The organism is Streptomyces capoamus, from assembly GCF_014654935.1.
Classification (GTDB): domain Bacteria; phylum Actinomycetota; class Actinomycetes; order Streptomycetales; family Streptomycetaceae; genus Streptomyces; species Streptomyces capoamus.
The window spans coordinates 298,656-352,079 of record NZ_BNBF01000003.1 but is presented as its reverse complement, the minus strand read 5'-3'; the positions used below and the strand labels follow the sequence as shown (position 1 = coordinate 352,079).

Genomic DNA, 53,424 nt, shown 5'->3' with positions numbered 1-53,424 from the left:
GCCCCGGCCGTACGGGGAGCGGACCAGGAGGGTGGGAAAGTCGCCCTGGGCTCGCGGGAAGTAGTGGTCGGTGAGCAGCCGGCTGCCGTCGGCGGCCGGCACGACCAGTCCCGGTTCCCATCCGACCTCGTGCCGCTTCGCCGGCAGGCCCCGCCAGGTCGCCCGCATCAGCCGTGAGGACAGCGGCGGCTTTCCGGCGGGCGGCACCCAAGGCGGGCCGGTGACGGCGTCGGGCGTGCTTGATGGCATCGTTCCCCTCCTCTTTTCTCGTACGACGTACGAGAAAAGAGGATGCTTGGATGACCTTGGCAAGAGCCGCCTCGAAAACCAGGGGAAGGAGGGCGGAGTCCGTGTCCAGCGACGGAAAGACCGGGACCGGGGCCCAGGGCATCGATCCTGAACAGCTGTGGCTGCGTCCCGCCGAGTCCCGCAGGGGCCGCAGGCCCTCCTTCAGCCGGGACGCGATCACTGCGGCAGCCGTCGCCCTGGCGGACGCGGAAGGGCTCGACGCGGTCACCATGCGGCGGGTGGCCGCCGAGGTCGGAGCGGGCGTCATGTCGCTCTACAGTTACGCGCCCGACAAGGAGACGCTGCTGGAACTGATGGTCGACCACGTCAGCGGCGAACTCACGGTCTCCGACCCGCCCAGTGGCGACTGGCGTGCCGATCTGAAGACCGTCGCCCGACTGCAGCGTGCCCACATGCTGCGGCACCCGTGGCTGCCCGCCGCCCTGACCACCCGCCGCGTTCCGGGTCCCAACACGCTGGCCTTCCTGGAGCACGCGCTCGCCGTCCTGCGGCCCACCGGGCTGGACGGTGCGGCGAAGCTGGAGGTCTTCGCCCAGATCACCGCGTTCGTGGCCGGGCACGTCGCGCACGAGATCGCGCAGGCCGAAGTCTCACGGTCGCCGGAGCGGGCCGTGGCCGAGGGCCGCTACCTGGCCGCCGTCGCCGCCGACGGGCGTCACCCCGAACTCGCGGAAGTCCTCGCCGCCCCCGGACGCCCCCTCACTCCCGAGGCCACCTTCAACCGGTTCCTCAACCGTCTGATCGACGGCCTCGACACCGACTGACGCCCAGCGGAGCCGGCTGCCGCCGGCTCCGCTACGACGGTCCCGCGACCGCCGAACCGTCCATGTAGTCGCGGACTCGCGTGATCAGGCCGTCGTGGACGTGGAGCACCAGGAGACCGGGAACGGTGAACGGGGCGTCCTGGGCGGGCAGCGTTCCCACCACGACATGTTCGGCAATGATCACTTCCGGGTCGGTGGTCTCGTAGGCTGCGACCCTCCTGACCTCCCGCACCTCGGCGGGACTGGCTCCCCAGACCGCCCGGTACCCGGCGCGCACGGCCTCACGACCCTCGAAGCGTGGAGGGAAGCCGAGCGAGGCGAAGGGGAACTCGTGCACCGCGTCGACGGAGTAGAGATCGGCCAGATCGTCCGGGGACTTGTCGAGAATGGCTTCGTAATAGCAGGTCAGCACCTCGCGAGGGGTGCGAGCAGCGGGCACTTCCGCATGTGACACGAGGTCACTCCATTCGCTCAACACTTGTTGACCCAATCACCGTAGGGTTGGCCGCGCGTTCGGTCAACGGTTGTAGAGTGAATCGGTGTCCACTCCTCACCAGTCCCGCGCCGACCGCCGCCGAGCGACCGAGGCGCGCATCCTCGACAGCGCCCGGGAGCTGTTCGCCGAGAAGGGATTCGAGCGCACCACCATTCGCGCGGTGGCGACCGCGGCGGGCGTCGACCCGGCACTGGTCATCCAGTACTTCGGCTCGAAGCGGGAGCTGTTCGACCGAGCCGTGCAGGCGTTGCCCGCTCCGCTGACAGCCACTGATGCCGACGAACTCGTGGATCAGTTGCTGGCCTCGCTCGGTCTCAAACTCGGCGGTCTGCCCGAGGGCGCGCTGGCGATGATGCGGTCGATGCTCACCGACCAGGCCGCGGCCGATCACGTCCGTGCCGCTCTCGGCCGGCAGATCGAAGGCGTCGGCGCCGCCCTGACCTCTGCCGAGGATGCCGAGCTGCGAGCAGCGCTGGTCGTCACCGCGTTGTTGGGCGTGACCATCGGCCACCAGCTGCTCGGGCTGGCCGCGCTTCGTGCGGCCCCTGCGGAACGCATCGCCGCGTTGCTCCACCCCGCCATCAAGGCCCTCACGGCTCCGCCGGGGTGAACCCCATGCCGAGAGCCGCTCGGGACAGGGGGACGGACGCGGTGGCGGCTGAGGCGGCCCCACCGAGGGCCGGCCGCTTGCCAGGCCGGACCGAGGAGGCCGCTCGGTTGTGCGCTGACTAAGCTGTCGGCCATGACCAGCGGTGTGACCAGTGAACTCGCCATCCTTGGCGCCGCCGAGCTCACTCGCGATCCGGAGCTGCAGGCATCGTTCGTGGCATCCGCCCATCGGATCGTGGCGGATCTGGTGGGCCGAGGTGCCGCGCTGGGCTGGGTCGAACCACCCTCACGCGATGAGGTGGGGGATCTTCTCAGCCACGTAGTCTCCGCGGTGCAGGCCGGCGACGCTGCCCTGCGTGCCGCCTATCTCGACCGTCAGCTGGTCGGGTTGGGGTACTGGCTCCGCCATGTCCGGCCGACTCACCGACCCCATGCCGATCTGGAGAAGGTCGCCGTAGCCGCGGCTGTTCAGGGCCGTGGTGTCGGCCGAGCGCTGACCTCCGCCTTGATCGCTGACGCCCGGGAGGCGGGGATCGAGGTGCTCACCCTGGACGCCCGCGGCGACAACGCCAGCGCCCTCGGACTCTACAGATCGCTCGGCTTCACCGAATACGGCCGTCTGCCCGACTTCGTCGCCGTCGGCGAACGGCGTTACGACAAGGTCTTCTGCATGGTGGACTTCCGCCGGCAAGGCTGACCACTGCCACACAGGAAGCCCGGTTCCCCCGCGACAGCTGCTCTTTCCCCGAACCGTCAGGACGGCACGGCGGGGCAGTGGGTGCCCCGTGGTGGGACTGCCAGGCCGGTGAGGTAGCTGTCCACGGCGTCCTGCATGCACGGGCCGCTGGTGACGCTGCCGTGGCCGTGACCCTCGTAGGTCAGCAGCACGCCGCTGCGGCCGAGCTGCCGGGCCACGGAGACCGCCCACGGGTAGCCGGTGGCGGGGTCGTGCAGCGCGTTGGACACCAGGACGGGCGGGACACCGGGTGCGTCCAGGCGGTGCTGCGGGTTGGCGGTCGGCGCGCCCAGACACGCCGCTGTCATGTGTATCGGCAGCAGGTAAGGCAGGTCGGGCGCGGTCCTGTTCATCGTGGTGACCAGTGAGGCGTACCCCTGGTAGTCGCGCACCGGCAGATGCCAGTCCGAGCAGAAGACCGGTGTGGCCGCAGGCAGTGGCGCCACGGACGTGGGCGACGCGGGCAGCGGCGCGCTCGCCTCCATGCCCGCGATCGTCGTGGCCAGGCCCGCGTGGTCGGCCTGGTAGAACTTCCGGAAGGCGATCTTGTTGACCAGGTCGGACGATGACAGCGAGGTGCCCGGCCTCCCCGGGTCCTCCAGCTCGCCGCGCCCGGCCCTCGCCAACAGGCCCTGCCAGACGGCGCGGACATCGCGGCCGTGCAGTGCGCACTCGGTGGCACCGTCACACCACTTCACGAATTCCCGGAACGAATCCTCTGCCGCGGCCGCCTCGGACTCCAGGAATGCACGGGTCGTCGGGACGCTGTGGTCCATGACGCTCTCCAGCACCATCGCACGCACGCGGCGCGGGTAGGTCTCGGCGTACTGCGCCCCGAGCAGGGTGCCGTACGAACTGCCGTGGAAGGTCAGTTTCCGCTCGCCGAGGGCGGACCGGAGGGCGTCCAGGTCCCGGACCGTCTGGGCGGTGTCGAGGTGGTCGAACACCGGGCCGGTACGGGCCCGGCAGTCGGCACGGAGCCGCCTGTTGTACGCCATGGTGGCGTCGAAGTCCGCCTGGCTCCTCAGCTCCGGTGACGGCCGCTCGGCAAGCAGGTCGCCGGAGCAGGTCACCGGGTTGCTGCGGCCCACGCCGCGCGGGTCGAAGCTGACGACGTCGAACCTGCGGCGGACCTCGGGGCTGAACCGGCTGATGCGGCCCACCACCATCTCCACGCCGGAGTCGCCCGGCCCGCCAGGGCCGAACACCATCGAGCCGACGCGTGCGTCGGGGTCGGTGGCCTGGCGGCGGGCCACGGCCAGGTCGAGTGTCGGCCCGCTGGGGTGTGCCCAGTCGACCGGCACGGAAAGGGTGGCGCACTCGGCCCCCGGCGTCTCCGAGTCACCACACGGTGCCCACCGCAGGACCCCTGTGGCAGACGACGACGCCGCGTGGGCCGCGGGAGCGGCGGCGAGGCCGGTGATGGCGGCCATGGCTGCCCCCATGGCCATGGCCGTGCCCCGCGCGGCGACCCGCCGCAGTACGGATCTGTCCCTTGACAGCATTGATCCTCCCGTGAAGGAAGTGGTTGTGTGAGGCGTGCGGACCCGGCCGGGGCACTCCTGACGTTAGGCGTACCGCCGCCCATGTGGTGCCCCTCTCAGGGGCTTCTCCGGGTCGGATCGGGGCTCGATCAGGGGCGGAGGCGCCTGCCCTCCGGCTGCCTCCTCGGCGCAGGAGCAGCGGAGTTCGGCACCTGCCGCGCACCGGCGGTGCACTTACCGACAGCATGGGGGCAGACGGATGAGTGGACAGCCGGCCCGGCACACCGGGTGACGGCCACCGTGACGGACGGACCGAGGAGGGCGAGAGCGGATGGGATCCTCGCTGCAAGGGCAACCAGCAGCGCGGCTCGCCGTGCGACGCGAGGGCCGCGGCGCACGGCCCCGGACACGAAGCTGCGGCCCGGACGCGTCGGCCGCGTCCCGGCCCCGGGCGCAGACAGGAGGCCACCCGTGACCGCCGTACCTGAGGGACGCGACTGGACCCGTATGATGCGCGCCGACTTCGACGATTCCGCTCCGCTCGACCTGATCGAAGAGGCGGTGTGCCGACCGATACACGCCGCGCCCGACGAGTGCGGGACGCAAGCGCTGTTCGGGGAGGAGCCGGCGCCGGCCCGCCCCCGCCGCCCCCGTGCACCGGCCCCGGCTGCCACCGAGGACACCGACACCTTGTTCTGAACCGCCCTTCGGGTGCGCGTGCGGACGTGGAGCTCGTCGAGGGTCGGCGCGGCCGAGGTCGGCGCCACCGGCGGTGCCCTGTTCGGGCCAGTCCGTTGGTGAGGCTCCGTCAGGCGCATTAGCTTCTCAGGCATGGGCATGTGTGCAGTCCGGCGAACAAGCCGCGCAACGGTGCTGGCCGGCCTCCTGTGCGTCCTCCTGGCCACGGGCGCCGACCTTCACGCCGGCGCCGCGGCGCCGCGTCCGCGTCTGCTGGTCCTCGGCGACAGCATCGCGGGCGGCAGCGCGCAGGGCGGCAATGGAGCGCAGGGCTGGCCCTCGCTGGTCGCCGAACAGCTGGGACTGACGCTGCGTCTCGACGCGAAGGGGGGTACCGGCTACACCACCGGTGGCCGACAAGAAGGCGGACGTCCGTACCCGCAGCGGGTCGAGCAGGCCATTGCCGCAGAGCCGGACGTGGTGGTGGTCGAGGGCTCCCGCAACGACGTCAGCCCGGCGAAGACCCGAGCCACCGCGGTGGACACCCTGCGCCGTCTCCGCGCGGGGCTGCCCCACGCGCGCATCCTGGTCATCGGGCCCGTCTACTCGTTCCTGCGACCGATCGACTCGCACCCGATCGACACCGCGGTCTCGGCCGCCGCGGAGACACTCGGCGTGCCTTACCTGTCCGCGGTGCGCCGTGGGTGGTTCACCGGATCCGCTCACCGGTTCATCGGTGGCGACGGCGTCCACCCCACGGACGCCGGCCACGCGTACCTCGCCAGGCAGATCCGCCCCGAAATCTCACGGTTGCTGCATGTGCGAGACCGGAGCGGCTGAGCGCGGGAACGGTCTGGTGTCCGGGTGTCGCCGACGAGGCCGGTCGCCGCGCGCGTCTCGGTGGGCGCGGCGCCGGACACCGGTCTCGCTCCGGAGCCCCCGCCTCGCCCGCGGCCCCTCCCCCGCCGACGTACCCCGACTCCCACCGGCTGAGCGGTGTCCCGGCCCGCCCGTGACCGCTGGAGCGGCTCCCCGGGCCGTCCGCGCACGTCACACCCGCCGTTGCGGCCTGCTGTCGGCCCTGGAGGGTAGGCGGGCGAGGTGACACCTCCTTCCACTCCCTCCACCCCGTCCACCACCGCGGCGGACGGCTCGTCGCAGGGCGGGGCGCCGACGCTCAAGAAGGCGCTGACCACCCCCCTGCTCTATTTCTTCATCCTCGGTGACGTGCTGGGCGCCGGCGTGTACGTCCTGGTCGGCCAGATCGCCTCCGAGTCGGGCGGCGCGGTATGGCTGCCCCTGCTCCTGGCCCTGCTGCTGTCGCTCCTGACGGCCGCCTCGTACGCCGAGCTGGCCACGAAGTACCCGAGGGCGGGCGGCGCCTCCCACTACGCGACCCTCGCGTACGGGCCGTTCACCGGCTTCCTCGCGGGGTTCTGCATGCTCGCCGCGGGCATCGTCTCCGTCGCCGCGCTGGCACGGGGCTTCGCCGGCGACTACCTGGCCGTCTTCGTCAGCCTCCCGGTCGTGCTGGTGGCGGCCGTCTTCCTGTGCGCCCTGGCCCTGCTGAACGCCCGGGGCATCAGCGAGTCCACCCGCGCCAACGTGGCGGCGACGGTCATCGAGGTCGGCGGTCTGCTGCTCGTCGTCGGGCTCGGCGTCTGGCTGTTCCTGCGCGGCGACGGCGACCCCGACCGGCTCGCCCACCTCGGCACCGCCCACACGGGAGCCGCCGCCGGTGTGCTGAGCGGGACAGTGCTCGCGTACTACTCCTTCGTCGGCTTCGAGACCTCCGTCAACGTCGCCGAGGAGACCCGCGACCCGCGCCGCTCCTACCCGCGCGCCCTCTTCGGCGCCCTGGTCACCGCGGGAGCCGTGTACGTGCTGGTCGGTGTCGTCGCCTCGGCCGCCGTCCCCACCGCGACGCTGGCCGGCTCCAGCGGTCCGCTGCTGGAAGTGGTGAAGGAGGCGGGCGGCGTACCGCCGAAGGTGTTCGGCGCCATCGCCCTCGTCGCCGTGGCCAATGGTGCGCTGCTCACCGGCATCATGAGTTCCCGCCTGGCCTACGGCATGGCGCGGGACGGCCTCCTGCCCCGCTTCCTGACCCGGGTGCTCCCGGGCCGCCGTACGCCGTGGGCCTCGATCGCGGCCACGACCGTGCTGTCCTTCCTGCTGGCGCTCACCGGTGACGTGGCGAGTCTCGCCTCGACCCTCGTGCTGCTGCTCCTCGTGGTGTTCTTCATCGTCAACACCGCGGTGCTCGTCCAGCGGCGCGACCACTCCGACCGCCCGCACTTCCGGGCCTACACCGTCGTCCCCGTCCTCGGGGCGGCCTCCTGCGTCGCGCTCGCCACGCAGATCGAGGCCGACGTCTGGGTGCGGGGGCTGATCGTCCTCGCGGTCGGCGTGGTCCTGGGGGCCGTCGCCGCCCGGCACCGCCGCCGGGACGCGTCCTGACGACGCCGGCGCCTCCGGCCCGGCCCGGGCGCTCTCGGGGGCCCGGCGGTGAGAGAGTGGCCGTATGTGCGGTCGATATGTCGCCACCCGGCGCCCGCCGGAGCTGGCGCGGTTGTTCCATGTCGCCGAGTGGCCCTCCGCCGACGTACTGGAACCGAACTGGAACGTCGCTCCGACCGACGAGGTCTGGGCAGTGCTGGAGCGCTCCCCGCGCGACGGCGGCACCCGTGCGGTACCCGTGCGGGAGCTGCGGCCGTTGCGCTGGGGCCTGGTTCCGTCCTGGGCGAAGGAGGCGAGGACCGGCGCCCGGATGATCAATGCCCGGGTGGAGACCCTGCACGAGAAGCCCGCCTTCCGCCGCGCCTTCGTCAAACGCCGGTGCCTGCTTCCGGCGGACGGCTTCTACGAGTGGCAGCCCGGCAGGGACCCGGCCACCGGCAAGGCCCGCAAGCAGCCCTACTTCATCCATCCCGAGGAGGATCAGGTGATGGCGCTCGCCGGGCTGTACGAGTACTGGCGCGACCCGTCCGTCACGCAGGACGACGACCCGGCCGCCTGGCTGCTGACCTGCACCATCATCACCACTGAAGCCACCGACGCAGCCGGCCGCGTACATCCGCGGATGCCCCTGGCACTCAGCGAGGACCACTACGAGGCCTGGCTCGACACCACCCGTCAGGACCCGGGTGAACTGCGCGCCCTGCTCGGCCGGCCGGCCGGCGGGCACCTCGACGCCCGCGCGGTCTCCACTGCCGTCAACGACGTCCGCAACAACGGCCCCCACCTCCTCGATCCGGTCCCGGTCGGCCCGTAGCCGTACCCGGGGAGCCGGCAGGAGCCGGAGCCGCCAGGCCCCGATACGATGCGCCGGTGAACACGGAGTCGAGCGGAGGGCGTCGGGCGCGGCGGCGCACGACGGTCGACACGGGCACGGGCCCGGCCGACCCCTCCCCCGCCGATGACGCCTCCCCCGCCGGTGCTTCCGCAGCCAGTGGCTCCACCGACGAGCTTCCCGTCTTCCAGGGCGACCTCGCGGCCTTCGCGGTGCAGCTGCGCCGCATGCACGGCGAGGTCGGCCGGGTCATCCAGCAGTACGCGGCCCGTCGCAGCCTGCACGCCACCGACGTGCAGGCCCTGGCCGCGATCCTCGACGCTCCCGAGCCGATGACCCCCACCAGACTGCGTGCGCAGCTCGGCCTCACCTCGGGCGCCGTCACCGCCTGCATCGACAGGCTCGAGCGAGCCGGGCAGCTCCGCCGGGTGCGGGAGGGCACCGACCGGCGGGTGGTGCACCTGCACTACGCCGCCGAGGCCCGCGCGGCTGCCCGTACCCACTTCCGGCCCCTCGCCGACGCCCTGCGCCGGGCCGGCGCGGACTTCGACGAGCACGAGCTGGGCGTGGCGCTGCGCTTCCTGACCACGCTGAACGACGCACTCGCCGAAGTGTCCGGGGACCAGGTGTCCGGGGGTCCCTCGGCCCGCTGACGCCGTCCCGGCCCCGGGTTGCATCCGGAGCGGCGACGCGCGGAGAAGTAGGTGGCACATACTGTTGAGGACGGATAATGCTCAACGATTGAGATTGTTTACCGTCGAGTCATTGCCCTCTCCGCCGGGCCACCCCGAGGAGTCGCCTTGAGGCCCCCGCACCTCCGCAGGATCCGTGGGCTCGTCCCGTTCGCTCTGATCGCCGTGTGGCTGGTGGTCGGGGGCCTGCTCGGGCCGTTCGCCGGACGCCTCGGCGAAGTGGCCACCAATGACCAGGCCGCCTTCCTGCCCCGCAGCGCCGAGTCGACCCGCGTCCTGCGGGAGCAGGCCGCCTTCCGGCAGCGCGAGACCCTGCCGGTCATCGTGGTGTGGACCGCGGACGGCGGGGAGGCCGTCACCGGGCGGCAGCGGGCAGCCACCGCGGCGACGGCCGGACTCGCCGGCACGTCCGGCGTGACCGGAGCGCCCTCCCCCGCCCTGCCCTCACGGGACCACGCCGCTCTCCAGGCCGTCGTACCGCTGCGCCCCGACCTGGGTGACCGGCTCGTCCCCACACTGGAACGGGTACGGGCCGCGGCCGGGAAGGTGCCCGGTACCCGGGTGCGGCTCGCCGGTCCCGCCGCCACCCAGGCGGATCTCACAGACGCCTTCTCCGGCATCGACGGGGTGCTGCTCGGTGTCGCGCTGGCCGCCGTCCTGGTCATCCTGCTGCTGGTCTACCGCTCCTTGCTGCTGCCCCTCGTCGTCATCGCCGGCGCGGTGTTCGCGCTGGGGCTGGCCTGCGCGGTCGTGTACGCACTGGCCGACCACGACCTGGTGCGCGTCGACGGACAGGTCCAGGGCATCCTCTCCATCCTCGTCATCGGCGCCGCCACGGACTACGCGCTGCTGGTCACCGCCCGCTGCCGGGAGGAGCTGGCCGCGGGCCGGGACCGTCACGAAGCCGCTCGGGCCGCCGTGCGCCGGTCGGCACCGGCCGTCCTGGCCAGTGCCGGCACGGTCGCCCTCGGTCTGATCGCCCTGCTGCTGAGCGACCTCACCAACAACCGGGCCCTCGGTCCGGTCGGCGCCGTCGGCATCGGCTGCGCGGTCCTGAGCGCGCTCACCTTCCTGCCGGCCGTCCTGGCACTCCTCGGCCGCCGCGCCTACTGGCCGGCCGGCCCCGACGGCGGGCCCGGTGCCGCCGGGCTGTGGCAGCGCGTCGCCGGCCTGGTCGACCGGGCGCCGCGGCGGGTGTGGGCGCTCGCCCTGACCGGCCTGCTCCTGTGCTCGGCGGGCGCGCTCACCCTGGACTCGCGGGGCGTGCCGCTGGACGAGACGTTCGTCGGGCACGTGCCGTCGGTGGCGGCCCAGCAGACCCTGGCCCGGCACTTCCCCGCCGGCGCGGGAACGCCCGTGGTGGTCCTGGCCGACGCCGCCTCCGCCTCCCGCGTCGAACGCACCGTTCGTGCCACCCCCGGTGTCGCGGCGGTGACCGCGACCGGCGCCGGAGGCCGTCCCACGGGAAAGCCGCGCGTGGTGGACGGCCGCGTGAGGCTGGAAGCGACCGTGAAGGCGGCTCCCGACACCCGGGCGGCCCGCGACACCGTGGCGCGGCTGCGCGGCTCCCTGCACGCGCTGCCCGGCGCGAACGCCCTGGTCGGCGGCTACACCGCGCAGCAGTACGACACCCTGCGCGCGGCCGAGCGCGACCGTACCGTCATCGTCCCGGTCGTGCTCGCCGTCATCCTGGTCATCCTCGTGCTGCTGCTGCGCTCCCTCGCCGTGCCCGTCCTGCTGGTGCTGACCGTCGCCCTCAACTTCACCGCGACCCTCGGCGTGGCAGCGCTCGTCTTCCACGGCCTGTTCGGCTTCAGCGGCACCGATCCGTCCGTCCCGCTGTACGGCTTCGTCTTCCTGGTCGCACTCGGCGTCGACTACAACATCTTCCTGATGTCCCGGGTCCGCGAGGAGACCCTGCGCCACGGTGTTCGTGAGGGGGTACGGCGTGGGCTCGTCACCACCGGTGGTGTGATCACTTCCGCCGGTGTGGTGCTGGCGGCCACCTTCGCGGCACTCGGTGTGATTCCCCTGGCGTTCCTCGTGCAGATCGCCTTCATCGTCTCCTTCGGCGTGCTGCTGGACACCCTCGTGGTGCGCTCCCTGCTGGTGCCGGCGCTCGTGCGGGACATCGGGGACCGCGTCTGGTGGCCCACCCGGCCGGAAAGACGCGTGCACGGCGAGAACGGACGGCGAGGCACGAACAGAGCGGACGACGAGGCTTGGACGGCGGCCCGCGCGGCCAGGAGGGCGTTCAGAACGCGTTGATCACGGAGGGCGCCCGCTCGGCGCGGGTCAGGGCGCGCAGCACGGCGGCTTGGCCGTGCCTGCGGACGGCGAGCCCGGTCAGCAGCGCCACCACGGGATCGAGGGCGGCGCCGGGAAGTTCCGGCGCGCTGAGGTCGACGCTGACCGCAGGGTCATCCATGTGTACGGCGAGTTCGACCATCCGGGTCAGGAGGAAGTCGTCCATGCGCAGCGCCCACCCTGTCGGGGGCATGAACACCACGCGGTCGCCCTGCGCCTCCTGGAGGCCGGTCCGCTGCCGGTCGAGCGCGGCACGGACGCGCTCGACCAGATGCCGCGCGCCGTCGGAGGAGATCCCCTCGCCCTTCGCCCTGATGCCGGAGCTGACTTCACCGTCGAGCGGCGCGTCGATCCACGCCGCCCGCGCATAGTGTTCCAGCACCGGGATGGGTTCCTCCTCGGAGGAGGGTCCCTCCAGCGCCGGATCCACGCTGAGGATCTGGTACGCGAGGTGGCCGGCCAGACCGCCGACGGTCCACCGGGCCAGCGCGCTGGGTCTCTCCCACGCGGCGGCCACTTCCGGTGCGCTCAGCAGCGCCACGGCCGGCGCGGCCGTCTCCAAGTAGGCGTTCCTGCGGCTCACAAGCCCTCCCCCATGATCCTCACGAGCCTCCCCTGATCGGTCCGGTGCCCCCACCCTACGCAGGAGCACCGTCTCAGTCGGGGTGAACGAGACGGCTTTCGTAGGCGAAGACCACCGCCTGCACCCGGTCGCGCAGTTGGAGCTTCTGCAGGATCCGCCCCAGGTGGGACTTCACGGTCGCCTCCGCGAGGTGCAGCACACCCGCGATCTCCGCGTTGGACAGGCCGCGGGCCACCTGGACGAGCACCTGGCGCTCGCGGGTGGTGAGCAGACGCAGCCGTTCGTCCCGCCGGCGGCCGCCGTCACCGGGGATGTGGGCGGCGAAGTTCTCCAGCAGCCGACGGGTGATGCGCGGCGAGACCACCGCGTCCCCCGCGGCGACGTCGCGGATGCCGGTGAGCAGTTCCTCGGGCCGGACGTTCTTGAGCAGGAAGCCCGACGCGCCGGCCCTGAGGCCGGCGAACGCGTACTCGTCGAGGTCGAAGGTGGTGAGGATGAGCACTCTGCTCTGTGGCGAGACCCGGACGATCCGCCGCGTCGCCTCGATGCCGTCCGTCCCGGGCATGCGGACGTCCATGAGGACGACGTCCGGGCGCAGTTGCCGGGCGAGCCGGACGGCTTCGTCACCGTCCGCGGCGCCGCCGACCGTTCTCATGTCCGGCTGGGCGTCGAGGACCGTGGTGAAGGCCATGCGCAGCAGCGCCTCGTCGTCGGCGAGCAGGACGCGGATCGTCATGCGGCCACGTCCGTTCCGCCGCGGAGGTCGAGGCGGGCCCGGACGTGCCAGCCGCCGCCCGGGAGCGGTCCGGCTTCGAGTGTCCCGCCGTAGGCGGCCGCCCGCTCACGCATGCCGCGGACCCCGTGTCCCGGCGGGACGCCGCGGTGCCCCCGGTCGGGGCCGTCGTCGGTGACGTCGACCGTGATCGTGTCGGCCTGGCACCTGACCGTCACCCGGACCTGGGTGCCGCGGGGCGTGTGTTTCAGCGTGTTGGTCAAGGCTTCCTGCACCAAGCGGTAGACCGTCAGTTGCGCGGTGACGGGAACGGGGGCGTGGTCGCTCCGTACGTCCAGGCGGGTGGGCATTCCTGCGGCGCGCATCTGTTCCGCGAGGTCTGCCAACTGGGCGAGGCCGGGCAGCGGGTGCCGTTCCGCGTCCGGTTCGTCCGCCCGCAGGATGCCCAGGGCGCGCCGCATGTCCGTCAGGGCCTGTCGGCCCGTCTCGGCGATGTGGAGCAGTACGGCGGAGGACTTGTCGGCCGACCGCGCGTAGGGCGCGGAGTCCGCGAGGGCGACCATGACGGACAGGTTGTGGGTGACGATGTCGTGCATCTCGCGGGTGATGCGTGCCCTCTCCTCGGCCACGGCCAGCCGCGCCTGTTGGTCCCGTTCGTGCTCCAGGTGTGCCGCCCGCTCCCTGAGGGCGCGCGTGTTCGCTCCGAGGGAGGCGGCAGCGGCGGCCAGCGCGTTGAGCGCGACGGCCGTGGCCAGGAAACGGCCTTCGGCGGCCCAGCGATGGCAGGCCAGCAGTATGCCGCCCTCCATCACGAGGCACGCCACCAGCAGGTGGTGCCGGGTCGCACGGGCGGCGACCGTGTAGAGGGCCACCAGCAACGTGATGTCCGCGGGCAGTTGGTAGCCCGCCAGCCACTGGGCCAACGCCGCTGCGGCCACGGCGCAGAACACCGGCCAGGGGGCCCGACGCCGCCAGATCAGGGGCAGCAGGAGACCGGCGCTGACCGTCACCGCCACGGGCTCTCCGGCCACCGCGGGCAGCGTCGCCGTCGACACGACGGCCACCAGCAGGAAGTCCCAGGCGAGGGACGGCACTCGGACACCGGCGCGCAGCACGGCGTCGACCGCTCGCGCGGACAGCAGCATGTCGGCGAACCGGGGAAATGTCATCGGTCACCGCGTTCCGGCCGGACCGCCCCTGGCCGGTTGGTGCCGGGATGGCCGATGCTCCCGGTCACCACGGCTGCCCTGCCCCGTCCCGCCGCCTCCGGAGGGCGGCGGCCGCCGTCGGGGTTCGGCCGCGGGTAGACAGAACAGCACACAGTCACTCCAGGGCGTCAGCACAGTCGGGTCGGGGGGACAGCACGGTACCGAAGGCGAGGGCGGGCGGCTTCGGGCGCTCCCGGCGCGGGGCGGCCCGGTACGGACCGACGCCCCGTCACGCACCACGCTAGGTCGCCGATCTCCGCTCCACATGAGCCCGTCGTCCGATGAGGCTGCTCCAGGAGTGCCACCTCAGGAGGAGCGGCGGTACCTACCCCAGTGGCAAAGACGGCCGCTGACCTGGTCTCCCGCTCCGGCGCGCCCCTGACCCGGGGAGCGTCCGGTCGCCCCGGCCGGCCCGGCCGCCCCGGTTTGCGCCCCCAGTCGTAGGAGAACTCCCCGACGAGCTACGGCGCGCCGTAGAAAACCGCAGGCCGGAGGCCGTTACCAGGCATCCTGCGGGAGGAGTACGTCACCGCCGGCACGACCCTCGAACGGCCGACCGGAAGCTGATGTGCCGGCCCTCTCCCACGATCTAGCTTCCTCATTCGACGGGCGCGGCAGCCGACGGACCACTGCCACTCCTGCCCCGTCGTACTCCGAGGACTTGGAAGAGAGATCGATGCTGCACATACGCGGAACAGCCGCGGTCGCCGCCGCGGCGGCCCTGGTGAGCGCGTCCCTGCTCACCGCCTGCACGCCCCAGGACGGGAGCGCGGCGGGAGACGGCGGGCCGGCCCGGTTCGCACACCAGAAGATCGCCTGGCACGGCTGTACGAACGGGCCGAAGGATCCCGAAGGCGCGGCGCTGGACGAGGCCGGAGCCCAGTGCGCCGAGGTCACCGTGCCGCTGGACTACCAGCGTCCCGACGGCCGGACCATCAAGGTCGCCCTGTCGCGGCTGCGGGCCACGGACACCGCCCACCGGCACGGCACGCTGCTCTACGACCCCGGTGGTCCGGGCGTGCCCGTCAGGTACCTGGCCCTTCGACTGCGGCGAGCAGCCCCCGTGCTGGCCACCTCCTACGACGTGATCGGCATGGACCCCCGGTTCGTGGGACGCAGCACACCCCTGGACTGCCACTGGCCGGTCTCCGGTGTCGGCTCCGCCGGACCCGACCGGCGCACGTTCGAGAAGACCGTGAAGCTGGCCAGGGACCTGGCGTCCCGCTGCGCCGGCCACCGTTCCGTCCTGCCCTACGCCTCGACGCGCAACACGGCCCGCGACATGGACGTCGTCCGTGCCGCCCTCGGCGAGCGGAAGATCAGCTACCTGGGCTCCTCCTACGGCACCTACCTGGGACAGGTCTACGCACAGCTCTTCCCGGACCGCACCGACCGCGTCGTGCTCGACAGCACCCTGAACGCCGACGACTTCGGACCGGACCTGACGAGCACCCTCGGCCCCTCCGTCACCCGGGTCCTGCGGGACTGGGCGGCCTGGGCAGCCCGCCGTGCCGGCACCTACCACCTCGGCTCCACCGGGGCCGAGGTCATGAACACCGTCAGCGAACTGAACAGGACGGTCAACCTGGGCCCGATCCGGGTCGGCAGTCACACGGTCGACAGCCAGAACCTGTCCCAAATCCTGTGGGGCGTCACCGCGGGGGACAGCGACGAGGCGTATGCGAGCTACGCCGCGGACATCCGGGTACTGGTGAAGGCGGCCCACGGCGGCAAGGTCTCCCCCACCCGGGCCCTGGACGAGGTCCTGACCGGTCTCGCCGCCCCGGACACGGACGGAACCTTCGCTGTCCAGACCGCGATCCAGTGCGCCGACCGGGCAGCCGCCTCCCGCGACCCGGAAACCTACTACCGCGACATCCAGGCGCACCGCGCCGACGACGCCGTCTTCGGACCCCTCACCCGGACCGTGACGCCCTGCACCTTCTGGCCGGTCACGCCCGCGGAACCGCCCACGAAGGTGCGCAACGACGTGCCCCTGCTGATGGTGGGGGCCACCGGGGACCCGGCGACCGTCTACCAGGGACAGCTGGCGGCCCACCGCCGGCTGAGGAACTCCCGCCTGGTCACCCTGCGCGGCGCCTTCCGTCACACCGTCTACGCCGGCCTCTTCGCCCCGGACAACCGCTGTATCGACGACGCGGTCGACCACTACCTGAGGACCGGAGCCCTGCCACCCGGTGACACCGCGTGCTGAGGTGACGTCCCCGGGCACCCGCACTCGGAGTCGGTGCTGATCGGCGACGCGAACCCGTTGCACCGAGGGCGACTTGAGCACCTGGAGATCATCATGGAGGCATGGCTGAGAACCCGTCTCCTTCTGCACCACTGACGGTGGTGCGACTTGCCCGGTACACGACAGCGGACCAGGGGGAAATCCTCGGCGCCGGCGACGACCCCTTCGGGGTGGCCTGGACAGGTCTGACCTGGCTGCCGAAAGAGCATCACTTCGGCATCCGACACGACGGCCGGCTCGTGGCGCACGCGGGCCTGCTGCGGCTGCCTGTCTCGATCGGCGGCACCGGGACAGAGGTGGTGGGCGTCGGCGGGGTGGCCGTGGCGCCCGGTATGCAGGGGCGGGGGCTGGCGCGGCTCGTCGTCGCCGCCGCACTGGAGCACGCCCGGACGATGGGTCCTCGACACGCGCTGCTTTTCTGCCGGCCCGCTCTCGTGTCGCTGTACCAGCGTCTCGGCTGGCACCCGCTCGACGAGGAAGTGCTCGTCGAGCAGCCCGGAGGCCGGCTGACGGCCATGCCGTTGCGGACCATGGTGACGCCCCTGCACGGCGATGTCCGCTGGCCTTTGGGGCCGGTACGGCTGTTCTCCCTCCCCATGTGACGGACGGCCGATCGTCTAGGCTGGCGCGGTGACTGATGAGCAGCAGCGGGTGCAGCCGTCGGGAGTATGGGCAACGGCGGTGGGAGTGGCCCGAGTTAGGGCTCTGGAGACCGAGCGGGAGAACCCGCTGTTCCGCGACCCACTGGCACGGGCCTTCGCCGCCGCCGGGGGCCTGTGGCCCGCCTCGTCGCCGCTGCCGCCCGATGACGAGGCCGCGCGACGCCGCAGGCTGGCCGTGTCGTGGTCCATCGTCATCAGGACGAGGTTCCTCGACGAGCTGCTGCAGCAGGCCTCCGCGTCCGGGATCCGGCAGGTGGTGCTGCTCGGCGCCGGCATGGACAGCCGGGCGTTCCGGATGGACTGGCCCGAGGGCACCCGGCTGTTCGAGGTCGATACCGCGACCCCACTGGATTTCAAGGCCTCGGTGCTGCGCCAGGAACGGGCCGTCGCGCGCTGCGAGCGGATCACCGTCGCGGTGGACCTGCGTGACGACTGGCCCGGCGCGCTGGCCGCCGCCGGCCACGACCCGGCCGTACCGACCGTATGGATCGCCGAAGGGCTGCTGATCTACCTCCCCGAGGACGCGGTGGAACTGCTGCTGGCCCGGATCGGCGCGCGGTCGGCGCCGGGCAGTCGGATGGGGCTGACCCTGGGTTCTCGGGGCGTGGTCGAGCGATTCGGCAAGGACGCCGCGCCGGGATCGGCGGCGTCCCTGTGGGTCTCGGAGATGCCCGACGACCCGGTAGACTGGCTGGCCGGGCACGGCTGGGAGGCCGACAGCCGCACCCTGCACGAGTGCGCTGCCGCCTACGGCCGCCCGTTCGGCACCACGCCGCAGAGCGAGGGGCGACCCGGCGGACTGATCTCGGCGATCCGCCGGTAGGGCGGGCCGGTTGGAGGACGGCCTGGGGTGGACCGTGCGGGTGCTGCGCGTCCCGTACACCCGGGTCCGAGTGGAAGTGCCGCCCGAGGAACGGGGTTTCGCGCGGGCGTGGCCGGCTGACGACGGCCGCGGAACCGGGACGGCGAGTCTCCACTGTCGTCCGGCGGCCTCGGCGCGCTGTCCCGCGGACTCCGGCACGAGCGGCGCACCGATCTGAAGCGTGGTCCACTCGGGCGTTGGATGGCCTGTGCAGGGATTGCTCACCGGGCGCCGAGAATTGGTCTAGTCCCTTCTTGGTCCAGACCATTGACCCGGCCATCTCGCGGGCGCTATCCCAGTAGTCGGCAACTCCCCTGTCCCTCACGGACATCGGCCACCTCTTCCACACACCGGGACTGACATGAGACTCGTGCGTTCCTTCCGCGCAGCCCTCACCGCGGCCGCCACCATGGCGGCCGCGACGGGCCTCGCCCTCACGGGAACCGGCACCGCCCAGGCCGCCACACCCCTGCCGAACCACGTCTTCGCCCCCTACTTCGAGGCCTGGACCGGCGAGAGCCCCGCCGCCCTGTCCGCCCAGTCGGGTGCCAAGCACCTGACGATGGCGTTCCTGCAGACCGCCACCAAGGGCTCCTGCACGCCGTACTGGAACGGCGACACGAGCATGCCGGTCGCCGCCTCGACCTTCGGTGCCGACATCAAGACGATCCAGAACAACGGCGGTGACGTCATCCCCTCGTTCGGGGGTTACACGGCCGACACCACCGGCACCGAGATCGCCGACAGCTGCACCGACGTCCAGCAGATCGCCGCCGCGTACGAGAAGGTCATCACCACCTACGACATCTCCCGGCTCGACATGGACATCGAGGTCGACTCGCTCGACAACACGGCCGCCATCGACCGCCGCAACAAGGCCATCAAACTGGTCCAGGACTGGGCCGCGGCCAACGGGCGCAAGGTGGAGATCTCCTACACCCTGCCGACCACCATGCACGGCCTCGGCGACACCGGCGAGGCGCTCCTGCGCAACGCGGTCGCCAACGGCACCCGGGTCGACGTCGTCAACCTCATGACGTTCGACTACTACGACAACCAGGCCCACGACATGGCGAAGGACAGCCAGACCGCCGCCCAGGGCCTGTACGACCTGCTCGCGCAGCTGTACCCGGGCAAGAGCGCGGCCCAGCTGTGGAACATGGTCGGCGTCACCGAGATGCCGGGCGTCGACGACTTCGGCAAGGCGGAGACCTTCACCCTGGCCAACGCCCGGACCGTGTACGACTGGGCGGTCGCCAAGGGCATCAACACCCTGTCCTTCTGGGCGCTGCAGCGCGACAACGGCAGCTGCGCGGGCGGTGCCGCCGCGGACAACTGCTCGGGCATCCAGCAGAACACCTGGGACTTCACGCACATCTTCGCGCCGTTCACCGGTGGCACCGGCACCCCGTCCAACGACTTCTCCGTGGCGCTCACCCCGGCCTCCGGGACGGTGACGGCCGGCCAGTCGGCCACGGCCACCGTGAAGACGGCCGTGACCGCAGGGTCCGCCCAGAACGTGAAACTCAGCGTCAGCGGGGCCCCGGCGGGTGTGACCGCCTCCCTCAGCCCGACGTCCGTCACCGCGGGCGGCACCGCCACCCTCACCCTGGCCACCACCTCCGCCGCGGCCTCCGGGACCTACACCGTCACCGTGACCGGCGCGGGCACCTCGGGCAGCCACGCGGCCACCTACTCCCTGACCATCACCGGCGGCACCGGCAACCAGTGCACCGCCGCTCCCTGGGCCAAGGACAAGGTCTACACCGGAGGCCAGCAGGTCTCGTACAAGGGCCACACCTGGAAGGCCAAGTGGTGGACGACGGGCGAGGAACCCGGCACCACCGGTGAGTGGGGCGTCTGGCAGGACCTCGGCGCCTGCTGATCGACCGCCCCGCACGAGTGTCCGGGGGCCGCGAGCCAAAGGCGGCCCCCGGACGCTGTCGTGTCCGCCGCGTCCGGTGGTGGTGCGGTCGGGTCAGGCCGGCGGGGCCGGGCCTCTCGTACGGCAGCCCCGGCCCCGCCGGCGTATCGCGTCGCCGTCCTCGTCGGTCAGGCGTCCGCCTTCGCCGTCCCCACGGGACCGGCCTCGAAGTGGCGGAGCGTGGGCTCCTTGGCGAAGAAGTGCTCGATCGCCTCCGCGAACCGCGGCGCCTGCTCGCTCTTGGGGAACCCCTCGGTGTGGTGTTCGAGGGTGGCCCAGCCGACCCGCAGGAGGTAGGCGCCTTCCGTCTCGACGTCGCGGTGGAGCTCGACGGACTGGCATCCCTCGGCCGACTCGAGGATGGGCGCGGCGGTGAGCAGTGCCTGCTCGAACTCCTCCTCGCGCCCGGGGGTGATGTACAGGTAGGCGTACTCGTAGATCATCGCGGGATCCTTCCGGGTGCTCAGCGCACTTTCTTGATGCGGGTGACGGTGACGAGCGCCAACAGGCCGATCACCATCGTGAACAGGTACAGAGCGGTGTAGTTCTGTCCGGAGCCGACAGCCAGCAGGAGGGGGGCCAGGGCGGGTCCGATGGACTGGGGCAGTACGTCCGCGCTGTTGATGACACCGAGGTCCTTGCCCACGTCGTCGGAGCTGGGCAGCACCTCGGTGGCCAGCGCCATGTCGACGGCGAAGTAGAAGCCCGAGCCGATGCCGAGCAGGGTCTGCGCCAGGTACACCGGGAGCAGCGTGTCGGAGACGGCCAGCAGGGCGAGGCCGGCGGCCAGCAGGACGGCGGCGGCGGTGACGAAGACCTTGCGGCGCTGCAGGCGGTCGGACAGCCACCCGCACAGCGCCGCGGTCACCGCGCTCAGTGTGTAGTTGAGCGTCGTCAGCAGGGCGACGGTGGTGGCGACCGCGCCGCTGGACAGGTCGATGCGGGACGTCAGGTAGTAGGCGAGATACGGGACCGGCGCCACCGACGCGAAGTAGGTCAGGAAGCGGGTCAGCCACACCCAGCCGAAGTCCGGATGGCTGCGCGGGTCGGTCCAGAAGCTGCCGAGGAACTCCTTGACGGAGAAGGAGCGCAGGCCGGTGGGGGCACGGGTGTCCCGTAGCGGCAGCGCGAACAGGCAGACGCAGCCGATGGCCGCGGCGGCCGGCACGAGGAAGCCGGCCGGGCCCGCCGAGAAGAGTGCTGCCGCTCCCATGCCCACCGGGACCGCCAGGCGCTGGCTGAAGCCCATGACGCCGGACACCATGCCCCGCTGGCCGGGCGGGACCTGCTCGGGCACCGTGGCCGCGAGTGCGGCGATGGAGGCGTTGAAGCTCAGTTGTGCCAGGCACCATCCCGCGGTGATGGCGGGGACGGAGGGCACGAGGGCGACGACGGCCAGACCCGCGGCACCGCCGAGGACGCCGGCGACGAGCCAGGGGCGGCGGCGGCCCCAGGCGGCGGTGGTGCGGTCCGACAGCCGTCCGGCCAGGGGGTTGGCGAACAGGGCGACGAGCGCTCCGAGGGCCGCGGCAAGCGCCAGGCTGCTCTCTTTGTGCTCGGGGTCGACCTGCTCGATGCGCAGGGCCAGGGTGACGAGGGCGACGGACAGGACGGCGCTGTACAGACCCAGATAGGCGAGACCGAGCCGGACCACGAAGGCCCGCGAGACTCGTGGTCCGGTCTCGGTGTGTGGGGTGAGGGATGTCATGGAACGGCGTTCACCGGGTTCCTCGGGTACCGCGCAGCCGGGTGAGGGAGGCTTCGACACTGTCGAGGAGGGAGGACCACGCCTTTTCGAACGCCCCGACGCCCTGCTCCTCCAGGAGTGCGACCACTTCGTCGTAGTCGATGCCCAGTTCGGACAGTGCGGACAGCACACCGGCCGACTGCTCGTAGGTGCCCCGGACGGTGTCCGGCTGGATCTCGCCGTGATCGGCGACGGCGTCCAGGGTCTGCGGAGGCAGCGTGTTGATCGTGCCGGGGACGACCAGCCCGCTGACGTACAACGTGTCCGGATACGCGGGGTTCTTGGTGCTGGTGGACGTCCACAGCATGCGCTGCACGTTGGCTCCGGCGGCCTGCAGCGCCTGCCAGCGCTGGGAGCGCACGACCTCCTCGTGGGCCTGGTAGGCGAGCCTGGCGTTGGCGAGCCCGGCCCGGCCGAGCAGGTCCAGTGCCTGGGGGGTGCCGACCTCCTCCAGGCGCCGGTCTACCTCGGTGTCCATCCGCGAGACGAAGAACGAGGCGACGGATTCCAGCGTGGAGAGGTCCCGGCCGTCGGCCAGGGCCCTCTCCAGACCGGTCAGATAAGCGTCCGCGACCGCCCGGTAGCGGTCGATGGAGAAGATGAGGGTGACGTTGACGCTGATGCCCTCCGCGATCGCCGCGCTGATGGCGGGCAGGCCCGCCGGGGTGGCGGGGATCTTGATCAGCAGGTTGGGCCGGTCGACCGTCCACCACAGATGGCGTGCCTCCGCGAGGGTGGCGTCCGTGTCGTGGGCGAAGCGCGGGTCGACCTCCAGGGAGATGCGTCCGTCGTGCCCGTCGGTGCGCTGGTAGACGGGCCGCAGGAGATCGGCGGCGCTGCGTACGTCGGCCGTCGTCAGGGCGCGTACGGCCTCCTCGGCGGTGACACCGCGCAGTGCGAGGTCGTGCAGGTCGGTGTCGTAGGCGGAACCGCCGCCGGCGATGGCCTGGTGGAAGATGGACGGGTTGGTGGTGACGCCGACGACTTCCCGGTCGCGGAGGGCGGTCTCGAGGCCGCCGCCGGTGAGACGTTCGCGGCTCAGGTGGTCCAGCCAGATCGATACGCCGTGCTCGCTGAGCTGCCGTAAGGGTCCTGCCATGGCGGGAGTGGCTCCTTGTGTCGTCATGCCTTGATCGCGGCGCCGGCGTCGACCGGCAGGGTGGCGCCGGTGACGTAACGGGCCTCGTCGGAGGCCAGCCACAGCACCGCGTTGCTGATGTCGATGGAGTCCACCCAGGGCACCGGTATGACGCTCAGTTCGGTGGCGGCCGCGGCGAACTCCTCGCGGGAGGGGTTCTCGACGTCCGGCAGCAGCAGACGGCGTCCGGTGTTGTTCTGCACCATGTCGGTGTCCACGTTGCCCGGGTGGATGCTGTTGACCCTGATGAAGTAGGGCGCCAGCTCATTGGCCAGGGACCTCATGAGCCCGACCAGGCCGTGCTTGGACGCGGCGTAGTGCGACATGTTGGGACGGCCCAGGGTGCCGGCCACGGAGTTGGTGAAGATGATGGATCCGCCGCGGTTGGCGTCGATCATGTGCGGGACAGCGGCGCGGATGGTGTGCCAGGCCCCGGTGAGGTTGACGTCGATCATGTCGCGCCACTGCTTCTCGGTCAGCTCCCAGGAGCGCCCGAGCGAGCCGATGCCGGCGTTCGCGATCACCACGTCGATCTGGCCGAACTCCTCCAGACCGGCCGCGACCAGGGCCTCCATCTGGTCGAGCTCTCGCACGTCGGCGCCGAACGTGAGGATCTTGCCGCCTTCCTTCTCGACCAGGCGGCGTGTCTCCTCCAGGTCCTTGGAGGTGGCCAAGGAGTAGTGCGTGCTGCCGACCTCCTCACAGATGTCGGACGCGATGATGTGCGCGCCCTCCTGCGCGAGCCGTACGGCGTGCGAGCGGCCCTGGCCGCGGGCGGCTCCGGTGATCAGGACGACCTTGCCCTCTACACGTCCCATGTGCGTGCCTTCCTCGTAACTGCGGTGGCCGATGGTGGGGGGATGCTTGCGTCCGGTGCGACGGTGGGGACGGCTCCGGCGGGGTGGCCGGCGGCGCCGCCGGTCGCTGTGCCGCCGGTCGTCACGAGGCGCGCGCGTCGACCGGACGCGAGGCGTCGACGCGGCGGCGCAGGGCGCGCACGGCAGCGCCGGGGTCGGTGCCGGCGTAGACGGCCGAGCCGGCCACGAAGGAGTCCGCGCCCGCCTCGGCGCACCGCGCTATGGTGCTTTCGTTGACGCCTCCGTCCACCTGCAGCCAGAGCGGCACGTCACGGCCGCCGAAGCGGCTGATCTGGTCGATGAGAGCGCGGGCCTGGCGGACCTTCTCCAGGGTGAAGTCCAGGAACTTCTGGCTGCCGAACCCCGGCTCGACCGTCATGATCAGCAGCGTGTCGGCCTCGGCCAGCAGCCCCTCGTAGGGCTGGAGGGGGGTGGCGGGGTTGAGGGCCAGTCCGGCCTGGGCCCCGGCGGCGCGGATGGCCCGGAGGGTGCGGACCGGTGAATGGGTGGCCTCGGCGTGAATGGTGACGCTGCCCGCACCCGCCTCGGCGTAATCGGGAGCGTGCCTGTCGGGGTCGGTCACGCCCAGGTGGATGTCGAGGGGAAGCCGCACTTTCTTCACGAGGGATTCAACGACCGGTAAACCGACCGTAAGGTTGGGAACGAAATGGTTATCCATCACGTCCACGTGAAGAAGGTCCGCGTCCTCGGCCACGGCATCCGCCTCCTCCGCGAGGCGGGTGAAGTCGGCGGCGAGAATGCTCGGGGAAATTCGGATACTCATCGCTGCTCTCCGTCGATGGTGAGAAGGATTCCGTCCGGCTGGACTTCGAACTGGATGGCGTCGACCCCGTCCGCAATGACGTGGGCGTCTTGGAGTTCGCTGACATCGTGCCGGAACCGAACGGCCACGACCGTCATGCCGGCTTCTTTCGCGGCGGTGACACCGATGGGGGAATCATCGATTCCGACCACCGAGGCGGGCTTGAATCCCAGCTTCTCCGCCCCGAGCAGGAACCCTTCCGGGTGCGGCTTGGGGTGGACGACGTTGTCGGCGCTCACGATGACTTCGGGCACGGGGAGTCCGGCGCTGCGCAGGCGCGCCTGCGCCACCTCGGTGTCGTTGGAGGTGACGATGGCCCAGCGCTCGGGGGGCAGGGCCGCCAGCACCCGCGCTGCTCCGGGCAGGGCCACGACCTTGGAGACGCGGGCCCGCTCGGCCAGGCGCACCTTTTCGGCGTGTTCCTCGATTTCCCGCTGCGGCAGGTGCGGGAGAAGGGTCCGGATGATATCGGCACGCTTCTGCCCGTAGAAGGGTGCCAGGTCGAACGTTTCACCCAGGCCCACGGATGCGGCCCATTCATTCCAGCAGTCCTCGGCGTCTCCGTAGGAGTCGACCAGTGTGCCGTCCAGATCGAAGAGGACGGCGTCGTGCAGTACAGCCATATGCCCGCCTTTCGGCAATATCTCGCGACCGGTGTAGTGGCCACTTTACAGAGGCGACCTTGGACGACGAGCCGTCATATGACACGTATCAGCCGCTCCGGCGAACGGACCCGGCAAGGCGCTCATCTGCTCTGATGATCCTCTGCGGACCCGCCCCACCCCTTATGTCCGTTCTGGAATGGCGAGTTTTCACGCCACGGAAAGAGGGGAATAATGATTGAGCATTAAATCGTCCCGTTGGAACCCCGGTTGTGCAACTTAAAACCATGACCTGCGCCACAATCGAGAAATACGCACGCTCGTGCTGACGCGGTTCTGGGCGGAAACAGGGTGTGGTGGGCCGAGCCGGGGTGATAAGCAAGCGATGTGACGATGACTCTCGAGTATCCCGCCCTGCTGCAGCTGATCGACGAGCGGTCGGCCGCGTTCCGGAGTGCGGTCGCCGCCGCGCCCGGCCTTGACGCGCCGGTGCCGTCCTGCCCCGAGTGGACGTTGTTCGATCTGGTGCAGCACCTGGGTACGGGCCAGCGCTGGTGGGCCGCGATAGTCGCCGCGGGCCCGGCCGAGGCTCCGCCGGCCAAGGAGGCCGCGGAGGTGCCGCGCGAGGCCGAGGCGCTGCTGGCCTGGTACACCGAGTCGAACGAGCTGCTGCTGAACACGCTGCGCGAGGCCGGCCCGGACCGCGCGTGCTGGACGTGGTGGGGCTCCGGGGTGTCTCCGGCGAACGCCTGGGGCGTCGCCCGGCGCCGGGTGCACGAGGTGCTGGTGCACACCTACGACGCCCAGCTCGCCGCGGGCACCGTGCAGCCCATGCCGGCGGACGTCGCGACCGACGGCGTGGCCGAGTTCCTCGACACCTGCAACTCCACCCCGGCGGCCTGGCCGCACGAGCCCGCCACCGTCCACTACCACGCCACCGAGGGCCGCTCCTGGCTCCTCACGCTGGACGGCACCGGCGCCTGGCCCGCACCCCTCACGGACGACGCCGCGCCCGCGTCCGCCTCGGCCACGGGCACCGCCGAGCAGCTGCTCCTCTTCGTCTGGGGCCGCCTCACGCTGAGCGACCTCAGGATCGAGGGCGACCGGCGGGTCTTCGAGCGCCTGATCGCCTGGGAGCCCGAGGAGTAGGCGGTCCCGGTGTCAGGCGGCGGTTTGGAGCCCGGGCCGTCTCCTCGGACGGGAAGTCAGCAGGAACTCGCGCTCAGTCTTCAGCGGCACCGGCCACCTGCTGGTGTCCGTGTGCCGTGACCAGGGCGGGCAGTCGGCGCATGTCGGTGAAGACGACCGTCGTCGGACCCGTGAGCCAGTCGGCAGGCGTGAGGCCGCCGGCGTATCCGAAGGACCGCATTCCGGCGGCGCCGGCCGCCTGGACGCCGAACCTGCTGTCCTCCACGACGGCGCAGTGGGACGGATCGACGCCCATCCGCCGTGCGGCGTGCAGGAACAGGTCCGGGGCGGGCTTGCCCCGCTCGACCTCGTGGGCGCTGAAGATCCGGCCCTCGAACCTCTCGTAGAGCCCGACCCTGCCGAGGGTGTGGCGCATCTTCTCGTGGCTGCCGCTGGAGGCGATGCACCAGTGCTGTGCTCCGAGTCCGGCCGCCTCCAGACCGTCCAGGGCTTCGGTGATGCCGTCGACCGGGGTCAGGCCCTCGTCCACGGCCCGGGCGTGCATCTCCCGGAACCGCTCGTCCCAGACGCGGGCGGTCTCCTGCCCGAGACGCTCGGCGATCTGTTCGCCGATCGAGGTGGTCGAGCGGCCGACGAAGCGGTTCATCACGTCGGACTCGCTCAGTGCCCACCCCAGTTCCGCGCCCAGGGCGACGTGCGTCCGCACGGCGATCGGCTCGCTGTCGACGAGGACGCCGTCGCAGTCGAAGACGACGAGCCGGATGGGTTCCGCGGAGATGGCGCCCCCGGTCAACGGATGCAGCCCTGGCTGACGAGCAGCTGCCTGATCTCCTCGACGCGCGCGGGACCGAGTCGGCGCTCGGCCTGCTCGTCGGGCTTCTCGTCCTTCTGGCCGTACTGCCACCAGGCCTCCCAGGTTTCGCGCTTCGGCCGCTTCGACCCCAACGGGTCGGGCCCAACGGGTGGTGGCCGCTGGGGTGATGGCGCGCCCGGGCGGCAACGGACAGCGAGCCCGCCGCCGCAGAGGGCTCCCACGCCCGGGCCGGACGCGTCCGGAGGGTGGTGCAGCCGCTCGGCCATGGCGGCCGGCCCGGCCGGAACCGGCGTCACCGGGTGCGTGTCCGGCCGTTCTTGAGCACCCCGAAGTAGTCGCTGTAGGGGAGCTCCAGCTTGAACACCATGCCGTACCGTTTCCGGACGGCGGCGACCGTGGTGGTGTCCGGGTCACGGACCACGCGGGACACCGGCGGATCGTCGACGAGGCCGGCGTAGGGCTCCTCGACCAGTCGGCGCGGGGCACCGCCGCGAGTCGTGTCCCAGGTCAGCGTCTGCCCGGCGGTCGCCAGCCGGGTTGGCTCCGCGGCCTGCGGACCCTGGGGGTTCGGGCCGTGTCCCCGGTAGTAGGCGACGAGCCGCTTGCCCTGGTCGTCGTGCTGGAACGGTATGGGGCTCCCCGGTCCGGACGGCCCACCACGGGCGTGGTCGCCCGCGGTCAGAATCTCGTCCAGGGTGTCGGCCATGTGCCTGGGGTCGGCGCCGTAGTAGGCGGTGATGTTCATCGAGCAGACCACTTTGTAGTTGTCGGTCTTCTGCTGGAAGAACCAGCCCGGTCCCGATCCCGGCACGCACACGTCGTGCACCACGACCAGGCCGAGCGACAGGGGCGTGCGGTCGTCGTACGCCCGCGCCACGTCCCGGAGTTGTTGCTCCGCCCGTTTCCGGGCCCCCACCGCTTGGCCGCTTTCGCCGAACTTGCGCAGCTGCTTGCCGCTGACGGCACGGTCCGGGGTCGCGGAACAGGCGGGGAGGGCCAGCAGGACGGCCAGCACCCATGGTCCCCACGCCCGCTTGGGGCCGGCGGTGCGCCGCGCGAAAGCCCTCATGCTCGTCCGTCTCTCATCGGCACTCGCCTCTCCCTCGTCATACGCCCGGCCCGGCCGTCACTATCCACCAGGACGGCCGGGCCGGGCATGAGTACACGTACTCAGACGGTTACAGGCCCATGCCTGCCATCGTCCGCTGGAGAGCGTTCGCGTACAGGCGCGCGCCTCCGATCTTCGGGTGGAACGACTGGGCCGACAGGCCGTACTTGCTGATGAGCGGCCAGTCCTTGATCGGCTCGTCGGAGGCGACCAGCGTCTTGACGAGGCCGTGGACCTGCTCCGGGTTGCCGCACACGCCCTTGCCCGCGAAGTCGCTCTTCGGGTTGGAGAACCACACGTTGATCCCCGTGGCCTTGGCGTCGTCGGCCGCGCCCTGCATCGCCGTCGCCAAGGTGTCGGCGGTGTCGTCGAGCCAGGCCGCGGATGCCTCGGACAGGCCGATGGCCATGCCGCTGAAGCCGATGTTCAGGCATGATCCCTTGTCGGAGATCAGGGGCGGGTACCCCATGAGGACGATCTTCGCATTCTGGGCCCTCTTGTGGATCTCCCTCAGGACCCGTGTGATGTCCTGCCGGACCACCTGGTTGACGAGGCCCGGAACGGCCGTCTCCAGCGGCTGCCCGACGAACTGCTTGTCCCGGCCCTTCACACTGTCGTCCGTCTTGTCGAACGTCTCGCCTTGGCAGCTGCCGTTGCCGATGGACAGCAGGCACTTCTGGACGATCTGGGAGAACCGGGAGTCGTTGCCGCCGATGGAGATGGTGACGAGGGTGGTGTTCTGGTCCAGGTACCCCTTGTCGAGCTGGGGTTCCTCGCCGTTCTGGCTCTCGCCCGCCGACAGGGCGCTGTCGTCCACCTTCTTGGGCAGGACGTTGTAGGTGCGCGCACCCGAGCACGCGATCAGGTGGTAGTCCATGCTCGGGTCGAGCGCGTCGTCCAGCTGACCGATCGACTTCGACGCACCGGGCAGCGCGGCCTGACGCGACCACGCCTGGGTGGACCGGTGGCAGGCGTTGCGGGCGTTGTCGTCCAGCTTGCTGCGGTAGTTGGTCTCCGGGTAGTAGTCCCGGTCGCCCTCCGAGGCACCCTCGCCCGAGGAGTAGGAGTCACCCATCGCGACGACCGCGTTCTTCGGCTTGCCCGGAAGCGGCTGGAAGGCGACCGAGCCCCAGGCGATGTCCTCGTCGGCCGTGCCGTCGTCGGTGACGTTCGACAGCATGACCGCCGGCCGTCCCGTGAAGTGGAACGCGCCCAGACTCACCCAGCGCCCGGCACGCTGCTGCACGGACCGATCGGGGCTCTTGCTGTCGCTGTTGAGGACGTGGTACTTCGCCTGCCTCGTCTGCGCGCCGGTGTCGGGCAGGTGCACCAGGACACGCGCCCAGCCGAGGTCCTGCCCGAGGGTCCAGACGCCGTTGATGGCCATCCGGCCGCCGTCGCCGCCGAGGTGGTCCGCGTTGCGGGTGTGGGCGTACCAGTAGTGACCGCCGTATCCGCCGCCGACCTGGTGCAGGTCCTCCTTGCCCTCGTAGTAGCCGTCGGAGTCAGGGAAGAAGCGGAAGCCGAAGGTTCCCGCGGAACTGGTACTGCCGCAGTCGGACCACGTCGGTGTGCCGTTCGGTACCGAGGCCACGACCTTCGCCCCGGAGGGGGCTCCGGTGCAGACCGGGGTGCCGTCGTGCAGACGATGCCCCTGCCCCGGTTCCGAGATCAGCGACTGGTACTTGATGTTCTCGTGCCCGCAGGTGGTGGGACACAGGGGCTTCCAGGTCACGTTGGGCTGGTTCCACCAGTACTGCGTGTAGCACTCCTTGTTGGGGCAGTTCGGCGGAACGTTCGGATCACAGTTGTTCTTCGTGTTGCAGAACGCGTCCAGCGGCGGGGAGACGTGGCTGCGGTAGTCCTTGCTCGTCCACCAGGCGGGCTGGAAACCCGCCGTGTTGTACCCGGAGTCGCCGAGCCAGTCCTGCTTGCCGTCGGTGCCGTAGGAGAAGCCGGTGTCCATGGACCAGGCGGCCCAGCCCATCACCTTCTCCTCGTAGGGCCAGTCCTGCGGGTGCGCGGCGTCCTTGTTCGCGGTCGGGCCGTCCACGTCGGTGTCCATGAACGGGTGGCCCCAGCTCTTCTTGTAGAGCGGGTTGGCCGGGTTGTTGTACCAGCCCAGGCCCCAGTGGCCGGCGTTCTTGCCCGCGTCCGCGCCCGGGTTGAAGCCGAGGTTGTAGTTCCACACCGCGGTGAACCAGTTCTCGACCATGGACGGGTCGTCGTTGTTGACGGTGACCGTCTGACCGGCGGCGTGGACCTCGTTCCACTTGTCGGCCAGGATCTGCATCGCGGCGGCGATGTTCGTGGCGTAGTCGACGGCCACGGCCTTCTGCAGGCCCGGGGACAGGGCCGTCTCCTTGTGCCCGTTGTCGTCCGTCTTCTCATGGCCCGCCAGACGCATGCCGTCGGTGACCTGTCCGACGCCGTAACCGCAGTCGGACTTGTCCCAGTGGATCTTCCAGTAGGCGTCGGGGTCGTCCTCCACGGCCTTGCGGCCATAGTAACCGTCCATCGCAGCCAGGGGGTTGCCCATCTGGCCGGGTATCGAACCGCCTTCGGCCTGCCACAGGTTGGACTCCTGCGCCATGATGCCGAGCAGCACGTTCGCCGGGATCCGGCCCTTGCCGTCACCGCCCGCGAGCTTCGGCACCGGGAACAGGCCCTGGGGGTCGATCGTGCCCAGGCCGGTCTGGCTGCGGTAGCCGCCCTGCCGCAGGTACTGGGAGCGCAACTGGCCCCGTACGGCCATGTCGACGGCCCACTCGACCTGGTTCGGCGTCGGCTGCAGCGCCTGCGCATTCACGTCGTTGCGGGAGATGGCGCAGATGCGGTCGGTGTCCCGCGGGTCCACAGCCGTGTTGGGGTCGTTGACCTGCGCCACCGAGTTGCCCTTGCCCCTCCCGGCGGATGCGGGGAGGGCGGGGCTGGGGTTCTTGCCGCTCGGTGCCGTCGTGTCCGCGACCGACTGGGTGACCTTCTCACCGGTGGTGGTGGCCGTGCTGGTGACGGTCACGGGCTGGTCCGTGTCCACCGTCTCCGGGGTCGGCCTGGTGTCCTGGGGAGCGGGTTCGTTCTTGGTGAACCCCTTGCCCGCGCCCTTGATGTGCGCCAGACCCGCGCGGATCCCCGGTGTGAGGACCGGTTCGACGGCGAGACGGCCACGGGTGGAGATGTCCGTGTCGGCGGGGGCGTCGATCCGGGTGATCCCGGTGCCCTTCACGCTCGGGGCGCCCTTGGGGTGGCCGGTGAGGAACACCCGGCCCGCCTCGCCCGGCATCAGGTCGAGGTCGCCCAGCTTCCCGGTGGCGACCAGGGCCGGCCTGCCGTGCCCGGACCACACCTTCGCCTGGGACGTCCTGGTGTCCTTGCGGTCGACGAAGGCGATGTCGCCGTTCCGCGCGGGACGGATGTCGAACGGGACGCTGTCCGCGGTGACGAGGTCCTTCACCTTGCCCGCCCGGTCGATGTGCACCAGGTTGTGGCCCCGCGCCGCCACGGTCCCGTCCTCGACCGGTACGGCGCTGGTGATCTCGCCCTTGAGGGCCGCCCGGCCCAGGGACTTCCCGGCCGTGTCGACGGTCACCACCCGGGTCTTCGTCAGGGCCGGGTCGTTGACGTCCCGGAACGCGGTGAACGCGGCTGTGTGCGTCCGGGTGTTGCACGACGGGTCGAAGTAGGCCAGCGACACCGTGAACGGCAGCTTCTTCACGTGCCCGGTGGACGTGTCGACGATGGCGGCGAACGCCCCGCCCTGCATCAGGTCCGGCTTGTTCGTGAAAGCGCGCGGCGCGTACACGGCCGCGACGTGGTCGCGGTCCATCACACACTGGTTGCCGATCCACGAGTCCGCTGTCAGACCCGGCTCGGACAGTTCGGCTGCCGTCTTCCACGCGTACGCCTGGCTGCTGTCGGCCGCAAGGATCTTGAAACCGCCGGTGTCGGCCGCCCCGGTCACCGCTCGGTCCGTGGACGCCTTCCAGCCGTCGCCGAGCGTCCTGTCCGGATGCGCCACACGGCCGGGAGGGCCCTGCGGGGCGTGTGCGCCGGCGACGTGGCCGGGGCCGGGTGTCGCCGCGGCTACGGCGGGCGCTGCCTGCAACAGCCCGCCGGTCAGGGCCGCGCAGCCGGCCAGGGCCGCTATGGGCAGGTGCACTCTGTTTCTGCGTCTCACGCGTCTCGTGCGTTTCATGCGCCTCAAGAGAAAACTTCCCCGTTTCTTGTCGAGACGTTCCCTGCCTGGTCACGGCAGGGCTCAGCCACCCCCTGCGGCGAGAGGCCGAAGGGGGTGGATGGCAGTGGCGAGCAGGCCCGGCTTGAGCAAGTCAGGCCCGCAGGTGCCGTGTTCGCGCCGGTTCACCGGCCGATCACGGTCTTGGAGGAGTCGCCCGGGTCAGCGGGTGTCACCGAAGGGGTCGTAAGTGACGACCCGTAGGCTGATCTCCGAGCCGATCGCTCCCGCTTTGGAGCCGGAGGCCGTGATGTCCGCCCGAGTCGGCCATGTCGTGCCCGGCCAGACGTTGTCGGCCTTCGCGGTCACCGAGAACGGAGACTTCTTCTCGCCGCCCACGACCGTCACCGTGACGGCATAGGCCGCCCGCTTGTCACTGCCGTTGTGGATGGTCAGCGGTACGACGAGCCGCCCCGACTCCATGCGGGGTGTGTACGCGATGACCTCACCGTGCGAGGCCGTGGCAGCGGCCTTCCCGAACCCGTAGTCCTTGGGATCGGGGACAGCGGTGTTCGTCGGGTGGACGGGATCACCACTGGGGGCGGCGGCCGCGCGCTGGGCGGCCGCCTCCTGTGCTGCCTTGCCCGGATCACGGTCCCCGTGCGACGGCTCGGAGGCCGCGCCGGCAGCTACCGATGAGGGCCGTGGCGGGGAGGACGGGTGATGCTGTGTGCTCGTCCGGGTGCCGCAGGCAGTGAGAGCCAGGGGCCCCGCCACTAGGATCACCAACAGGGAGCGCGCGGAGGCCCGGGCCGTGCCGGACAGGCTGTCAGCCACAGGTGAACATGTAGTCGGTCTTGAAGGTGAAGAACAGGCTGCTCGAACTCTTGCCCATCTTCGCCGTCACGGGCGCGCAGAGCGATGCGGAGACGTAGACGGGGCCGGCGTACTCGGTGAAGCTTCCGGAGTCCGTGGCGCAACCGGTGCCGTCCACCTTGCACACGTGCAGGTACATGTACCGCGACACGCCGAGGTTGTTGTCCAGGATGGCGCAGCCCTTGCTTCCGTTCTGGTAGGAGAAGAGCGTGGCCAGCCGCTGGTTGGGGTCCGTGCCCTCGGGCAGCGGCACCGCTCGGAACAGCGTGTATCCGGACCCGCACACGGTGGCCGCTGCCGCCGCGGCCTGAGGGTCGGCCCTGACCAACGCCCGGGTGGACGCGTCGGCTGACTTCGCGACCGCGACGGCAGGCTGGTCGGCGGCCACCGCCTGCGGTACGGCCAGCACCCCCAAGGTCAGCATCGCGGCAGCGGTGACGGCACGCAGGCCTGCCCTGAGATTGAACATGTTTCGCCAACTCCCCGTTGAAATACCACAAGAGTGGATCGACGGCGCCGGTCGAGCGCCGACTACCGGTGCACCACCGGTAGAGCGATCCAGGTCGGTTGCGGACATGCGGCGGCGGGGCACACACGCCCCCCATGTCCGCACAAACGTTTGAAACGCGGACGTCAACTTAGTCACGATCTCGATCTTCCGACACCGATTTTTCGCTAAGTTCGCGGCCGCGTGTCCGAAAATCACCGGGAAAGGAATACCCAAGGGCACGTCAAAAGGGGGCCACGAGCTGACTGCTGGTCGACGGTCGACAGCCAAGCGGAACGAAGCACGCCTCGAGCGCAACGGCCAGAACAGGTGCCCCACCGTAGGGACACGAAAGCCGCCATTCACCCTATGTGACGATTCGCCGGTTAGTCGCTGTGAGGCGGGGCAGAGGGCTCTGTGAAAGGCGGTGATTTTGTGGACGAGAGGATTCGCAGGTACTGCATCCGTTTCTCGCTGGTGGGGTTGCTCACCGGAGCTGTACTGGGTTTCGCCTCGGGTGGCTTCTTCGGCGCTTTGGTGGGCGCGGGCATCGGCTTCGCCCTGGCCGTCGGGAGTGTCCTGTACTGGGGTGAGCATGGTGGTGCGCGCCGCCGTCCGCCGGTGATCGAGGTGCGACCAGGCCGTTCGGACGCCCGGCAGCCCGGGAGGGCGCACCACGTGCCCAGCCAGCGGGCCGGCAGGACGACCGGCTGGCCGTACCTCGAGTACTGACCTCGCGAGCGACTCGACGGGTCCGCTCCGTCGTCATCGCGGGCCCACCCCGTTCTGTGCACGGCCATGAGGGCCGCACGGGCAGGGGCCGGCAGGCGGACCGAGTGAGGTCGGATCCACCCGGAGTGCTGCGCCGACACGGGCGTTCCTGCGCCGCACGACCGCCCGTGTCACCCCCCGGGGTGGGCGGCCGCACCCCTGGAGGCGGCTGCCGTCGCTCGGTGCTCGACGCCCGCCGGGCGCTGCGTCATCGACTAGGAGACGGACTCGGGGAGGTGCGCCGGGCAGTCGACCTTGGGGGCCGCTTGGACACCGCTGACCTCCTCGACCGAAGCACTCCAAGGGGCGGTGACATCCTCGCGGGTGAGGACCAGCAGACGGTTCACGCCCGCGGCCAGATGCTTGCGGTAGGTGCGTATCGTTTCCTCCGCAACCGCCTGTTCCAGCGTCGCGCGTACCATCCATTCAACGAAGCAGAGCTGGCAGCCGGAGCGCAGCAGAACCGGCCGTTGGAAGCGACGGCGGGTCGGCGTGTGGAACGTGAGACCGATCATCCGATTGGGCCAGACGCCCAGCAGTACCCGGCAGGCAGCCGGAAGTGAGGCGAGCGCGTACTCCCGCACCTGCTCAGGTGTCAGGCGCCGCGCGATGATCGGGACGACGATCCGGTCGCCCAGGGAATTGACGAGCAGGGGCACCACGACGCGCAGCAACCACCAACCGAGCGAGACCCATCCGGCGACGGCCCAGCCCCGCCCCGAGTCCACGAGTTGCGGCATGGCCGACGAGGCCAGCAAGGCGAACCCCACGGCGTGAGAGGGCTTGACCCGGCCGTGCGGGCGCAGCATCGGCGTCAGCACCGCGCCGACCGCCACGGCGGCGCACAACACCCAGTAGATCTGCAACTCGCTCACAAAGTCCCCCTCCCCCACAGGTTCGGCGAGCGTGTGCCGTTTCATTGGAGCCCCGTCCGGGGCACTCGTCAACGGCCTGTGAAGCAGCAGCAGTTGGGGCCAACTGCTGTCATCCAGCCGCGCGCCGTGCTGATCGTCCGGCCGGAACTGGCCCCCGACGTCGGCGCGGTCCTCCGGCCGGCGCGAAGGCCGCCACTGCCCTGACCGTGGACCTCGTCGAACGCCCCCGTGCTGCGCCGTCCTGCCGGACAGCCACGGCGTACTGCGCGCCCGAGGCGTCGGCCGGCCGCACGTCCGCCCGACTTCAGAGCACGACCCCCATTCCTTTACATGGTCGCCACATCTATACTCCGATCGCGCTGTCAAGAGCAGCCGACTCAGATGTCTGGAACATGAGGGAACATGGCTCGATCTGACAACCGCAGCGACACGGAGCTGGGATGCGCCGTGCTGCTCGGTCTCGTCCTCGTCGGTGCGGTCTGCTGGCTGGTGTACCAGGCAGTCCTCTGGGTCGTCGCCGAGTGGCGTTGGGCCTGGTTCGCCGGGTGCGCGGTGGCGGTCCCCGGTGCCGCGTACGCAATCGTGTGTGCGTGGCGGGAGGAACGGCCCTTCGTGCCGTCCCGTCAGCTCGAGGCCTGGACCACGGCGGTGGCCACGGCGCTCGCCGCCGCAGCACCGCTCGTCGTGCTGCTGAAGGGGTGGCCGACCGCGATCGTCGCCCTGCTGGTCGCTGCGGGCAGTGCGGCGGCCGTCGCGTACGTGCCCTGGTGGGACGACTACGCAAGGACCACCGCCACGGCTGGCCCGGGCAGGAGGCCGGCGGGCGAGGACAAAGTCCCCGCGGCTGAGGACGGCGACCCGCTGCCCGTCGTAGCGGCGTCCGAAGCGGAGTGACGGCCTCAGCCCGACGGCCACCCCTCTGACGGACGCCCCGCTCCCGTTCGACCGGCCTGCGAGCCCTGAACGGTCGGGCACCCACACCGCACCCCGAACCGACCGCCGCCTTCCGGACCGGGCCACGCGACAGCCCGGCCGCAGCCCCCTGGAGCTCATGTGTTCCGCATGTCCTTCCCGATGTCCTTCCCGCCGCCCGGTCGTGGGCGCCGTGTCGGCACCCTGCTCGCCGTCGTATGCGTCAGCACGCTGGTCATCGCCCTCGGCGAGCCGTCCGGTGACGACACCGCCACGGCCGCACAGGCGCCGGCCCGCACGGCGTCGACCGCCCCGCCGTCCGCCCCCGTCCCGAAGCGTTCGCCGTCCCCCCGCGTCACCGCGCCTGTCCGCAAGACACCGGCGCAACGGCTCGACGCCCTCGGGCGGTCGAGGAAGTGGGAGCTGTCGGGTTCGTCGGCGTCGGAGTTCACGCGGGACGCCTGCGACATGGCCCAGGAGACGGACAGCCGGCCCGACCTGGCGGGCGAGAGCGTGCCGCAGGCCCTTGCGATGCGCGCGGCGTCCGAGGACTCCGGTGCGGACGCGCTGCGCGCGGGCGTACCGGCGCTCTGCCCTAAATGGACCAAGGCCGTGGAAGCGAGCCTGTCCGGCCACTACGACCGCTGGATCACGGACGACACCTACGACATCGGTACCGCGCCCGACCAGATACCCCCGGGCACCTACCGCACCGCCGGTGACATAGCCGACTGCTACTGGGAACGCACCGCCGCCAATGGGGACGTGATCGACAACGGCCTGGTCACGGCGGCTCGGCGGATCACGGTCGTCATCGGTGCCTCCGACAGCACGTTCACCTCGGACAACTGCGGTCTGTGGACGCCGGTCCACTGACCCCTCACCTGTCACCGCATGTCCAGCCGCAAGCGGCACGTACCAATTCCGCTTTGACACACAGGAGCACCACATGAACAGCACTGCGCTGATGACGTTCAAGAGCCACATCGAGGGCAGGAACGCCGACGTGTCCATCTACCGCGACCGGATCGAATGGGTACGCGGTCGTGGCGTGAGTGGCAAGAAGCTCACGGCAGGACTGCTGACCGGCGGCGTGTCGTTCCTGGCGACCGGTGTGCGAGGCTCCGGCGCGGGCACCGAGATGATCCCGGTGAAGAACATCTCCAGCGTGGTGACCAAGCGGGACGGCCTGATGTTCACCAAGATCGTGGTGGTCGCCTCGGGCAACACCATCGACTTCCGCGTGCCGCACGACGCGGCGCCCGGGATCAAGTCGCTCCTGACCGACCTGGTGCTCGGTCATGTCCCCGCTCCCGGGCACACCCCTCCCCCGCCCGTCCAGCCGTCAGCCTCCTCCTCCCAGACGGGCAGCGCCGTCGAGCAGTTGCAGCAGCTCGCACAGCTTCGGGACGCCGGCATCCTGACCGAGGAGGAATTCGCAGCCAAGAAGACCGAGATCCTCGCCCGCATGTAGAAGGTCGGGACCCTCAGCCGGTCCGGGGCGTCCCCCCGCACACCATGTCTTCCAGCAGCTCGACGGCGCGGCGGGCGGCGGGGTGCCGCGCGATCGACTTCTTCACCGCGAGACCGACGTACCGGACCGGGGTCGGGGACACCAGGGCGACGGTCGTCAGTTCCTCCGGCAGCTCACCGATCCCGAGGGCCGGTACCACGGTCAGCCCGATTCCCGTTGCCACGAACGACATCGCCGTCCGGTAGTCGTGCGTCTCCACCACGAAGCTCGGGGAGAACCCGGCTTGCGCGCAGGCGTTCAGGAGCACACGGCGGCACGCCCCTTCGCGGAGGTCGTTGTCCACCCAGTGCCGCGCGGCGAGGTCCGCCAACGGCACTTCCGGCTCCTGGGCGAGCGGATCGTCGACGCGGACGACGGCGAGGTAGGGATCCTCCGCGAGTCTGCGCACTTCGACGGACCCGGACCGCTCGGCACCCGTCTCCTCCACGAAGATGTCCACGTCCGGGTCGCCCGTCGCGACCTCCGTCAGCAGCAGGTCCAACCGGAGGTCCGGGAACTCGGCTCGCAGCGCGGCAACGGTCGGTGCCAGCCACGCCGCGCCGGCCGAGCCGAAATAGCCGATCGACAGGCTGCCGACCCGGTCGGCGCGCAGATCGCCGACGACCCGCTCGACCCGGCTGAACGCCTCGAACAACGTGTCCGTCTCGGCGGCGAGGGCCCGTCCCGCCTCGGTCGGCTCGATGCCGCGGCCGGATCGTTCGAACAGCTGCAGTCCGGTCTCCCGCTGCAGCGTGGCGAGCTGCTGGCTCACCGCGGACGGTGTGTAGCCGAGTGCGGAGGCGCTCGCGCGGATCGAACCCGTCGCGACGACCGCCCGCAGGACGCGGAGCCGTGAGATGTCCAACACGCCGTGAATGTACAGCTGCGCTTAACGCATGTACAGAACTCGTCGCTTGTGCTGCACAGAATCCGGAGATGATGATGTCCGGGTGACCGATCTCCTTGAGACCGCCCGGCCCGCCGGCGCCGGCAGAACAGACATGGGCAGGACCGCGGCCGCCGCCGGGCTGGCGGTCGTATTGTGGGCCTCGGCATTCGTCGCCATCCGCGGTGTCGGGCACGCACTGTCCCCCGCACCGCTGGCGCTGCTCCGACTGGGCATCGCGGCCGTCACGCTCACAGTGATCGCAGTGGTCAGGCGGGCGGCCCGTGTCCGCGTGTCCCGCAAGGCGTTCCTCCTGATCGCGGCGTACGCCGTACTGTGGCTCGCCGGATACACCGTCGCCCTCAACGCGGGGGAACGGCACGTCGATGCGGGGACCGCGGCGTTGTTGGTGAACCTCGCGCCGCTGCTGGTCGCCGTCACCGCCGGGAAGTTCCTCGGTGAGGGCTTCTCACGATCGCTCATCGCCGGCTCACTGGTCGCACTCGTCGGAACCGCGCTCATCGCGACCGGGGCGACCGCACAGCGGGACTGGACAGGGGTCCTTTTGTGCCTGCTGGCCGCCGCGCTCTACGCCGCGGGCGTCATGATCCAGAAGGTCACGCTGCGGCACGTCGACGGGCTCACCGCGATCTGGCTCGGGTGCATCGTCGCCACCGTGGTCCTGCTGCCCTGGGCGCCGCAGTTGGTCGGCGAGTTGCGGGTGGCCTCCACAGGAGTGGTGCTCGGCGCCGTCTACCTGGGTGTCTTCCCCACGGCCATCGGTTTCACCGCGTGGGCCTACGCGCTGCGCCGCATGAACGCCGGCCGGCTCTCCGCGGTGACCTACGCCGTTCCGGCCGTGTCGGTGCTGCTGTCGTGGCTGCTGCTCGCCGAAATACCGACCGCGTACGGTCTCGCGGGCGGCGTGCTGTGCCTGACCGGGGTCGCCCTCTCGCGCCGGCGGTGAGCCGCGGTGGGCCACCGGCGGCACCGGCGCCCGACCGGCGTGCCACCACCAGGGTTCCGAGGTGACTGCCCGACCCGGGAGCAGGCTTCCGACCGGACACCGTGCCGCTCGCCCTACTGCCGGCGCTCCAGCACGTCGGCGACCACACAGCTGACGTTGTCGGGACCGCCCGAGGCGTTGGCGAGGGCGACGAGTTCGCGCACGGCCTGCTCGGGTTCGCCGATCTCGGCGAGCACTCGGCGGATGTCCTCGGCCGGCACGACGGCCGACAGGCCGTCGGAGCAGAGCAGGTAGCGGTCTCCCGGCTCGGTGTCGTGCAGACGCACGTCGGGGGTCGTGGCGGCTCCTGGGCCCAAGGCCCGCACCAGCAGCGACCGTTGGGGGTGGGAGGCGGCCTCCTCCGGGCTGAGGCGTCCTTCGTCGACCATCGACTGGACCATGGTGTGGTCGTGGGTGATCTGGAACAGCTCTCCGCCCCGCAGGAGATGGACGCGGGAGTCGCCGATGTGGACGAGCGCCATCTGTGACCCCGTCCAGAGGGCCGCGGTGAGTGTCGTACCGGTGTCTTCCGGTGACGAGCCGCTCCCGGCGACGTCGTGTACGGCCCGCCGGGCCTGGTCGATGACGTCTTCGAGGACGTTGAGGAGATCGCCGGCCGGGACGTCGTCGGTCTCCAGCCGCTTCAGCGCGCCGATGGCGGCGGCACCGGCGCAGGCTCCCCGACTGCCGCAGCCGTCGGCGACCGCGAGCAGGCGGGGCCCGGCGTAGGCGGTGTCCTGGTTGCTCTCGCGGACGCGGCCGGTGTCGGAGAGAATTGCGTAACGGATGTCCAGGGACTGGGCGGTCGGGGGACATGGCGGGGTCCTTCCGGGACAGGTGGTCGATGAGGAAGGCGGCCAGGTCCCGCCGTGCGGCGGTGTCTGCTTCGGCCTGGGCCCAGAACGCGCGGACCTCCTGGGCCGCCGCGACCGCGTTCAGCGTGCGGACGTGTCGAATGCGGGCCAGGGGCATGCCCAGGCGGCGGAGCCAGGCGACCAGTCGGGCCTGGTCCAGCTGCTCCGGTGCGTAGTGGCGGTAGCCGGTCACCGGGTCGACACGGGCAGGGGGCAGCAGGCCGAGCTCGTCGTAGAGCCGCAGTGCCTTCGGCGACAGCCGGGACGCCCTCGCGAACGCCCCGATGGTCAGCAAGCCCATGCTCGTCCTCCTCATACCGGGCACGTCGCCCGGCCCCACTGATGCTGCGGGCTCCCCCAAGGTGAAGGTCAACCCGGCGACCTACGCGCAGGGGCGAGAGTGGCGACCTTGGCCGCAGCCCGGGCCCTCCCGTTCGGCCTATCCGAGGTGGCGCGTGACATCACGACGAGGTACTCGTGCTGTATGGCCGAGACCGAAGGCGAGCAGGAGCGGAGGCGGAGACTTTCCCTCGGCGAGCGTTTCAAGAAGTTGACCGAACGCAATCTGGCTCTGGTCCTCATTCTGTACGTCAGTAGCGCCGTCACGGCGGTCAGCACGTTCATCACTGCGTACGTGACGGGCGGACACTGGTATCAGCAACACTTCGACTGGCAGGCCGGAGAGTACGCGAAGCTTGCCAGACTCCACGCGGGATACACCCTCAACAAGTTCGAGGAACAGCTGGGCCGACCGTCCATCCAGATCGCGATCAACAAGACGAGCCTGGGTAGTCTCACGCAGAACACCTTCCAGCCGCGCCCCGAATACTGGGTCGACGCCGTGACGGACCCGCGCAACCGCGTGGTCGCGTACGCGGTCACGTCCTGCAGCTCGGACTTCACGCCCTCCTTCACCTACTGGGACGACCAGCACAACAGGTACATGACCGTCTCATTGAACGAGACGGCTTTCGCCTCGGCCTTCCCGTCGATCCGCGATGTCGGAACGGTGACAACAGACTTCAGTGGCTCCATGGGCCCGAAGTACTACTTCGCCATCAAGCCGTCGAATGCGTACTCCATCAACAGGTCCTACGCCTGGGGAGTTTCCAACGTCTGCCCGTGGAAAGCCATCAAGTCGACGCACTCCAGTGGCACCTGGGTGAGTTGGTTCAGCAGCCAGGTGCAACGTTTCCACACGGGAGGATACGAACTGAGAGTGCAGGCCAAGGAGGTGGACAAGCTCGGCAGAGACCTCATGTCCGAGTACGCCGTCAATACGTACGCCGAAACAGCTCCCACTGTCGACTTCGGCATCTATCCTGAGCAGATCGGCGCGGATCCCATGCTGATCCCCCCTGCTTTGTCGAAGTTGGCCGACAACGGCCCGCCTTCGTGACCGGCTTGACGCCGAGGCGGAAGCACCCGAAGCCTCGTTGACGTCCTGCAGGTCGCACCTCATGTACGCCACGTCCACGAGGTGCGGTCTGTCGGCATCATCTCTCCGGCGCGCGCCCTCTCAGCTATGGGCGCCGGCGTCGTCTTCGTTGCGGCAGCTCGCCGGTTCGGGCCGCCGGGTGGGGGTTCGACGCGTCCGCACCTTCCCCATGCGTGTCCGCACCCTCACCATGACGGCCTGTCGGGCGTTGTGCGGGCGGGCAGGTCGGATGCGGGCACCCAGGGCATCACTCGGGCCAAGTCCCGGTGTATTCGGTCGACTTCGCCGCGCACCTGGGTGGGGATGTCGCCGCGTTCGGCGACGAGGCGGTTGAAGATGGGAGTCTCTTGAAACACGGTGCGGTCTGCTTTCTACGGGTGGCCGGTCGCGGATCGGGCGGGGCAGGGTGAGCCCGCATTGGTTTATCACGTCGCTGAGCCCCGGGAAGCACGCCCGGCTGGGAGACGACGCCGGCCGCGCCGGCCAGGGCGTCCAGGCGGCCTGCCATCCGCGCATCTGTCCAGCATCCGCCCCGAAACGGGAACAATCTCCATATTGCCCATTCCTGCGTACAACCTTCCCGTACGGTCGACCGTCTCACCGTCATCAGGATCGAGACGACGCGACGAAGCGCGACGAAGGAGGACAGGATGCGACGTGTCAGTGCGGCAGTGGCAGTGCTCGTGCTCGCGGGCGCCACGCTGGGGACGGCGGCGAGCACCGCGGGAGCGACCCCGGCAGAGGGACGGCGCGCGGCAGCGGCCTGCCCGACGGGCTGGGGCAGCGGCACCAAGAGCGGTGCCGCCACGGGGGCCGAGCACCTGGTGGACATCAGGACCGGACAGCACAAGTGCTACGACCGTATCGTGTTCGAAGTGCCGGGCGGCGGTGACCGGATCGGCTACCACGTCCAGTACGTGGACCGGTTCTACGCCGATCCCTCGGGTGAGTACATACCGGTCCGCGGCGGAGCGATCCTCGCCATCGGTGTGGACGCGTGGAGTTACGACCTGGAGGCCGGTGTGCCGACCTACCCGGGGAAGGTCGGCAAAGCCCTGCCCGGTGTGAAGGTCAACGGATACCGCACCTTCCGGGACACCCGCTTCGGTGGCACCTTCGAAGGGCAGACGCAGGTCGCTCTCGGCGTGCGTGCCCGACTGCCGTTCCGGGTGATCCAGGTCGAGGACCGGGTGGTGGTCGACGTGGCCCACAGCTGGACGAGTTAGCCCAGTCCCGCCTCGTACAGAGCCCGCCCCCACGGTCTCGCGGTGGTACGGCCCTCCCGCCGGCCGTACCACCGCCACCCCGACCGAGGCTCAAGATCGGCTCAACTCACTGGAGTTGACCCCGGCCACGGGTGCATCCTCCTCGGCAACGACATGACGAAGGGGAAGACGATGAAGAACTCGCTCGGCCGAATCGTGAGGCGCGTCCGGGACGTCGTGTCCGGACGCCAGGACATCAAGGACTACGGCGACCCCGAGGCACGTCGCCACGGGCGCCACAACCGTGACGCCAACCTGGCCCGTCACTACATCCCCACGCCGCCGCCGGTCTCCATCAACTTCCCCACCAGCATGTAGGGCGGGGCGCATCTCCCCGTTGTGCGAAACCGCATTTTATGGCTTCTTTCGCAGCCAGTTACGGTCTCGCCCATGGAATGGACATTTCAGTCGGCCGAGGAACTCACGGCTGCCCTGCGTGCCGGTGAAGTGAGCTCCGCGGAGCTGACCGACGAGACGATCGCCCGGATCGAGCGCGACGACAAGGCGATCAACGCCATCTGTGTGCGGGACTTCGACCGCGCGCGCGTCACCGCGCGCGCCGCCGACCAGGCACGCGCCCGCGGTGACGACCGGCCACTCCTCGGCGTTCCGGTGACGGTCAAGGAGTCCTACGACGTCGCCGGGCTGCCCACCACCTGGGGCATGCCGCCGCACCGGGATCACGTCCCGGCCGAGGACGCGGTGCAGGTCGCACGCCTCAAGGCCGAGGGCGCGGTGGTGCTCGGCAAGACCAATGTGCCGTTGGGGCTTCAGGACATCCAGAGCTTCAACGAGATCTACGGCACCACCAACAACCCCTGGAACAGCGCCCGCACGTCGGGCGGATCGTCCGGTGGATCAGCGGCCGCCCTGGCGTCCGGATTCGGCGCGCTGTCCATCGGCTCCGATCTCGCCGGATCACTGCGCACGCCCGCGCACTTCTGCGGCGTCTACGCGCACAAGCCGACCCTCGGGCTGGCTCCCGTACGCGGCATGGTGGCGCCGACCGCTCCGCCGTTGCCGACGGAGCCCGACCTCGCCGTCGTCGGTCCGATGGCGCGCACCGCACGCGACCTGCAACTCCTGCTCGATGTCATGACCGGTCCGGACCCTCTCACGCTCGGTAAGGCCTACGACGTGCGGCTGCCGCCCGCGCGCCATGAGCGGTTGTGCGACTTCCGTGTCCTGGTCCTCGACGAGCATCCTCTTCTCCCGACCGGGTCCGCCGTCCGGGCGGGCGTGGAGCGGGTGGCCGGTGCGCTTGCCGACAGCGGCGCCCGCGTCGAACGGCACAGTGCGCTGCTGCCCGACCTGGCCGAGGCCGCGGTTCTGTACACGCAGTTCCTGTTCTCGGGCTCCACCGCGCACTTCCCTCTCGATTCGTACGCGGAGTTGCAGACCCGTGCCGCAGCGCTGAGCCCGGACGACAGGAGTCTGGAGGCGGCGCGGCTGCGCGGCATGGTGCTCACCCACCGCGACTGGATGGTGATCGCCAACCGTCGCGAGATCCACCGTCACGGCTGGCGCCGGCTGTTCGCCGAGTTCGACGCCGTCGTGTGTCCCATCACCCCCACTCCCGCCTTCCCGCACGATCACGCCCCCGATCCGATGCGACGCCGGCTCGACATCGACGGCGTCGCCCACCCGTACTTCGACCAGCTCATATGGGCAGGTCTGGCCACGATGCCCGGCTTGCCCGCGACCGCTGTACCGACGGGCAGGTCGCCTGAGGGGCTGCCGGTCGGGGTGCAGCTCATCGGCCCGATGTTCGAGGACCGTACTCCCCTCCGGCTGGCGGACCTCCTGGAACAGACCATCGGCGGTTTCCAGCCACCGCAGCTCTCGTAGGCGGGGCTCCGGTGCTCGGTCAGCTGTCTGTCGGAGGGTTCTCGGTCTCGTCGCCGGAAGCGTCGACCGCTGTCTGCCCGTCCTGCTCGGCGGGCTGCTCGGCGGGCTGCTCGGACGGCTGCTTCTTCCCGGTTCGCGGTTGGTCTTCCTCCAGGTGCTTGCGGACTTCCTCCGGCTTGTCCCCTACCTGGTCCATGGGATGCCTCCGGTTCCGACCGGCGCGGTGTCGCCCGCGAGGGGCCGGCGACGCCGCCGTACCGCCAGCTTGGCACAAGCACCCGGCCGCGGCCCTTCGAGCGCGGCGAGCGTCGCTACGCGTGCTGCTCCGCAACCCACCGTGCCCGTCCACCCCGGCGTACCGGTCGGCAGCCAGGCGGGTTGTAGAGCGATGTCGACCGATCCTGCACACCGGTGCAGGTTTTCTCGACACCGTCGACCAGTTGAGGGGATGCGGATACCCTCACGTAGGTCCCGCCCCTGATCAGCGACGTGCCCAGGAGATGCTCGGTGGCAGATGATGCCTACGCAAGACTGGCCGGAACCTCGCAACGCATCGACCAGGCCCACGGCCACGCCGGGTTGAGGGACGTACTGGACACGCGGGCCCCCGGAACCTTCCGTCCCGGCAGCGGCCGTCAGCAGGAGCACGAGGGGGCCGCTTCGTGATCCCGGCACCCGGCGGCCCGTGTACTGTTTCCGCCGGTGGACAGGGGCGACGATGACCATGCTCGCCCGGCTCCGCCGGTGGAAGAGGTTACGGGAGCGCGACAGGGAGATGCGTCTGTTCGCCGAGACGCTCATCGCTCCGGTCCGTGACAGGGTGAGCGGCACCGGCGCGGACGACGGCATGCCGGCCGGGGGCAGCCTGGAAGACGCCGAACGGCTGTTTGAGGCGTTGGTCGAGTCCGCCAGGCGGTGGCGCGGTGACCGCAAGCTGCTCGTGCACAAGGTGCACATCCCGCGCGAGTTCAAGGCGACGGGGATGTGGCTGGAGCGTGCGGACCGGGATGACATCATCATCGAGCAGGACGCGGAGATCTGGCACCAGGCGCAGATCTTCGGTCACGAGCTGTGGCACATGCGGCAGAAGGACGGCTTCACACCCGAGCAACTGGCGAGCGGGGCCTGGGAAGCGCTGGAGTCGGGACATGCGCACGGGGCACAGCCCGCCGCCGCGCGTTCTCGTTTCGACGAGGATCCCGAGAAGGAAGCCGAACTCTTCGGCATCCGGGTCGGGCAGGAGATGCGTGCGCTGATGGAACGCGACGTGATCACCGGCGAAACGGCACGCCGCATCGCAGACGCTCTCAACTACCGGGGAAAGCGCACATGAGCGGGTCGATCAACTACATAAGCTGCGGCCTGCTGTGGATCGGTCTCCTGGCGAAACTTCCGTACCTGGTGAGACACGGAAGCGAGCCCTCGCTCCGGGCGATCAACGGGGTACTGGCGTTCGCCTCGCTGTGCTTCCTCTTCGGTGCTCCCGCTTCGGTGAAGCTGATCAATCAGGTCAGCGGCATACCGAACCTGGCCGCCCCGGTGACCTACGCGTCGATCACCGCGTACAGTGCCGCACTGCTGATCATGATCGCCTGCTGGCGAGGCGGCCCCTCCCTGCGTCGGACGACACGGAGCTCGATCTACGGGTACGCGGCCGTCCTGGTCGGTATCGCCGCCCTGTTCGTCCTCGGGGACGCCTCCGAGGAGCGCCGCAGCGACTTCGACACGTACTACGCCACGGCGCCCTGGATCTCCGAGATGGTCGTCCTGTACCTGGTCGCCAACCTGGCGGCCGTCATGGTCAGCGCCGTCTGGTCGTTGCGCTGGGGATTCGAGGCGGAGGTCCGCAGGCGGCCCTGGCTGCGGGCCAGTCTGTTGACGATCGGCACCGGCACGGTCATCAGCTCCGGGTACAGCATCTCCAAGCTGGTCGCCGTCACCGCCCGGTGGACCGGTCGGGACTGGGCGGTCCTCGGAACTTCCATCCCGCCGCTGTGTGCCGGACTCGGTGCACTGCTCACCGTGGTCGGGGTCCTCCTCCCGATGGCCGGGCACCACCTCTCGGCCTGGCGTGACTTCTTGCGCCTGGCACCACTGGACGCCGTACTGGATCCGGTCCTCAAGGACCGCGCGCTGCGGGTCGAGCGTCCGCGCAGCCCCTTCCTGTGGGGCACTTGGCGCTGGAGCACCATCCACAACGGCCTCATGGCGATCGAGACGCTCTACGACGAGACGCTGTACGACGGCATGTTCGAGGCGGAGTTGGAGCGAAGCGGCGACTGGCGCGCAGCCACGTCCGCGGCGTGGGCCGCGACCATCGCCGCGGCCGTGGCGCGCGGCACTCAGCCGGTGCCGGAGCCCGCCGGTGCCCCGGCCCGGCTCTCACACCCGCGCGATGCCGAGTCCCTGGTCCGGATCGCCGATGCCGTCAAGCGGGCCGAGCGTGGGGTACGGATCACCAAGCCGGGCCCCGCCACGGCCCGGTCGGTGTGAGTGCGGATCCAAGTGGACTATTCGCCGCCGCGGTCAGCGGACTGAACGGAGCCCCGAAAGATGAGTCTCGTCGTCTACATGGCGTCCTTCCTTCTGGCTCTGGCCGCCATACTGCTGCGCCGGCCGCGCAGAACTCCCCGCTCACCTCTGTCCATCGCCACGCGGGCCACCGCCTTCATCGCCGCCGTCTGTTTCTTCTGGTCGGCCCCGGTGACCCTCGCCGCCGTCAACCACGCCACCGGCATCCCCAACGTGGGTGCACCGCTGACCTATGGTTCGATATCCGCCCTGAGCTGTTCCCTGATCATCTTGCTGATCCACTGGAAGGGCGGCCCCCAAGAGCAGATACGACGGATGACCCGACTGGTCGTCGCCGTCTACGGCACGCTCATCCTCGCCATCGTCGTGCTGTTCAGCCTGGCGGACGCGCACACGGAGCGGCTCACCGACCTGGACACGTACTACGCCAACACCCCGTTCATGCGGGAGATGATCACCCTTTACCTCATGGGCCATCTGGCGAGCACCATAGTCCTGAGCGCCGTCTGTCTGAAGTGGGCCCGCGACGAGGTCACCGGGCTGCTGCGGCTCGGCCTCCGGCTGATCCTGGTCGGTCTGCTGCTGGACGCCCTCGGGTTCACGGTCGCCAAGGTCACCGCTGTCGTCGCGCGCTGGATGGGATACGACCTGGATTTCCTGTCCACCACCGTCGCACCCCCGGCCGCCGCACTCGGGGCCCTGGTGTATTCCGCCGGATTCGTCCTGCCCCGCCTGGCATCCGCAGCCGCGGCGGAGCGGCAGAGCCTCGCCACCTACCGTGCGCTCAGGCCCCTGTGGTCGGCAGTGAAGGACGTGGCCACCGCGCCACCGGTCGCGGAGCCGACCTGGTGGCAGCTGTGGTGGCAGCTGCCCAGCAGCCGTGTCTATCTCCTGGAGGCGAACATCCGTGACGCCCTGCTGCAACTGACGGCGTACATCGACCAACGAGTGGGCCGCACCGCGTTCGAGGCCGCCGTGGAGCGCGGTGAACAGCGTGCCGAGGCGCGCGTGGCCGCGGAGAAGGCGATGATCATCGACGGCATACGCCGCGCGTCGGGGAAGGGCGACGGCCCCGCCGATCCGCCGGAGAAGTTCCGCGTCACCATCGACCTGGTCGAGCTGGCGCACGCTGTGGACCGCCTCCGTGAGGCGGCATCGGCACCGGATCAGGTGAAGGCCCGGCGGCGTCAGGTCTCGGACACTGACGTCCGGTCATGAGCACTACTAGGAGGACCAGTTGTCGTACAGAGCTGTCGTGGTGGGAGCCGGCATCGCCGGGCTTTCGGCCGCCGCGGCCTTGTCCCTCGCCGAGCCCGCGTTGCAGGTCGTCCTTCTCGACCGCGACGAGCTCCCGGAAGGACCCGAGGACCGGCGTGGCGTCCCGCAGGGCCGGCACGCCCACCTGCTCATGGCCGGTGGCCTCGCCGCCCTGGAGTCCCTCTTCCCGGTGAACGTGCGCGACCGTCTCCTGGCCGCGGGTGCCCACCACATCGCTCTGGGCAACGGCATGCTGGCCCTCACTCCGGACAGCGGGTGGCTGCGTCGCTGGCGGAGGGACGGTCCGCACATGATCACGTGCACGCGTGCCCTGCTGGACTGGGTGGTCCGGCAGGCGTTGCTCGACTCCGGTCGTGACGTCTCGATCCACCGGGCCACGGTCGAAGGGCTCCTCGGCACCGCTGAGCGGGTGCACGGCGTCCGGATCAGCGGGGCCAACCCCGCTCTGGGCGACGAGCTGGAAGCGGACATCGTCGTCGACGCGAGCGGTCGCGGCTCGGGAAGCCTGAAGTGGCTCAGCGGGATAGGCATTTCGGGTGTCGAGGAGAGGACGCTCGACTCCGGCCTGACCAACGCCACCCGGATCTACCGCACACCCGCGGGTGCTGAATCGTTCCCGCTGACGGTGGTGCAGGCCAACCCCTACGACGGACGACCGGGCCGCAGCGCCATGGTGCTGCCGATCGAGGGAAACCGGTGGATGGTCAGCGCGGGGGGCACCCGCGGCGGCGAACCTCCCCAGGATGCGCGGGGTTTCCTCCAGTACACGCTCGACCTGCCGCACCCCATCGTCGGTCAGCTGATCTCCGGTGCGGAACCCCTCACCGACGTCGTCGTCAGCCGCGGCCGCAGCACCAGCAACTCCCGCCGGTACTTCGAGAGGTCCGCGCGGTGGCCGGAGCGGTTCATCGTGCTCGGCGACGCATTGGCCACGTTCAACCCGGCCTACGGCCAAGGCATGTCGGTCGCGGCGCTCGGTGCCCAGGTCCTGGCCCAGGAGCTGGGGCGCAGTGGTCCCGCCGGTCCCGGTCTCTCCCGGCGTGTCGTTCGCGGCGCGGCCCGCCACGTGGACGCCGCGTGGGCCACCGCCGTCGGGATGGACGTCCTCTACCCGGGGGTGGTCGGCGGAGAGCCCACGTTCGCCGACCGGGTCGCCGCCCGCTACGCCCGCCGGCTGACCAAGGCCGCGACGGGTTCCTTCGACGCGGCGGCAGCACTGTGGGACGTCACCAGCCTCACGGCGCCTCCGGCGCGGGTGATGCGGCCCAGGGCACTGCTGGCCGCCCTGACAGGACCGTCCCTGCCCCTGACGTTCGAGCCTCCCCTGGGCTCTGCGGAGCGCGAGGTGCTGGCGCGGCTCCAGAAGGGTCTGGAGGGCTCGCAAGAGCCGGGCACCGCCCCGCTCCACAACTAGGTGCCGGGCCCATCTCGGGTCCCTCCGGTCGGGCCGGCCGTACTCCGGACGCGTCGCGTACGCGCCTCGTACGCGAGAAGTACGTGGCGCGGGCCGCGCCGGGAGTAGGCTGGGGGCGGAGGTGCCCCATGTCCGAGCTGTTCGACGCGGTGGACGCGCTGGTCGCGTCCCGCTCGCCCCTGCCGCCGCCCGCCGAGCGCAGGCGGCTGCGCCAGGCGCACGCGCTCACCCTGGACGAGGTGGCGGCCGCCCTGAGCGTGCGGCGGGCGACCGTCGGCGCCTGGGAGTCGGGCAAGACCGAGCCCCGGCCGCCGGAGCGGGAGGCGTACGCGCGCCTGCTGCAGCGGCTCGCGGAGCTGTACCCCGCCTCCGGGACGACCGGTGCCCCGGAGCTCCCCCCCAGCTCCGAGGACGCGGACGTGCCTGCGGAGGCAGCGGCCCCGGAAGAGGCCGAGGAGTCCGACGAGACGTCCGGCACCGGAAAGTCCGCCGAGACCGGGAAGCAGTCTGCGAAGCCCGAGAAGAAGTCCGCGGAGGCCGAGAAGGAGTCCGGCGACAGCGCGACGTCCGCTCCCGCTCCCCCGGTGGCCGCTGCCCGGGCACCGCGGGCGTCGCGCCGTCCGGACTCCAGGAAGGCCGCCGGCACGGACACACCCGTCCGCGGGGGTGCGTACGCACACGGTCCGCTCCTGGTCCTCGACGCGGACGGCGACCGTCAGGTGACCGGATACGGTGTCGGCGGTCTGATCCTCGACGTGCCCGCCAGGTCACTGCCCGCGCTGGTGGAGTGGACGCTGGCCGAGGCGCGCCTGGGGGCGGAGCGGCTGCACGGCTCGGGCAAGGACGCCGACCCGCTGCTGGTGCTCACCGAGGCGGCCTGCGAACGGTACGGGCTGCCGGCCGTCCTGTCCGAGCAGGAACGGCTCGCGGGGCGGCTGGCTGAGGGGCACAAGGTCGTCAAGCAGCTGCAGCGGGCGCAATGGCAGCTCACCAAGCGGGGCTTCGGACCCTGGGCGCGGATCTACCGTCCTGCCCAGGGAGGCCGTCGGCAGTGTGTGCAGCTGTGCATCCCGTCCTGGCGCGCCCTGGACGACCGCGCGTGGGGGCATGCCGCGCGACTGGAGCCCGCGGCCCTCGCCCGGGTGCTGGGCGTGTACGCGCAGCGGGTCGTGACGCCGGTCGGTTCGACCGCCGTGACGGGGCTGCACCTGATGACCGCGCTCAACCCGCCGACCCGAGCGAGCGAGCCGGACGAGGACGGCAGGCGGCACCGCGAGCACCGGCCCGGGTCGCTGGGCAGCGAGCCGATGGACCCGGCGCCGTGCGAGGCGACCGACGGTCACCCCGTCCTGGCGCACCTGCCCCGCTTCCACGTACGCGGCCCCGACGAGAGGCTGTTCGAGGAGGCCTACGACTGGGCCCGGGACCTGACCGACGAGGAGTGCATGCGGCGCCACCTGGTCGGCATCGACGTCAACCTCGCCTTCGGTGCGGCCGCGAACGGCGCCGTCGTCGGCCTGGCCACGCCACCCGTGCACGTCACCGACCCCGCCTTCGACCCTGCCCTGCCCGGTTCCTGGCTGGTCGACCTCTCCCACGTGGACCTGGCCCGGGTGAAGGTCGGCAAGCAGTGGCACGAGCTGGAAGGCGATCTGCTGCCCAGCCCGTTCACACCGACCGGTGAACGCCCCGAGGGCCCGGCGTGGTACGCCACGCCCACCGTGGCGTACGCCGTCGAGCTCGGCTACGACGTCGCCCCTCTCGAGGCCTGGGTGCGCCCGGACAGCGGCCGCTTCCTGGACGGCTGGTACAAGCGGCTGCGCGACGCCTACGTCGTCACCATGGGGGACCTCGGTGTGGGCGAGAAGCTGGGCCCTCGGGAGTTCCTGGAAGCCATGGACGGCTACAAGCAGCGTGATCCGGAGATGGGCATCGTCGTCGACGCCGTCAAGATGACGGTCAAGGGCGGTATCGGCAAGCTGCAGGAGAAGGCGCGCGGCGGCGGCTGGAAACCGGGGCAGCCGTGGCCCGCCCTCGCCCGTCCCACCTGGCGCCCCGACATCCGCGCCACCGTGATCTCCCGGGCCCGGATCAACATGCACCGCAAGATGCTCAACCTGGCGGCGGCCACCGGCCGGTATCCCATCGCGGTCCTGTCCGACTGCGCCGTGTACGCCGCCGACGGGCCCAGCCCGCTGGACGTCCTGCCCTACGGCGCCGACGGCAGGACCGTACCGGGGTCCTTCCGGCTGGGTGTGTCTCCCGGGATGGTCAAGCACGAGGGCACCCAGAGCGTGCTGTGGGGCGCCACGGTGCTCGAACAGCTCGGCGGCGACGGCAAGGTCGGCAACCTCGCCCGCTACATCAAGACCGGTGAGGTCACCGTCAAGGACAGCGGAGAGTAGAGGGGGCGGGCGCGGTGGTCACGGTCGGAGAAGGGCTCGACAGGGCGGTGCAGGGCGCGTTCACCCGCCCGGTCCCCAAGTCCGCCGGCGCACAGATGCGTTACCTGGTCAGACAGCACCAGGGCAGCACCCGGCGCGTCGCCGAGCTGCTCGGCATCAGCCGGCGCACCGTCGAGCGGTATGTGAGGAACCAGATCAGGAAACCCCGGCCGGAGCTCGCCGAGCGGCTGGAGCGTGAGGTCCGCACCCGTTGGCAGCCGCAGGTCAGGGCCAGGGCCCGGCAGGCGGCGGCCACCACCCAGGGCATCATGATCGATGTCCGCGCCCGCTTCGGCTACACCGCCGCACCGGGCAGCACCGACGACGCCCGCGTACGCCACCTGACGCTCGCGCTGCCGCCCCACCAGGCCGCCCGGCTGTTCCAGGCACAGGAGGCCGGCGCCGGCGAGGACCGACTGCGCCAAGTGGCGGCCGAGGCCCTGGGCGAGGTGTACTTCCGCGACAACGGCCGCCGCGCCCACGGCCTGGAAGTGGAGCTCAGCGACCTCCTCGACGTCGAGTTCGAACTGTAGGCCGGGCGGCGGGCCGTACGGCTGGGACGGGTGAGGGCCTGGGGACGGCTCAGACGGGGACGGCCGACGTCGCCGACCGCGGTGGCGCGTTTCGGGCGCCGGAGCGGGTCGTTCACGGCTCCTCCCCCTGCGCTGACCCGTTCGGCCTGCCGGTGACGGCTTCGGCTACGCCGGCGGGCGACGCCACACGAGGGTGTAGCGCCAGAACAGCCGTCGTCGCAGCCGCGCCCCGGGGAGGACGTCTCCGGCTTCGCGGACGATGTCGTCGAAGGTCATGTCCGCTGGGCGAGCAGGGGCGGTCATGGCCAGGGGACGGGGCGTGGAACGGCCCCTGTTCTTCAGCCAGCCCGTCACGGCATTGGCCGGTACGGCGACGGCACCGAGCAGGTGGTCGACCGGAGTTCGGGCGCGCGACAGGCCGACGACCACCAAGGTCCCTCCCGGCGCCAGATGGCGGCGGAAGCGGACGAGTGCCTGGCCGAACGGCAGG

49 protein-coding genes and 3 pseudogenes are annotated in these 53,424 nt (G+C 70.8%); 29 read left to right on the top strand and 23 right to left on the bottom strand.

The window, feature by feature from the left end:
- A pseudogene (locus tag IE312_RS39200) lies at nt 1-249 on the bottom strand (CocE/NonD family hydrolase); the annotation flags it as partial.
- 101 nt (nt 250-350) lie between these two features.
- Between IE312_RS39200 and IE312_RS07520 the strand changes: the two are divergent.
- Nucleotides 351-1,073 (top strand): TetR/AcrR family transcriptional regulator C-terminal domain-containing protein, encoded by a 723-nt coding sequence (locus tag IE312_RS07520; protein WP_229899252.1) that lies wholly within the window; start codon nt 351-353, stop codon nt 1,071-1,073.
- Nucleotides 1,074-1,104: 31 nt separating this feature from the next.
- On the opposite strand, the gene IE312_RS07515 is transcribed toward IE312_RS07520, so the two are convergent.
- Complete coding sequence (locus IE312_RS07515; protein ID WP_189979510.1) at nt 1,105-1,527, bottom strand: nuclear transport factor 2 family protein; 423 nt, start codon at nt 1,525-1,527, stop codon at nt 1,105-1,107.
- A gap of 85 nt (nt 1,528-1,612) precedes the next feature.
- Here IE312_RS07515 and IE312_RS07510 point away from each other — a divergent pair, with 85 nt between their 5' ends.
- Nucleotides 1,613-2,179, top strand: a complete 567-nt coding sequence (locus IE312_RS07510) for a TetR/AcrR family transcriptional regulator (RefSeq protein ID WP_189979508.1) — start codon at nt 1,613-1,615, stop codon at nt 2,177-2,179.
- Between the two features lie 132 nt (nt 2,180-2,311).
- Nucleotides 2,312-2,875 carry a GNAT family N-acetyltransferase gene (locus IE312_RS07505; protein WP_189979506.1) on the top strand — a complete coding sequence of 188 codons (564 nt, stop codon included), beginning with the start codon at nt 2,312-2,314 and terminating at the stop codon, nt 2,873-2,875.
- A 56-nt stretch (nt 2,876-2,931) separates the two neighbouring features.
- On the opposite strand, the gene IE312_RS07500 is transcribed toward IE312_RS07505, so the two are convergent.
- Nucleotides 2,932-4,419 carry an alpha/beta hydrolase gene (locus tag IE312_RS07500; RefSeq protein WP_189979504.1) on the bottom strand — a complete coding sequence of 496 codons (1,488 nt, stop codon included), beginning with the start codon at nt 4,417-4,419 and terminating at the stop codon, nt 2,932-2,934.
- 450 nt (nt 4,420-4,869) lie between these two features.
- On the opposite strand from IE312_RS07500, the gene IE312_RS07495 reads away from it, so the two are divergent.
- The 6 genes from IE312_RS07495 (at nt 4,870) to IE312_RS07470 (ending at nt 11,325) form a co-directional block, all read left to right on the top strand.
- Nucleotides 4,870-5,097, top strand: coding sequence for a hypothetical protein (locus IE312_RS07495; RefSeq protein ID WP_189979502.1), 228 nt, complete (start codon nt 4,870-4,872; stop codon nt 5,095-5,097).
- Nucleotides 5,098-5,229: 132 nt separating this feature from the next.
- Nucleotides 5,230-5,916, top strand: coding sequence for an SGNH/GDSL hydrolase family protein (locus tag IE312_RS07490; protein WP_189979500.1), 687 nt, complete (start codon nt 5,230-5,232; stop codon nt 5,914-5,916).
- Nucleotides 5,917-6,276: 360 nt separating this feature from the next.
- Nucleotides 6,277-7,533, top strand: a complete 1,257-nt coding sequence (locus IE312_RS07485; RefSeq protein WP_229899311.1) for an APC family permease — start codon at nt 6,277-6,279, stop codon at nt 7,531-7,533.
- Between the two features lie 64 nt (nt 7,534-7,597).
- A complete protein-coding gene (locus IE312_RS07480; protein ID WP_189979498.1) occupies nt 7,598-8,347 on the top strand; it encodes an SOS response-associated peptidase in 750 nt (249 codons plus the stop codon).
- A 56-nt stretch (nt 8,348-8,403) separates the two neighbouring features.
- On the top strand, nt 8,404-9,018 hold the full coding sequence (locus IE312_RS07475) for a MarR family winged helix-turn-helix transcriptional regulator (protein ID WP_229899250.1): 615 nt from the start codon (nt 8,404-8,406) through the stop codon (nt 9,016-9,018).
- Between the two features lie 147 nt (nt 9,019-9,165).
- Entirely contained in the window at nt 9,166-11,325 is a 2,160-nt protein-coding gene (locus tag IE312_RS07470) for an MMPL family transporter (protein WP_189979496.1), read from the top strand.
- On the opposite strand, the gene IE312_RS07465 is transcribed toward IE312_RS07470, so the two are convergent.
- The 3 genes from IE312_RS07465 to IE312_RS07455 all read right to left on the bottom strand — a co-directional run bounded on the left by IE312_RS07465 (nt 11,312) and on the right by IE312_RS07455 (nt 13,849).
- Entirely contained in the window at nt 11,312-11,947 is a 636-nt protein-coding gene (locus IE312_RS07465) for a maleylpyruvate isomerase N-terminal domain-containing protein (protein ID WP_229899248.1), read from the bottom strand. The genes IE312_RS07470 and IE312_RS07465 overlap by 14 nt on opposite strands.
- A 73-nt stretch (nt 11,948-12,020) precedes the next feature.
- Nucleotides 12,021-12,683: a response regulator gene (locus IE312_RS07460; RefSeq protein ID WP_189979493.1), complete on the bottom strand. Its 663-nt coding sequence runs from the start codon at nt 12,681-12,683 to the stop codon at nt 12,021-12,023.
- Nucleotides 12,680-13,849 carry a sensor histidine kinase gene (locus IE312_RS07455; RefSeq protein ID WP_189979492.1) on the bottom strand — a complete coding sequence of 390 codons (1,170 nt, stop codon included), beginning with the start codon at nt 13,847-13,849 and terminating at the stop codon, nt 12,680-12,682. Before IE312_RS07455 ends, IE312_RS07460 begins: the two co-directional genes overlap by 4 nt.
- Nucleotides 13,850-14,564: 715 nt before the next feature.
- Here IE312_RS07455 and IE312_RS07450 point away from each other — a divergent pair.
- The 4 genes from IE312_RS07450 (at nt 14,565) to IE312_RS07435 (ending at nt 19,551) form a co-directional block, all read left to right on the top strand.
- Nucleotides 14,565-16,103, top strand: a complete 1,539-nt coding sequence (locus IE312_RS07450) for an alpha/beta hydrolase (RefSeq protein ID WP_189979490.1) — start codon at nt 14,565-14,567, stop codon at nt 16,101-16,103.
- 101 nt (nt 16,104-16,204) lie between these two features.
- Nucleotides 16,205-16,744 carry a GNAT family N-acetyltransferase gene (locus IE312_RS07445; protein WP_189979488.1) on the top strand — a complete coding sequence of 180 codons (540 nt, stop codon included), beginning with the start codon at nt 16,205-16,207 and terminating at the stop codon, nt 16,742-16,744.
- A gap of 28 nt (nt 16,745-16,772) precedes the next feature.
- On the top strand, nt 16,773-17,627 hold the full coding sequence (locus IE312_RS07440; RefSeq protein WP_189979486.1) for a class I SAM-dependent methyltransferase: 855 nt from the start codon (nt 16,773-16,775) through the stop codon (nt 17,625-17,627).
- 400 nt (nt 17,628-18,027) lie between these two features.
- The gene (locus IE312_RS07435; protein ID WP_189979484.1) at nt 18,028-19,551 is read left to right on the top strand and encodes a chitinase; all 1,524 of its coding nucleotides are present in this window, start codon (nt 18,028-18,030) and stop codon (nt 19,549-19,551) included.
- A 167-nt stretch (nt 19,552-19,718) separates the two neighbouring features.
- Here the strand turns inward: IE312_RS07435 and IE312_RS07430 are convergent, their stop codons facing one another.
- From IE312_RS07430 to IE312_RS07405, 6 genes are all read right to left on the bottom strand, one after another.
- Nucleotides 19,719-20,033 carry an antibiotic biosynthesis monooxygenase family protein gene (locus IE312_RS07430; protein ID WP_189979482.1) on the bottom strand — a complete coding sequence of 105 codons (315 nt, stop codon included), beginning with the start codon at nt 20,031-20,033 and terminating at the stop codon, nt 19,719-19,721.
- Nucleotides 20,034-20,053: 20 nt separating this feature from the next.
- Nucleotides 20,054-21,298 (bottom strand): MFS transporter, encoded by a 1,245-nt coding sequence (locus IE312_RS07425; RefSeq protein WP_189979480.1) that lies wholly within the window; start codon nt 21,296-21,298, stop codon nt 20,054-20,056.
- Between the two features lie 10 nt (nt 21,299-21,308).
- Nucleotides 21,309-22,436, bottom strand: a complete 1,128-nt coding sequence (gene tal, locus IE312_RS07420) for a transaldolase (RefSeq protein WP_189979478.1) — start codon at nt 22,434-22,436, stop codon at nt 21,309-21,311.
- 23 nt (nt 22,437-22,459) lie between these two features.
- Nucleotides 22,460-23,293, bottom strand: coding sequence for a mycofactocin-coupled SDR family oxidoreductase (locus IE312_RS07415; protein WP_189979476.1), 834 nt, complete (start codon nt 23,291-23,293; stop codon nt 22,460-22,462).
- Nucleotides 23,294-23,414: 121 nt separating this feature from the next.
- On the bottom strand, nt 23,415-24,116 hold the full coding sequence (rpe, locus tag IE312_RS07410) for a ribulose-phosphate 3-epimerase (RefSeq protein WP_189979475.1): 702 nt from the start codon (nt 24,114-24,116) through the stop codon (nt 23,415-23,417).
- On the bottom strand, nt 24,113-24,778 hold the full coding sequence (locus IE312_RS07405; RefSeq protein WP_189979474.1) for an HAD family hydrolase: 666 nt from the start codon (nt 24,776-24,778) through the stop codon (nt 24,113-24,115). The genes rpe and IE312_RS07405 overlap by 4 nt, the downstream gene beginning before the upstream one ends.
- Nucleotides 24,779-25,144: 366 nt before the next feature.
- Here IE312_RS07405 and IE312_RS07400 point away from each other — a divergent pair, with 366 nt between their 5' ends.
- Nucleotides 25,145-25,906, top strand: a complete 762-nt coding sequence (locus IE312_RS07400) for a maleylpyruvate isomerase family mycothiol-dependent enzyme (RefSeq protein ID WP_189979473.1) — start codon at nt 25,145-25,147, stop codon at nt 25,904-25,906.
- Between the two features lie 73 nt (nt 25,907-25,979).
- On the opposite strand, the gene IE312_RS07395 is transcribed toward IE312_RS07400, so the two are convergent.
- The 6 genes from IE312_RS07395 to IE312_RS07370 all read right to left on the bottom strand — a co-directional run bounded on the left by IE312_RS07395 (nt 25,980) and on the right by IE312_RS07370 (nt 33,347).
- Nucleotides 25,980-26,699 carry an HAD family hydrolase gene (locus IE312_RS07395; RefSeq protein WP_229899246.1) on the bottom strand — a complete coding sequence of 240 codons (720 nt, stop codon included), beginning with the start codon at nt 26,697-26,699 and terminating at the stop codon, nt 25,980-25,982.
- Nucleotides 26,696-26,851: a hypothetical protein gene (locus IE312_RS07390; RefSeq protein WP_189979472.1), complete on the bottom strand. Its 156-nt coding sequence runs from the start codon at nt 26,849-26,851 to the stop codon at nt 26,696-26,698. The genes IE312_RS07395 and IE312_RS07390 overlap by 4 nt, the downstream gene beginning before the upstream one ends.
- A gap of 161 nt (nt 26,852-27,012) precedes the next feature.
- A complete protein-coding gene (locus IE312_RS07385; RefSeq protein ID WP_189979471.1) occupies nt 27,013-27,789 on the bottom strand; it encodes a hypothetical protein in 777 nt (258 codons plus the stop codon).
- Nucleotides 27,790-27,898: 109 nt separating this feature from the next.
- Nucleotides 27,899-31,987 carry an SGNH/GDSL hydrolase family protein gene (locus IE312_RS07380; RefSeq protein WP_229899244.1) on the bottom strand — a complete coding sequence of 1,363 codons (4,089 nt, stop codon included), beginning with the start codon at nt 31,985-31,987 and terminating at the stop codon, nt 27,899-27,901.
- Between the two features lie 237 nt (nt 31,988-32,224).
- Nucleotides 32,225-32,485, bottom strand: coding sequence for a hypothetical protein (locus IE312_RS07375; protein WP_189979469.1), 261 nt, complete (start codon nt 32,483-32,485; stop codon nt 32,225-32,227).
- A gap of 346 nt (nt 32,486-32,831) precedes the next feature.
- Nucleotides 32,832-33,347: a hypothetical protein gene (locus IE312_RS07370; RefSeq protein ID WP_189979468.1), complete on the bottom strand. Its 516-nt coding sequence runs from the start codon at nt 33,345-33,347 to the stop codon at nt 32,832-32,834.
- Nucleotides 33,348-33,800: 453 nt separating this feature from the next.
- Between IE312_RS07370 and IE312_RS07365 the strand changes: the two genes are divergently transcribed.
- Entirely contained in the window at nt 33,801-34,097 is a 297-nt protein-coding gene (locus tag IE312_RS07365) for a hypothetical protein (protein ID WP_189979466.1), read from the top strand.
- A 254-nt stretch (nt 34,098-34,351) separates the two neighbouring features.
- On the opposite strand, the gene IE312_RS07360 is transcribed toward IE312_RS07365, so the two are convergent.
- Nucleotides 34,352-35,011: a hypothetical protein gene (locus IE312_RS07360; protein WP_189979464.1), complete on the bottom strand. Its 660-nt coding sequence runs from the start codon at nt 35,009-35,011 to the stop codon at nt 34,352-34,354.
- 402 nt (nt 35,012-35,413) lie between these two features.
- Here IE312_RS07360 and IE312_RS07355 point away from each other — a divergent pair, with 402 nt between their 5' ends.
- The 3 genes from IE312_RS07355 to IE312_RS07345 all read left to right on the top strand — a co-directional run bounded on the left by IE312_RS07355 (nt 35,414) and on the right by IE312_RS07345 (nt 37,397).
- A complete protein-coding gene (locus IE312_RS07355; protein ID WP_189979461.1) occupies nt 35,414-35,905 on the top strand; it encodes a hypothetical protein in 492 nt (163 codons plus the stop codon).
- Between the two features lie 168 nt (nt 35,906-36,073).
- The gene (locus tag IE312_RS07350) at nt 36,074-36,799 is read left to right on the top strand and encodes an Rv1352/Rv1906c domain-containing protein (protein ID WP_189979459.1); all 726 of its coding nucleotides are present in this window, start codon (nt 36,074-36,076) and stop codon (nt 36,797-36,799) included.
- Between the two features lie 73 nt (nt 36,800-36,872).
- Complete coding sequence (locus tag IE312_RS07345) at nt 36,873-37,397, top strand: SHOCT domain-containing protein (protein WP_189979457.1); 525 nt, start codon at nt 36,873-36,875, stop codon at nt 37,395-37,397.
- A 13-nt stretch (nt 37,398-37,410) separates the two neighbouring features.
- On the opposite strand, the gene IE312_RS07340 is transcribed toward IE312_RS07345, so the two are convergent.
- On the bottom strand, nt 37,411-38,304 hold the full coding sequence (locus tag IE312_RS07340; RefSeq protein ID WP_189979454.1) for a LysR family transcriptional regulator: 894 nt from the start codon (nt 38,302-38,304) through the stop codon (nt 37,411-37,413).
- Nucleotides 38,305-38,386: 82 nt separating this feature from the next.
- On the opposite strand from IE312_RS07340, the gene IE312_RS07335 reads away from it, so the two are divergent.
- On the top strand, nt 38,387-39,289 hold the full coding sequence (locus IE312_RS07335; protein ID WP_229899242.1) for a DMT family transporter: 903 nt from the start codon (nt 38,387-38,389) through the stop codon (nt 39,287-39,289).
- Nucleotides 39,290-39,402: 113 nt separating this feature from the next.
- Here the strand turns inward: IE312_RS07335 and IE312_RS07330 are convergent.
- Nucleotides 39,403-40,483: pseudogene (locus tag IE312_RS07330) on the bottom strand (MerR family transcriptional regulator).
- Between the two features lie 183 nt (nt 40,484-40,666).
- Between IE312_RS07330 and IE312_RS07325 the strand changes: the two are divergent.
- The 4 genes from IE312_RS07325 (at nt 40,667) to IE312_RS07310 (ending at nt 44,733) form a co-directional block, all read left to right on the top strand.
- Entirely contained in the window at nt 40,667-41,581 is a 915-nt protein-coding gene (locus tag IE312_RS07325; RefSeq protein WP_189979451.1) for an ETEC_3214 domain-containing protein, read from the top strand.
- Nucleotides 41,582-42,270: 689 nt separating this feature from the next.
- Nucleotides 42,271-42,846 (top strand): AMIN-like domain-containing (lipo)protein, encoded by a 576-nt coding sequence (locus tag IE312_RS07320; RefSeq protein ID WP_189979449.1) that lies wholly within the window; start codon nt 42,271-42,273, stop codon nt 42,844-42,846.
- A 153-nt stretch (nt 42,847-42,999) separates the two neighbouring features.
- Nucleotides 43,000-43,203 (top strand): hypothetical protein, encoded by a 204-nt coding sequence (locus IE312_RS07315; RefSeq protein WP_189979447.1) that lies wholly within the window; start codon nt 43,000-43,002, stop codon nt 43,201-43,203.
- A 72-nt stretch (nt 43,204-43,275) separates the two neighbouring features.
- On the top strand, nt 43,276-44,733 hold the full coding sequence (locus IE312_RS07310; RefSeq protein WP_189979445.1) for an amidase: 1,458 nt from the start codon (nt 43,276-43,278) through the stop codon (nt 44,731-44,733).
- A gap of 19 nt (nt 44,734-44,752) precedes the next feature.
- Here the strand turns inward: IE312_RS07310 and IE312_RS07305 are convergent, their stop codons facing one another.
- Nucleotides 44,753-44,929 (bottom strand): hypothetical protein, encoded by a 177-nt coding sequence (locus tag IE312_RS07305; protein WP_189979444.1) that lies wholly within the window; start codon nt 44,927-44,929, stop codon nt 44,753-44,755.
- A gap of 522 nt (nt 44,930-45,451) precedes the next feature.
- On the opposite strand from IE312_RS07305, the gene IE312_RS07300 reads away from it, so the two are divergent.
- The 6 genes from IE312_RS07300 to tpg all read left to right on the top strand — a co-directional run bounded on the left by IE312_RS07300 (nt 45,452) and on the right by tpg (nt 52,934).
- Nucleotides 45,452-46,066, top strand: a complete 615-nt coding sequence (locus IE312_RS07300; RefSeq protein ID WP_229899240.1) for a hypothetical protein — start codon at nt 45,452-45,454, stop codon at nt 46,064-46,066.
- Nucleotides 46,063-47,226 carry a hypothetical protein gene (locus IE312_RS07295; RefSeq protein WP_189979442.1) on the top strand — a complete coding sequence of 388 codons (1,164 nt, stop codon included), beginning with the start codon at nt 46,063-46,065 and terminating at the stop codon, nt 47,224-47,226. The genes IE312_RS07300 and IE312_RS07295 overlap by 4 nt, the downstream gene beginning before the upstream one ends.
- A 60-nt stretch (nt 47,227-47,286) precedes the next feature.
- A complete protein-coding gene (locus tag IE312_RS07290; RefSeq protein ID WP_189979439.1) occupies nt 47,287-48,483 on the top strand; it encodes an MAB_1171c family putative transporter in 1,197 nt (398 codons plus the stop codon).
- A gap of 19 nt (nt 48,484-48,502) precedes the next feature.
- On the top strand, nt 48,503-49,957 hold the full coding sequence (locus IE312_RS07285) for an NAD(P)/FAD-dependent oxidoreductase (RefSeq protein ID WP_189979437.1): 1,455 nt from the start codon (nt 48,503-48,505) through the stop codon (nt 49,955-49,957).
- 128 nt (nt 49,958-50,085) lie between these two features.
- Nucleotides 50,086-52,362 carry a telomere-associated protein Tap gene (gene tap / locus IE312_RS07280; RefSeq protein WP_189979435.1) on the top strand — a complete coding sequence of 759 codons (2,277 nt, stop codon included), beginning with the start codon at nt 50,086-50,088 and terminating at the stop codon, nt 52,360-52,362.
- Nucleotides 52,363-52,376: 14 nt separating this feature from the next.
- Nucleotides 52,377-52,934: a telomere-protecting terminal protein Tpg gene (tpg, locus tag IE312_RS07275; RefSeq protein WP_189979434.1), complete on the top strand. Its 558-nt coding sequence runs from the start codon at nt 52,377-52,379 to the stop codon at nt 52,932-52,934.
- Between the two features lie 165 nt (nt 52,935-53,099).
- On the opposite strand, the pseudogene IE312_RS39195 reads toward tpg, so the two are convergent.
- A pseudogene (locus IE312_RS39195) lies at nt 53,100-53,424 on the bottom strand (SAM-dependent methyltransferase); the annotation flags it as partial.

Excerpts from the sequence above, each read along its gene's own strand:
- IE312_RS07505 (WP_189979506.1), top strand. The coding sequence starts at position 2,312 with ATGACCAGCGGTGTGACCAGTGAACTCGCCATCCTTGGCGCCGCCGAG.
- IE312_RS07500 (WP_189979504.1), bottom strand. The coding sequence starts at position 4,419 with ATGCTGTCAAGGGACAGATCCGTACTGCGGCGGGTCGCCGCGCGGGGC.
- IE312_RS07490 (WP_189979500.1), top strand. The coding sequence starts at position 5,230 with ATGGGCATGTGTGCAGTCCGGCGAACAAGCCGCGCAACGGTGCTGGCC.
- IE312_RS07480 (WP_189979498.1), top strand. The coding sequence starts at position 7,598 with ATGTGCGGTCGATATGTCGCCACCCGGCGCCCGCCGGAGCTGGCGCGG.
- IE312_RS07460 (WP_189979493.1), bottom strand. The coding sequence starts at position 12,683 with ATGACGATCCGCGTCCTGCTCGCCGACGACGAGGCGCTGCTGCGCATG.
- IE312_RS07455 (WP_189979492.1), bottom strand. The coding sequence starts at position 13,849 with ATGACATTTCCCCGGTTCGCCGACATGCTGCTGTCCGCGCGAGCGGTC.
- IE312_RS07450 (WP_189979490.1), top strand. The coding sequence starts at position 14,565 with ATGCTGCACATACGCGGAACAGCCGCGGTCGCCGCCGCGGCGGCCCTG.
- IE312_RS07445 (WP_189979488.1), top strand. The coding sequence starts at position 16,205 with ATGGCTGAGAACCCGTCTCCTTCTGCACCACTGACGGTGGTGCGACTT.
- IE312_RS07435 (WP_189979484.1), top strand. The coding sequence starts at position 18,028 with ATGAGACTCGTGCGTTCCTTCCGCGCAGCCCTCACCGCGGCCGCCACC.
- IE312_RS07430 (WP_189979482.1), bottom strand. The coding sequence starts at position 20,033 with ATGATCTACGAGTACGCCTACCTGTACATCACCCCCGGGCGCGAGGAG.
- IE312_RS07425 (WP_189979480.1), bottom strand. The coding sequence starts at position 21,298 with ATGACATCCCTCACCCCACACACCGAGACCGGACCACGAGTCTCGCGG.
- tal (WP_189979478.1), bottom strand. The coding sequence starts at position 22,436 with ATGGCAGGACCCTTACGGCAGCTCAGCGAGCACGGCGTATCGATCTGG.
- IE312_RS07415 (WP_189979476.1), bottom strand. The coding sequence starts at position 23,293 with ATGGGACGTGTAGAGGGCAAGGTCGTCCTGATCACCGGAGCCGCCCGC.
- rpe (WP_189979475.1), bottom strand. The coding sequence starts at position 24,116 with ATGAGTATCCGAATTTCCCCGAGCATTCTCGCCGCCGACTTCACCCGC.
- IE312_RS07405 (WP_189979474.1), bottom strand. The coding sequence starts at position 24,778 with ATGGCTGTACTGCACGACGCCGTCCTCTTCGATCTGGACGGCACACTG.
- IE312_RS07385 (WP_189979471.1), bottom strand. The coding sequence starts at position 27,789 with ATGAGGGCTTTCGCGCGGCGCACCGCCGGCCCCAAGCGGGCGTGGGGA.
- IE312_RS07375 (WP_189979469.1), bottom strand. The coding sequence starts at position 32,485 with ATGGAGTCGGGGCGGCTCGTCGTACCGCTGACCATCCACAACGGCAGT.
- IE312_RS07370 (WP_189979468.1), bottom strand. The coding sequence starts at position 33,347 with ATGTTCAATCTCAGGGCAGGCCTGCGTGCCGTCACCGCTGCCGCGATG.
- IE312_RS07355 (WP_189979461.1), top strand. The coding sequence starts at position 35,414 with ATGGCTCGATCTGACAACCGCAGCGACACGGAGCTGGGATGCGCCGTG.
- IE312_RS07350 (WP_189979459.1), top strand. The coding sequence starts at position 36,074 with ATGTCCTTCCCGATGTCCTTCCCGCCGCCCGGTCGTGGGCGCCGTGTC.
- IE312_RS07345 (WP_189979457.1), top strand. The coding sequence starts at position 36,873 with ATGAACAGCACTGCGCTGATGACGTTCAAGAGCCACATCGAGGGCAGG.
- IE312_RS07325 (WP_189979451.1), top strand. The coding sequence starts at position 40,667 with ATGGCCGAGACCGAAGGCGAGCAGGAGCGGAGGCGGAGACTTTCCCTC.
- IE312_RS07320 (WP_189979449.1), top strand. The coding sequence starts at position 42,271 with ATGCGACGTGTCAGTGCGGCAGTGGCAGTGCTCGTGCTCGCGGGCGCC.
- IE312_RS07315 (WP_189979447.1), top strand. The coding sequence starts at position 43,000 with ATGACGAAGGGGAAGACGATGAAGAACTCGCTCGGCCGAATCGTGAGG.
- IE312_RS07310 (WP_189979445.1), top strand. The coding sequence starts at position 43,276 with ATGGAATGGACATTTCAGTCGGCCGAGGAACTCACGGCTGCCCTGCGT.
- IE312_RS07305 (WP_189979444.1), bottom strand. The coding sequence starts at position 44,929 with ATGGACCAGGTAGGGGACAAGCCGGAGGAAGTCCGCAAGCACCTGGAG.
- IE312_RS07300 (WP_229899240.1), top strand. The coding sequence starts at position 45,452 with ATGACCATGCTCGCCCGGCTCCGCCGGTGGAAGAGGTTACGGGAGCGC.
- IE312_RS07295 (WP_189979442.1), top strand. The coding sequence starts at position 46,063 with ATGAGCGGGTCGATCAACTACATAAGCTGCGGCCTGCTGTGGATCGGT.
- IE312_RS07290 (WP_189979439.1), top strand. The coding sequence starts at position 47,287 with ATGAGTCTCGTCGTCTACATGGCGTCCTTCCTTCTGGCTCTGGCCGCC.
- tap (WP_189979435.1), top strand. The coding sequence starts at position 50,086 with ATGTCCGAGCTGTTCGACGCGGTGGACGCGCTGGTCGCGTCCCGCTCG.